This window comes from Streptomyces sp. MMG1121 (assembly GCF_001280015.1).
GTDB lineage: Bacteria > Actinomycetota > Actinomycetes > Streptomycetales > Streptomycetaceae > Streptomyces.
Genome location: NZ_LGDV01000208.1, coordinates 1 through 51,560, shown reverse-complemented (window position 1 = coordinate 51,560; position 51,560 = coordinate 1). Strand labels below are relative to the sequence as shown.

Genomic DNA, 51,560 nt, shown 5'->3' with positions numbered 1-51,560 from the left:
AACCGCAGCGCAAGCTGATTCAGAACATCGGCGGCGAAGCTCATACCAGAGCAACGATCTTGTCCTATGAAAGCAACGGGTTGATTCTTTACGGCTTCAATGAACCCTGCACCGCTGCCAGGCGGCGCCCAGCATCACCTTGCGGACCGTGGCGACCAGCCCGGCGTGCTGGTCGGTGACGACCAGGCGGACCCCGGACAGGCCGCGCTCACGCAGCGAGCGCAAAAACTCCTTCCAGAACTCCTCGCTCTCACTGTCGCCGACCATCAGGCCCAGGACCTCGCGGTTGCCGTCCTCGGTGATACCGGTGGCGACCACCACGGCCCGGGAGACGATCTGGTGGTTCACCCGCGCCTTGCAGTAGGTCGCATCCAAGTAGACGCAGGGGAAGCGGACGTGATCCAGCGGGCGGGTGCGGAACGCGGTCAGCGGCTCGTCCAGAGCCGCGCAGATCCGGGAGACCTCTGACTTCGAGATCCCGCTGTCCCCGCCGAGGGCTTTGACCAGACGCTGCGGGTGGAGACGCCATGCACGTATGCCTCCATGATGACGGCATAGAGGGCCTGGTCGATGCGGCGCCGTCGCTCCAGCAGGATGGGGAAGAAGCTGCCGGTGCGAATCTTGGGAATCTCCAGGTCCAGATCGCCGGCCAGCGCGGTCAGCACCTTGTCGCGGTGCCCGTTGCGGACGTTGGTCCGCGTCGGCGTGTGCTCGTTCCACTCCGCGCCGATGTGGGCACTTGCCTCGGCCTCGATCAGCTCCTGCACCATTCGCTCGGCGATGACGTGGATGAGCTCGATTCCGTCGGTCGAGCGTAGTGGCTCAAGGAGCCGCATCAGTTCAGACTGGGACAGGGCCATCGTGCACTCCTCGTGGTTGAACTGGGCGTTCACCATGGAGAGTTATGCGATGGCCCGCCTCCCGTTCAGGGAGCGGTACTCACCCGTGGAAGTGCGCCCCGGGCAGACGCCCGCGCACTCCTGGCCGCTGATCCCGTACACCACGACGAGGGACACCATCCCCTATGAGGCGTCGGCAGTCTCCAGCGCACCCGGCGAGCGTGCCACCCGCGAAGCGAACGATCACAGCAGTACCTTCATCCGACGGGACTCTCCCGCCTCACTCCTTGGTAGGGCCCGACCGCCGAACTGACGGTGGCAAGGCGCGGCGGCCCCGGCCGCCGCGCAACCGGCCGGGCGCGCCCCAATCCCCGGCCGCATGGCGGCACCGTAGCCACTTCAGTACGGGCCCGGGGGCCTACACGAAGGCTCAAGAGAGCGAGCTCTTGAACGGCTGCGGGCAAGGAACCTGTTGTGGCGGCTCCGCCAGCGTGAGTCGTTTTGCGCGACCCATCATGATCACTGCGGCGGGTTGACCGCCGGCGTCCAGGACTCCACCGCTGGTCGCGCCCTGCTCGAGCAAGCCGCTACCGACCACCCCACCCTGCGCAAGGTCTGGGTCGACGGCGGCTACCGCAAGCACTTCGTCGAGCACGCCGCCACCTCGGCATCGACCTCGAAATCGTCCAACGCGCCCTCGGAGCCAGGGGATCCACCCGATCCGGAAACATTGGGCCGTGGAGCGGACCTACGGCTGGCTCATGCTGCACCGCCGTCCGGTCCGCGACTACGAAGCCCACCCGCACCGCTCCGAAGCTATGATCCACCTGGCCATGACCGACCTCATGGCCCGCCGCCTCACCGGCGAGGCCAGCGTCTCGTGGTGCGACCCGACATCACCGGATGAAATCCGCATCCCGGGATGAAACAACGAGAGAAAACGACCTCTCAGGCCGTATGGGAGCGGGTCGAGGTGATCACGACGGATGTGTAGGGCATGGTGGCGTGGCCGCCGAGCATGTCGATCGCGGTCCCGGCGCCGTCCAGGACCTCCGCCAGTTTGGCTGCGGGAAGTTGGGTGAGGCCGCCGAAGGTGGGGAGCTGGTCGAGCCCCTTCTCTCGGGAGTAGGTGCGCTCCCAGGCGAAGTGCCACTGTTCCGGCTCGCTGAACCTGCCGGTCTGCCGGATCCCGTCAGCGATTTTCGCAAACAGTGGCTGGTAGGCGTCCAGGGCCGAGTCTCTCAGCAGGCCAGGGTTGAACGGGGAATCGGGGGCAACCCGTTGGAGTCCTTCGGCGAGGGCGTCGATCACCTCGTCCGGGAGTTGGGGGACGTGGTGGAAGGGGGCGAGTCGGCCGCCGGGCCCAAGCACCTGGGCCGCCTTGGCCGCACCGGCGACGGGGTCCACCCAGTGCCAGGCGGTCCCGGCGATGACCGCGTCGAACTGCCGCCCGGCCGGCTGCCAGTCCTCGAACCTGGCGACCTCGACCTCGATGCGGCTGCGTCGAGCGAAGGCGGCCATCCGCTCGTCGGGCTCGACTCCGAGCACCGTGCATCCGGCCGCCTGGAATTGCCGGGCCTCGATGCCGGTCCCTGCTCCGACGTCGAGGAGGTGTCGGCCGGGGCTTGCCGCGACGATCCTGTCCACCAAGGCCTGGGGATACGGCGGTCGGGCGCGGTCGTAGCGTTCGGCATCCACACTGAACGATTCGGCCGTCTGCCGGTGGCGGTGCGGCTCGGGACCGGACGTGTCCGGCCGCCCCTGCGATAAAGTGGGCATGCGCCCACACTAATGGGCGGACGCCCACTTGTTAAGGCGGGGCGGCGCGGAAAGGGGGGCAATGCCATCAGGGGTACACCTCCACAACGTGCGCGGCCAGTTGTTCGCAGCCGCCGAGCGCGTCCTGCTCCGGGACGGGCCCGACGCGTTGACCAGCCGGGCGGTCACGGAAGAGGCGAACTGCGCCAAGGGCGTGCTGCACCGGCACTTCACCGACTTCGACGCCTTCCTGGCAGAACTGGTCCTCGACCGCGTCCGCAGCATCGAGGACCGCACCACGACTCTGCGCGCGGCCGCCGGCATCGGGAGCGTCGCGGACAACCTCGCCGACGCTCTGCAGGACCTGTTCGGTCCGGTCACGGTGGCGATCGTCGCGCTCATCACCTTCCGCGACGGACTCCGTACGCGGCTGCGCGAGGCCGGTCTGACCGGCATCCCACTGGCCGTGCAAGGCGCTGCCATAATCGCCGAATACCTCACCGCGGAGCAGGAGTCGGAGCGTCTGGCCGGTGACGCCGACATCGACACGCTCGCCCCCACCCTCGTCGGGGCCGGGCACCTGCTGTTCGCCGACCGGGCAAGCGCCCCACCGCAGACCGCCGCCATCCGCAAAATGGTGACCATCGTCATCGCCGGCGCCTTGCGATCACCCCAGTCGTGACCTACGCACGCAGGTCGCGCGTCGCTCTGCCCCCGGATCCGGTAGGCCTCCGCAGCGAGTTCTGTCCACAGGCTAAGCGCAAGCTGCCTAGGGAAATCCACTGAGCAGGGCCTGAGTTCGCCCGAGCAAGAGGCGGCCGGTTTTCAAGGAGCGCCATCAGCCTGGGGCGCCGGGGCCTCTAGGCTGTCCGTGGACCTGGCCGAAGTGGGCCACTGAAGTTTCCCCGTGATCTCGGACACTCGTTCGTTATGTCGCGAAGGCGTGCTGGTGTCGTTGCCTGGTCTCGGCCGGGGTGAGGTAGCCGAAGTTCTTGTGTTTGCTAGGCGGCGGCCTGGCGCCTACGGCGAGCGGCTTCGCCCTCGCGCCAGGCGTAGCAGGAGGAGCGAGCCACGTGCAGCACCCGACACACCAGGGTGATCGGGTAGTTCGCCTTCTCCGCGTGGATGAACCGGTACAACTTGCTCACCGGTCGTTCTCCTTCACGAAGAAGGCGGTCGCTTTTTCAGGATCTCGATCGTCTGCTGCTGTTCGCGGCTCTCCTTGCGCAGCCGCTTGACCTCCTCGCGTTCTGCGCTGGTCAGCTCGTCGGGGGCGCCCTCTCCCCGGTCGGCCCTGGCCTGGCAGTACCAGCGGCGCAGGGACTCGGAGCTGATGCCGAGTTCCCGGGCGACGGCGGTGACCGTCTTGCCCCGCGATCCGCTCGGCGTGGCCGCCGCCGACCAGCGCCATCACCGGATCTCCCGGCGCGACCTCGACCAAACCGGGGCCGGCTTGCTCAACCTCGCCGGCGACTTCCAGGCCGGGCACGTCGGCCGGCCAGCCCCGTGGCGCCGGGTAGTCCCCCCGTGCCTGTCGCAGATCAGCGGTGTCGAGGCCGGCAGCCCGAACCCGGACCACCACAGCCCCCGGCCCCGCGACCGGCTCCGGACGCCGCCTCAGCTGGAATGTCCCCTGAGAATCGATCACTACCGTGCGCATATGCCTGCATCCTTGTATGTGCTGACGAGGGGGCCAGGCCACTGTCCCGCCCCCATCAACCAGGAGAGGCCGCGTCCGCCTCGCGGCGGCGCTCCGGAGGAGTCCGTGGCCGACCGCCAACGGGGCTGCCCGTCCAGTTGGCCGCCAGACATCTGGCTCATGAGGCCGGTGCCAACGGGAGCGAACAACGTCCGCAACGACAGAACTGGGGATCGGGAAAAGCCGGCCAGGGACGGCTACTGTTCCACCCACGTTCCGTCGCGCATGATGACTCTTCCGCGAAGCTCTGGCTCGCCGCGCCAAGCGCGCACAGTCTTCGGCGCCATGCGCATGTACACAAAGGCACCCTCCTCCCCGCGCGGGTCCCATCCGAACTTGGCGGCGAACGCCTCCGCTGCGTCTCCGGGCACATCCAGGTCCCGGAAACACTCCGCCTCACCCTGGAGGAGTACCACGTCGAAGGTATCCGGCAACGCCAGGCGCACGCGCGGCTCTTCGCGGACGTTCCGTGCGGTGACGGAGGTGGCGCTGGTGCACATCCACACCGCGCGTCCATCCCACAAGAACCATAGCGGCACCTGGTGCGGCCCGTGATCAGGATGAGACGTCGACACCCATACGTCCCGTTCGGCGACAAGCCGTCCACACGTGTCGCGGCGACGCTCCGCCGTCTGGCGGCGAACCTTCCCTGTGGTGTTCATGAGTGCCGACGCTACCCAGCATGCTCAACGCGCACATGAGGCCAGGGACCTACTTCCAACGAACGATGATCTTCTCGGCCCACGGGCCGGCGGCGGCCGACCGGAGTACCCTCAGCGAAGCCAACCGATGCCACAGCAGGTGTCATAACTACTTGCGGAGCTCTTATTCCGAATCCGCTCGACCACCAAGAGGCAGTGGCCGCCGGCGGTGATGGCGAGCTTTGAGCGGGGGCGATGGGCGCGCATCGTGTCGGCGGTGCCGACGACGCTGCAGGTCGGTTCGGTCCGGCTGCGGCGACCTTGCACTGGGCGAACACGGTCTGGCAGGCGTAGAGCGCGGCGGTGAGCAGGTGGACGGCTGCGCCGCCGGTGCGGGAGCCTCGCACACTGACGTGCTGTCGGCAGCTGGGCCGGCCAGCGTGTCATCGGCTTCGTCGACCGGGCCGCTCGCGTACCGGCGAGCAAACCAGGCGCCCACGCCGTCCTCGAGCGCGTCGCCGATCCAAGAGACGTAAGGAGTCTCCTTCAGTGTGGATACGTGCGGTGTGGAGGTCGGCACGATTCGCTCGCGCATGCTGACGTCGGTTCCGCCGGCGAAGCAAGCCATGGCAGCCAGCGAGGTGGCGTTGCCAAGGATCGCGACAAGGCGCAGTGCCGAACTGCTGCTGTTGTGTATCCGGGCAAGCGGAGTCGAAGTCCTCGCAGTGGCATTACAGGACACCGATCAGGGCGGATGAGACGCGAACACGCCCCCTATTCGTGATCAAAGGCTCGACTACCTTCATCATCAGGGAGCACGACCCTCGATACAAATTAGGCAAACCGAACACAGCAGCGCGCACGAGGGTGATCAGCTCATCTCACCGGCCGAGAACGTATCAGCCCCCGTCCCGGCATCGGCTCGGGTGCCTGGCAGCACCGTCAGGCGGACCTGCTGGGTCGCAGAGACGCGGGTGTACGGCCGATGAAGTCCCGTGCCGTACGGGCGAGGTGGGCCTGGTCGGCGAAGCCCGCGGCGGCCGCAGCCAGGGCCGCAGCGCCGTCCGGGAGGCCGGCGATCGCGGTACGGAGCCGGCCCCATCGCCGCAAGTGAGCGAGCGCGATGCCTACGTCCTGCCGGACCAAGGCCCGCAGCCGCGGTGCCGACAGGCCGACCTCGTCGGCGATGGAAGCGAGGGGCATGCCCGGATCGCACAGCATGCACGCGTGGACGGCGTGGGCGACTCTCGGATCGAGCGGTGCCGGGTCCCCTGCGACTGCGCGCAGCTCGGTGTATCCGGCTACCAGATCCACGTGGGTGCCGGGCCCCTCGGAGCCAGCGGCGTCGAGCGCGGCCAGCAGCCGACGGACCTGGCCTGCCTCCAGTCGTACCGGTCCCGGGCAGGAGGCCAGCAGCCACGAGTCGATGAACAAGGCGACGTAAGGCGATGTGGCCGCACAGACGTGGGACAGCTGAGGCGGAACGATCAGCCCGGGCGCGGCCACCATGCGCTGCCCCGGCTGCAGGAGTTCGGCGTGGCCGCCGATCGGCAGCACGACCTTCCACGCGGGCATCCGATGTTCGGAGACGCGGAAGGGGCGGGACTCGGCGAACATCGTCGCCTCGGTGCCTGCGGCGAAGACGATGCGGCGATCGTTTTGTTCAAGCACCCAGGTCCGGGGCGAACGGATCATCATGCCATGCACGCTATCGCTGCCATCGGGTTAGCCGTGTTCATGGCCGTCACAGGCGTCATGCACTTTCTGGCTCCCGAGTACTTCCGCACGCTGATACCCGCATGGCTTGGCAGGGAGCGGCTCCTCGTGGCCGCCACCGGGGCCGCGGAAGTCGTGGTGGGTGTGCTGGTGCTGGTTGCGCCCAGCAGACCGGTCGGAGGCTGGATTGCCGCCCTCCTGATCACCTGCTACCAAGCGTCCCACGTGGACGCGGTGCGACATGCGCGGCCCGACCGGCCCCGGCTACTGGATCGGCCGGCCGGCGTCGCGGCTCGACTGGCCCTGAACGTCCTGTACATCGCCTGGGCCGTCGCCGTGGCCAGATCCGCGGCCTGACCCGATACCCGGCGCCCCGAATGCCCCAGACGGCGCCGAGACCACCCGTAGTCGCAGAGGAAGCCACACTCAATGAGCCACCGCATCGTCGTCCTGGGCGCCGGATACGCCGGCCTGTCGGCAGCCAAGCGCCTCACCCACAGCATGCGCCGCAACGACGTCACCGTCACGCTGGTCAATGCCTCGGACCGATTCGTGGAACGCGTCCGGCTCCATCAACTCGCCGCAGGGCAGCGACTGGCCGCACTGCCGTTGCGCCAACAGCTCGGAGGCACGCCGGTCCGGCTGGTCATCGGTCGCGTGACCGCGATCGACACCACCGCCCGGACTATATGCATGGGCAAAGAGCAACGAGCGATGGTCTACGACACTCTGGTGTATGCGGCAGGCAGCCAGGCACGGCTCGACGAGGTGCCGGGGGCAGCCGAACACGCCCACGCCGTCGCCAGCCCCGAGCAGGCGACCCGGTTGTGGAACCGGGTCGCCGAGATCGAGTCCGGCGGCACGGTCGCAGTGGTCGGGGCAGGGCTGACCGGACTGGAAACCGCATCGGAACTGGCCGAGAGCCATCCCGGGCTGCAAGTCCGACTGTTGACCGGTGCCGATGACGTCGGATCCCAGCTGGCCCCACGAGGCCGGATCCATCTGGGGCGCGCTCTCGACCGACTCGGCGTCTCGATTCATCCAAAGACCGTCGTCACATCCGTACGGGACAACGGCGTAGACACCCTCGACGGCAGGGCGTTCGCTGCCGACGCCGTCGTGTGGAGCACCGGGTTCCGTGCGCCGGACCTGGCCCGCGCATCAGGATTCGCCACGGATGACAGTGGCCGGATACTCATCGACGCCACCCTGTGCTCGGTCTCGCATCCCGAGGTGTACGCCATCGGCGACGCGGCCGCAGGGGTGTCGGTGAGCGGAGCACCAAGTCGAATGTCCTGCCAGGCCGCACTGCCCATGGGCCGGGAAGTGGCCGACGTCATCACGGCCCGGTTGACGGGCAAGGAACCGGGGCCAGTTCGGATCGGCTACGTCTTCACCAACATCAGCCTCGGCCGACGTGACGGCGTCGTACAGTTCACCCACGCAGACGACCGCCCGCGCAGGTTCGTCCTGACAGGCCGCGCCGCGGCGGCGTTCAAGGAAGCGGTGGTACGCAGCACGGTACGTTCCGGGCCGCGTGGCGAGGAGCAACGTCCCACACGTGCGGGACAGCCCTGACGGAAGGAGACATGCCTTCCGTTGGATCGATCGACGGGGCATCGAGCAAGGCCGAGTTTGCAATGTCGGCCGGGAAGGCAAACCGGCGATCAAACTGCTCGCCCGGCTCCATGGCTAGAAGTTCCTGGGGCCTCCCCCAAGTGGTGAACACCTTCGATCGGCCCTGGTGAGAGGCTTACAGGAGGCGACTTACGGCAATGAACGCATATTCGCCCGAATTCAAGGCCTACGCCGTCGCGCTGTACCACTCGGACCCTGACCTCACGATCGTGCAGGCCGCTCGTGACCTGGGCATCAACCCGGAGACACTACGGAACTGGCATCGCGCCGACCGCGCCCGCGGCGAAGACCGGCCTGGTACCGCCAACGCCGGGCTCTGAACCGACACCCACCTCCTCTGGTGCTTCCACGGCTGCGAGGGCGACTGCCGCTGGTCCGGATCGGGCCCGCGCCGTCCATATAGCGTCGAACAGGGCCGGAAGGGTCATTGAGCCCTTTCCAGCCTGCCTCTGAAACACGGCGGTTGGGCTGACAACGTGGTGAAGCCCCTGGTAGATGGGTTTTCGACCAAGAGAACCGTCTCCACCAGAGGCTTCACGTGCTTGTCTACCCGTCGGGCGTCGACGTGTCCAGCCCTGCCCTCCGCTTCCTCACGCAGCAGTTGCGGCGGCACCGCCGTACGATCGGCTCCCGTTGGCGGCGCCTGAGCGCCGGCCGCCAGGCCCTGCTCACCCTCGCCCATCTGCGGATGGGACACACCTATGCCCAGCTCGCGGCCGGCTTCGGCGTCGGAACCACGACGGCCTACCGCTATGTCACCGAGGCTGTCGAGCTCCTGGCCGTCCTCGCCCCCAGCCTGGCCGACGCGGTGCGCACCGCGTCGGTGAAGGCGTATCTGATCCTTGACGGCACGCTCCTGCCCATCGACCGCACCGCCGCGGACCGGCCGTTCTACTCCGGCAAACACAAGAAGCACGGGATGAACGTGCAGGTCATCGCAGATCCCTTCGGCCGACTGCTGTGGGCCTCACCGGCCCTGCCCGGCGCCGTCCACGACGTTCGTGCTGCCCGTGAACACGGCATCGTCGGCGCCCTCGCCGAGGCCGGCATCAAGTGCTGGGCCGACAAAGGCTACCGGGGCGCCGGCGGCACCGTCCGGACCCCCTACTGGGGCCGGTGGGAGACCCTCTCCGCAGGTCAGAAGGCGGCGAACCGGTCTCACGCGAAGATCCGGGCCCTCGGGGAGCAGACCATCGCCACCCTCAAGTCCTGGAGGCTCCTCCGCAAACTGCGGTGCTCGACCACCCGGATCACCAGCCTCGTACAGGCCGTCCTCACCCTCCATCTGACCAGCTCAGAGTGAAGATGGAAAAGGCTCATTCTCACGGGCTCCGTCGCGAGCGTCAAGGGAACCCCCGCGCTCTGGGTCTACGGCGCCAGCAAGGCCGCCCTCAGGAACTTCGTCCGAGGATGGACGGTAGAGCTAAAGGATCGCCGTATCCGGTCCAACGTCCTCAGCCCTGGTCCGATCGAAACACCACTACTTGCGGCGACGCGACCTCAAGACACGATCACGGAGATCGCGTCCACCATTCCGATGGGCCGCCTGGGCGAGCCCGACGAAGTTGCCAAGGCGGCGCTTTTCCTGGCCTCAGACGATTCCAGCTTCGTCACGGGAATCGAACTTTTCGTTGATGGCGGCAGAGCGCAGATCTGATACCGCGACGGCGCAACTGTTTTCCTTCCCGCTTTCCTTCCCGCCCGAGGAGCCCGACCCATGGACATCTCCTGTCAGTTCGCCACATCTCTGAACTCGCCCGAACACATCGCCGTCGCCGAGGAGTTGGGCTACCGGCGCGCCTGGCTCCACGACACGCCCGCCCAGAGCCCCGACGTCTGGGCGACGCTGGCGCTGGCCGCTCAGCGCACCGGCCGTATCGGCCTCGCTCCCGGTGTCCTCGTCCCGACGCTGCGCCATCCGATGGTCAATGCCTCTGGTGCCGCCACCCTCGCCGCCCTCGCCCCCGGCCGCGTGGCCCTCGCTTTCGGCACCGGCTTCAACGGCACACGCGCCCTCGGTGCACCCCCGGCCACCTGGTCCTACCTCAGCGCCTACGTCCGAACGGTACGGGGGCTGCTGCGCGGTGAGACCGTGGAATGGGACGGCGCCCTGCTGCGCATGATGCATCCCGACGCGAACGCACCGCAGCGCCCCCTCGACATTCCGGTACTGGTATCCGCGCTCGGCCCCAAAGGTCTCGCCCTTACCCACGAGATCGCCGACGGGCTCTTCAGCGTCAACGCTGAAACCGCCCATGCCCACGAATTCACCTGGGCCGCTCTGGGCATCCACGGCACTGTCCTGGGCAAGGACGAACCCCTCGACTCCCCCCGCGTCCGAGCGGCCGCCGGCCCCGGCAACGCCCTGGCCTACCACGCCGCCTACGAGTTCGGCGGCGACCCCACTTCCCTGCCCGGCGGACAAGCCTGGCTCGACGCCATCACTGCCCACCCCCGAACCGAACGCCACCTCGCCGTGCACGACCAGCACCTCACCGACCTCAACGCAGCCGACACCACGGCCTGGAACGCCGGAGCCTGGCAGGCCATCACCTCCACCACCGTCACCGGAACCCCCGACCACATCCGCGACCAGCTCATCACCTACGCCCAAGACGGCATCACCGAAATCGTCTACCAGCCGACCGGTCCCGACATCCCCGGCGAACTCGAACGTTTCATCACCATCGCCCACGAGGCACAGGACGCTGCCCCCGTCAGCCGTTCCACACACGGGAATTGAAACCATTCGTTCATGTGATGCCCGGTCCGGCGCGACGGCAGACGCCGGCCGGTGTCGAACCGACCGTCAGAAAGGCTCTCCATGACACGAAAGCTCGTGTCCGTGCTGCTGGCGGCCCTCGCCCTGTCGGCCGCGCCGCTCGCCCCACCGCACGCCGCGAACGCCACGGGCGCAAGCCCCGAAGCTGACCGTCCGCCTGCTGTGGTCAAGGTCAGCGACCCGTCACAGGACGCCAAGACCCTCGCCTACTGGACCCCCGCCCGGATGCGCGCAGCCGCGGCGGCCGACGAGACCGCCGCGCCGAGCACTGCCGGATCGGGCTTAGGCCCGACAGTCGCACCGCGGCAGAGCCCGCCTCCCTTCGACCCTTACAGCGTCGGGAGGCTCTTTGCCCATTGAGCGGTGTGCATCATGAAGTCGCAGGTCACGGGTCTGGTGTGAATGTCGAGTTGGGTACTCGTGCCGGTCGGCGGACGATGGCCATGACGTAGACCATCAGGCGAGTCCGGCTCCGGCGGGATGCCGGGTTCGGCTGCGTCCACGACCGGCCTCCGCCTACGATCCGTGAGTACGAGTACGTCACCGCCGTTGACGACGACGGCGGGCCGCGGTTCCTGCCCGTGGTCCCGGAGCGGGCCCGCGCCAAGCCCCATCCAGGACATGGCCGATCCTGCAGGGCAACTGCCGTAGCAGCCAACGGTGGTAGTGCGCGTCGCGCGGTCCCAGGGGTGGGGGGAGTTGAAGCGGTGGAGGGCCTCCAGCAGCCGGCTCGGCGGTGTCGTCACACGGTCAGTTCACCACGAACGAGGATCGCGCCACCGAATTACTTCCCCAACTACATGGACGTACCAGACATTTGCGGCTGTGGCGTGTCTCATGGGCAATGCACAGGTTGACGGTTGGTCAAATCCTGTTCCTTTGCGTTACCTTCACAGCAGCATCACCCGCCACGTGCATCACGCACCGCCGTCAGCACCAGGCCGGGTGACCACATGCTCAGCTGGCATGCCCGGCGGTCCGCTGCCGGACATCCCGCACCGCCGTCGGGCGCACACCGATGGGGGATTGCATGGAGACCACGTACTGGAGCAGACGACGCGTCCTGACCGCAATAGGCGCGGCCACCGCGGCGACCGCCCTACCCCTCGCGGCGCCCTCCCGCGCGCTGGCCGCCACCGCCGCCTCGGGCGCACCAGATCTGCCGAGGCTCCCCCAACTGCCCGACACCGGGCGGGCGAAGGCCGTCACCGCGTGGAAGATCGGCGGACGTTCCGTCAAGAGTGCCGCGGCCCAGGCACTGACCGGCTCCGGCGCCGACATCGACCAGTTCCTGTCCCAGGGCCTGGCGCTCGCCACCGCCGAGGACAACCGGTTCGCCCTCCTGAAGGCACTGCCCGCCGCCGGCAAAGGCACGGCTCGTGACGCCTCCACCGCGCTGGACGGCGGTGACGACGCCATCGCCGCCTTCCTGGCCGGCGGATACCAGACCGCCGAGCTGGAGGACCTCCGCGTCACCACCCTGGCCATCCTGAACAGCGGTGGCTCGGCGGTCAGGACCGAGGCGCAGAAGGCCCTCGACGACGGCAGCAGCGACGCCCTGTCCCAGTTCCTACTGAACACCCAGGTCACCGCGCGGCAGGAGGACGAGAGGGTCGCGGTCCTGACCGTCCTCAACTCCGCCTCCCCCGAGGTGAAGGCGTACGCGCAGCGCGCCCTGGACGACGGCACGCCCGCAGCGATCCACTGGTTCCTGACCACCGGCCAGTACATCGCACGTGCGCGGGACCAGGAGAGCGCCACCATCGAGCAGTTGGTGGCGATCGTGGAACGCGAGGGCAAGCGGGCGAAGCTCACCTCCGACCGGGCCGTCGCCGCGTCGGACAAGGCGAAGCAGGCGGCCGCCGAGGCGAAGGCAGCGGCCGAGAAGGCCGCCGCCGAGGCCGACGCGGCCCGCAGCGATGTCGCCAAGTCCGCCGCGGCGGCACGTAAGGCCGCTTCCGCCGCACAGGGCGCCGCCTCCGCTTCCCGCACCGCCATCCAGGCGTCCGCCGCCGCGCACAACGCCGCACGCCGCGCCTCCCTGGCGGCCACCGCCGCCGCCCAGGCCGCGGCCACCGCGGGGCGGGCCGCCTCCGCCGCCTACTCCGCCGCCCTCGCGGCGGCCCAGGACGCCACCAAGGCCAAGGCCGCCCGCGCGGCCGCGGAAGGCGCGCGCAACGCGGCGGCCCAGGCCCGGACCGCGGCCCAGGCCGCCGACGACGCGGCGACCGCCTCCAGCCAGGCGGCGGCCGCCGGATCCGCCGCCGCCGGCGCGGCCCGCGACGCGGCCTCCGCCGCCAACTCCGCCGCCACCGCCGCCCAGTCCGCGGGCGTGGCCCAGGCCGAGGCGGCCGAGGCGAAGGCCGCCGCCGCCGAAGCCGACGCACAGGCCGCCCGCGCCACCCAGGCCGCGTCCACCGCCCAGAACCTGGCCAACACCGCCGCCTCGGCGGCCCGTACCGCCCGCGACGCGGCCAACGACGCCGCCACCCATGCCGACAACGCGGCGAAGGCCGCGGACGACGCGGCGAACTCCGCCGGGCAGGCGGCCGACTTCGCCAAGAAGGCGACCGCGTGGGCCGCCGAGTCGGTCACGGCCGCCGAAGCGGCGGCGAAGGCGGTCGAGAACGCCCAGGCCGTGGAGCAGGCCGCGCGTGACTCCGAGACGCAGAAGCTGGCGGACGACACGGCGCAGTCCGTCGCGGAGGCCCAGGAGATGGCGAAGGCGGAGGCGGCAGACCGGGACGCGGCGCGCAACGCCGCCACCCAGGCCGACGCCCTGGACGCCGCGACCAAGGACCTCATCGGCAAGGCCGAGGCGGCGTACGCCTCCGGTGACACCGCTCAGGCCGTCGCGACGGGCCGCCGAGCGGCGATGAACCTGATCTCCACGACCATCGGGACCTGGAGCCGGGACGCCGCCGACTACGCGCTCTCCGGCGCCGACGAGGACGTCCTGGCCTGGGTCTCCGCCGACCGGCAGATCGCGCAGAACCAGGACGACCGCGAAACGCTCCTCGCCGTGGCCACGGTGTCCACCGCGGCCGTCGCCGACGCCGCCCACACGGCACTGTCCGACAGCGACCCGAAGGCCGTGGGCGCCTTCCTGACCAGCGGCGTCCTGGACGCCGCCGCGGCGGACAACCGGGTCGGCATCCTGCGGATCCTGGCCGCCAAGCCGGGCAAGGCGGTCACGGCGTCGGCGAACGCCGCCCTGAACGACGGCTCGGCCAAGGCCCTGCACGACTTCTTCGCCACCTACGCCGCCAAGGTCATGGAGGACGACCAGGTGGCCGTCCTCACCATCCTCAACACCGCGGGCCCGTACACCAAGGCGGCCGCCCAGGTGGCGCTCGAGGGCCCGTCGTGGATGCGCCGTGACTTCGTCACCACCGTGCACCACCGCACCGCGCAGCTCGATGCCGACTCGGCCGCGCACATAGCCGCCGTGCGCGCCTCCATCGCCCGTGCCGCGAAGCTGGCCCAGGACGCGCAGCAGGACGCCTATACGGCGTCCAAGGCCGCGGCCGATGCGCGCAAGGCCGCGACCGAGGCGGCCGCGTGGGCGGACAAGGCGAAGGCTTCCGCCCAGAAGGCCGCCGACTACGCCACACAGGCGGACACCAACGCGAACGCCGCCGAACAGTCCGCGAAGGACGCGCAAGCCTCCGCGGACAAGGCGAAGAGCGCGGCCGCCTCCGCCCGCAGTGCCGCGCGGCGCGCGAACTACTCCGCGAACCAGGCCGTGGCCTCCGCCGCCGCGGCGGTCCAGTCCGCGAGCCAGGCCCAGGCATCGGCGAACGCCGCTCGCCAGTCCGCCACCGATGCCGGCAAGGACGCGGCAGCCGCGGCCCAGGCCGCTTCCGAGGCCCGCAAGACCGCAGCCGACAAGCGGCAGGCGGAACTCGCCGAAGCCGCGCGCAAGGCCGCGGAGGCGGCGAAGCAGAACCAGCAGAACGGTGTCGACCCGGCCGACAACGGCAATAACGACAAGGTCGACAACCCCGGGGGCTGGGGCAGCAAGGACGACTGGCGGGGCGTCTCGGCGACGCTGAGCGCGATCAGCGCCACCGCCGGTACGGTCGCCGCGATCAGCCTCCTCATTCCGCCGCCCGCCGGTGAGGCGATCGCGGGCGTGGCGGGGACCATCTCGTGGGTCACCGGTATCGGTTCCACCGTGATCACCGGATTCACCGACGGCTTCACCTCGGGCGCTTTCTTCAGCTCGGTCGGCGGTCTCGTGGCGGGTGCCGTCACGGGCGGTTTCGCCCTCGGCAAGATCAAGCTTCCCGGCGCGTCCCAGTTGATCGAGGAGTGGGGCATCGAGGGCCTGAAGAGCAGTGCCGTCACCATCACGCGGCTCGGCCATGAGGTGGTCGGGCCCGCGATCGGCTTCGCCTCGACGGCATGGGACCAGGTCGGCGACACCGTCTCGGGCATCGGCGACGCCATCTCCGACGGCTGGAACTCGCTCTTCTAGTCGCCAGGCCGTCGCGGCCGACGGCCGCGCACCACACGATTCAACGCACCTTCACACAAAGGATCTTGCATGAAACTCGCACGGCGGTTCACAGTCACCGCCGCGGCTGCCGCAGCCTGCGCCGCCGCGCTCGTCGCCGTCACCACCTCCCACGGCAGCGGCTCGCACACCGCCGCTGTGCCGGTCGTCAACGACCAGCCCGGCTACGCGGTCGACGACCTCGGCTACCCCGGCGCCGACAAGATCAAGGCGGCGCAGGGCATCGTCCTCAAGCGCGGCGACGGCCACATCACCCTCGCCGACTGCTCCTCCGGGACCGGTCTGATGGAGGTGTGGTCGCGCAGCAACCAGAAGATCTGCTTCCGCACCACCGGCACCTCCGGCTGGCTCACCCTGGAAATCCCCTCCGTGTACGGGGTGAAGGGCTCGGCCGACCACGCCGCCGACGTCAGTCTCACCGCGGCGGACAACACACAGCAGCAGGTCGAGGTCACGAAGGGCCAGTGGACCGCGGTGGGCGAGTCCGCCGATCCGCAGGCCCGCGAATTCGTCCTCATGGAAATCCGCACCAGCAACTGACCGGCGGTCGCACCTCAGCGACCGATCACCGGGATGCAGCGGCATTTCCGCGACCTCAAAACCTCACCAAGGACCGTTCATGACCAAAAACAACTCACGCGCGGCGTGGAGCGCGACCTTCCTCGCGGCCACGACTGTCGCCGCCGGTCTGGTCGGCGCATCGCCGGCCCCCGCCCTGACGGGCACCGACGCTCAGGACGGCGCCTACGCCTTCACCGCGAAGATCAACGTCGCGGAGCAGCAGGCCTGCTCGGGTGTGCTGGTGGCCCCCCAGTGGGTCCTCACCGCCGCCAGCTGCTTCGCCGACGCGGGCAAGCCCGCTACGGCCGGCAAGCCCACCTACAAGACCACCGTCACGGTGGGCCGTACCGACCTGACCCAGTCCGGCGGGGCGGTGCTGGACGCGGTCGAGCTCGTCCCGCGTACCGACCGCGACCTCGTGATGGTCAAGCTCGCCCACCGTGTCCAGGGCGTCGCCCCGGTCAAGCTCGCCACCACCGGCCCGGCCGCGGGTGAGCAGCTGACGGTCCTGGGCTTCGGCCGTACCAAGACGGAATGGGTGCCGGACAAGCTGCACTCCGCCTCCTTCACCGTCGCCTCCGCGGCCGGCGGCGATGTCACGCTCACCGGCTCCGACCAGGCCGTGGTCTGCCAGGGCGACGGCGGCGGCCCGGCGCTGCGCGTCAGCAACGGAACCCCGGAACTCGTGGCCGTCAACTCCCGTTCCTGGCAGGGTGGTTGCCTGGGCATGGACCCGCAGGAGACCCGCACCGACGCGTTCGACGTCCGGGTCGACGACCTCGCCGACTGGATTCACCAGACCGCCTTCCGGGCCCAGGACGATGTGACCGGCGACGGCATAGCCGACCTCGCCGGCCTCTGGGACGACGGGACCCTGCACCTGTACCCCGGTGACGCGGCCAAGGGGCTGAGCGGTCAGAACATCGCCCAGCTCGGCGGTACCACCTGGAAGACCACGAAGCAGCTCGCCAAGGGCGACTTCACGAACGACGGCATCGCCGACCTCATGGCCGTCTGGGACGACGGCACCCTGCACATCTACAAGGGTGACGGCAAGGGCAAGTTCGCCGACGGAGTCACCGTCACCACCGGGGGCAGCACCTGGGGCACGGTGAAGCAGCTGGCCGCCGGCGACTTCGACGGCGACGGCATCGCCGACCTGATGGCCATCTGGACCGACGGCACCCTGCACTTCTACAAGGGCAAGGGCGACGGACAGCTCGAAGGTCAGGTCAAGGTGAACACGGGCGGTGGCACCTGGGGCACGGTGAAGCAGCTGGCCGCCGGCGACTTCAACGGGGACGGGATCGCCGACCTGATGGCCATCTGGACCGACGGCACCCTGCACCTCTACGGCGGTGACGGCACCGGCCAGGTCGGCGGCCAGGTCGCCGTTCCGGTCGGCGGCAGCACCTGGGGCACCGTGCGCCAGCTGGCCGCCGGCGACTTCAACGGGGACGGGATCGCCGACCTGATGGCCATCTGGGACGACGGCACCCTGCACCTCTACAAGGGCGACGGCAAGGGCGGCATCAACAGCGCCACCACAGTCGCCTATGGCGGCAGCACCTGGAAGACCATGCTGCAGCTCGCCTGAGTCGGCACCCGGTGATCGGCGGACCGGTTCCCCTGAGCGGGGAGCGGGTCCGCCGGTCACCGCTGGACCGGCGCAGGACGGGTGCACGCAGGTTGACCATGAACCACGCCCAGCTCACCACACCAGGTCCTGTCGTCGGACTCCCGCCGTCCGCCCGGAGGGCGGGCCTGGCGGCGTCAGGTACGTGCTCTCGGCGTGCCGGGCCTTGGCCCTCGTACTGTGGACGTACTCGGGCCGGGGCCCGGTGCGGCGAGGGGGCGTGCATGACGCCGCGAGGCAGGCGGAAGTCTGACGACAGGGCCTAGTACTCCAGTCAGAGATCGTGTCCTGAGCTGGTTGTTCTCGTTGTCCGGTCGTGGAGGGGATGACTGAAGTCGAGGGCTGGGCCGAGGAGTTGGAGTCGGTCTTCGCGTTGGTGGCGGGCCGGTTCGGGCGGGCGGATCTGCGGTGGCGGATGCGAGACTACGTCCGTGGCCTGCTGGCGCCGGTGGGCCGCAAGAACGGCTGGCAACTGGCCGAGTACGCCGGACACCGCGACCCTGCTGGGCTGCAGCATCTGCTGAACGGTGCCCGCTGGGACGCCGATGCCGTTCGGGATGACCTGAGGGAGTACGTCGGCGAACGACTGGGTCCGGGCGGAGTGCTGATCATCGATGACACCGGCTTCATCAAGAAGGGCACCACGTCGGCCGGGGTGTCGAGACAGTACACCGGCACCTGGGGAAAGATCGACAACTGCCAGATCGGAGTCTTCGCGGCCTACGCCACCGGCCATGGCAGAGCCCTGGTCGACCGTGAGCTCTACCTGCCCAAGTGCTGGACCAAGGATCGAGAACGGTGCCGGAAAGCGAAGATCCCCGACGAGCGCACCTTCGCGACCAAGGGCGAGCTGGCCAGGGGCGTGGTCCGTCACTGCATCGCCGCGGGCCTGCCTGCCGCATGGGTGACTGCCGATGAGGCTTACGGACAGGACTGGTCCTTCCGCCGCCTGCTCGAGCAGCTCGACGTCGGCTATGTCGTGGCGGTGCCGAAGTCCCAGCAGATCAAGTCCCTGGCCGGCATCTGGCGCATCGACCAGCTCATCGAGGAAGCACCCAACGACGCCTGGCAGCGGCTGTCCTGCGGTGACGGGGCCAAGGGCCCACGCGTCTACGACTGGGCCGCGGCCAAACTGCCCGCCAGCATCATCTTCGACCCGGACCCACCCACCCATCACCGCTGGGTGATGGCCCGCCGCAGCCTGTCCGACCCCAGCGAGCTCGCCATCGCTGTCCTCGCAGCCCGGGCCCAGGACACCGCAAGGGGGGGCGGCAGAAACGACACCACCAGCCTCATCCCCCTCACCGTGGCAGAGATCCGGCGCCTACTGGACACTCTTCTGCCCCACCCCAGACCCCACCAGGACCGACGACTCCACACACTGAACTGGTCCCAGTGGCGCAGCCACCACCAAGCCATCGCCCGCCGTTGCCACTACCGAAGAAGAACCAGCTCAGGACACGATCTCTGACTGGAGTACTAGGGCGTGTATCGGAAGTGGTTGGGGGTGGGGGTGAGTCGGCAAATGGCTCGGGTTAGCCTGAGGGAGCCTGCGGCCAGGCTGCGGAATCTCTTTGCTGCTCGTCTGGGGGGACAACCATGTCGGATCTTGTGTCGGTTTCTGCTCGTTGGACGCGCTTGTCTGAGGGGCCGGACGTCTATGCGGCCACGCCACTGGCGCAGGAGCCTCGGGCGACCGTGGTGGTTGGCATGGAACTGTTCGGTGTTACACCCTGGGTGGAGAAGGTGTGCGAGCGGCTGGCAGCAGCCGGTTACTTGGCGATCGCCCCGGACTTCTACTGGCGTCAGTCACGCCGCGACGAACTCGGCTACGACGATGCCGGGCGCAAGGAGGGTTTCCGGCTGCTCGGTCATCTGACACGCAAGGGTGTCGCGGACGATACCGAAGCGTCCCTCGCGGCTGGTGCGGAATTGGGTGCCGGGGCTGGCCGCGCGTTCGTCGGGTTCTCCCTTGGTGGTCACCTCGGTGTCCTCGCGGCCACGCGTCTGCCGCTGGACGTGGTCGTCAGCTGCTACGGCGGTTGGACCCTGGACGGCGGGATTCCGCTGGCCGAGCCGGAACCGCCTCTGACTCCCCAGGGCGCGGCATCGGTGGCCGCACACGGCGCGATGCTGCTCGGTCTCGTGGGTGGACAGGACTTCCTGATCTCCATGGTCGAGTGGCAGCGTATGGGGCAGCGTCTTGAGCAGGCCGGTGTGCGTCATGAGCTGATCGACTATCCGGCTGCCCAGCATGGCTTTCTGTGTGAGGACCGTCCCGAGAGCTACGACGCGGACGCGTCTGGCGACGCCTGGAAGCGCATCCTTAAGGCCCTGGCCCAGCTGCCTCACCAGGGCTGATCACAGCCACTCGTTGATGGCTGCTACGAGGGCGGTGGCCTCGTAGCGGACCGCGAGTTTGTCGTACCTCGTGGCTATCGCGCGGTGCCTCTTGAGCCTGTTGATCCCTCACTCGACCGCGTGGCGTTCGCGGTAGTCGATCTTGTCGAACTTCGGTGGACGACCGCCGCGAGAGCCGCGCTCTCGTCGGTTACGCGCCTGGTCGGCCTTGTCCGGAATGGTGCAGCGGATACCCCGCCAGCACAGATACGCGCGGTTCTTGCGGGACGCGTACGCCTTGTCGGCGCGGACCCGGTCCGGGCGGGTGCGGGGCCTGCCCGGACCCAGCCGGGCCACACGGATCTTCTTCAGGACGGGCTCGAACTGCGGGGAGTCCCCGCACTGTCCGGCGGTGATCACTATGGCCATCGGCTTCTGCCCTTGTTCGACGGCCAGGTGCAGCTTGGTGGTCAGACCGCCGCGCGAACGGCCCAGACCGTGGTCGTCAGGCTCGATGCCGATCCCACCAGGCGGTTCCTTTTGCAGAGCCCCCTTTTGCGTGCCCCGGCGGCATGCTGGTGGGCCCGACAGACAGTGGAATCGACGTTGATGTCCCAGGTGATGAGCCCCTTGTCATCGGCCTGGGCCTGCAGTGCGGCGAAGATCCGCTGCCACGTGCCGTCCTGATACATCGAGAGCATGCGTGCCAAGCTGAAGCGCCTGGTCCGCCGCGGCATTCTCACCGAGACCGAGCCCGACCTATTCACCCTCACCAAGCACACACCGGAGGCTAAGAAGCCGTATGTCAACCGAACGCGATCCCTTGATTCCTCCTGGTCAGGCATGGTTTCGCTCGGGTTGAGGGAGGCATCGCGACGTCTTGTGTCCGCTTCATGGTCGAGGGGTGCGCGGTGGCGTCGGTGCTGGGAATGCTGGAGGAGCGAGAGGCGGCTGCTCGTGTGCGGGTGGAGGGCTTGCGGGAGGAAGTCGCGCGGTTGGCTGAGGTGTTGGAGGCCGCGGAGATGGAGCTGGACCGGCGGGTGATCGCGCGGGAGGAACTGCTCGAGGCCCTGGCAGTTTCTGCGGCCGAGTCCACTGCCGTGACCACGACCGAGGCGGAGGAGGAAGCGGCGCCGTCGCTCGCGCCGGTGCCGGGCTCGACGGTGCCGCCCTGGCGGGAAGGACTGCCGGTGACGGTTCTGGCGCCGGACTATCAGCGGATTCTGGGCGTGCTGGAACAGCAGCGGTCCACGGGTGACGGCCCGCTTCGAGCCAAGGAGATCGCGGTGGAGCTGGGCCTTGACGCGACGCCGGCGAAGGTCGAGGGGCTGCGGTCGAAAGCCCGGCGCCTGGCGGAGCGCGGGTGGCTTCTCCTGGAGACGTCGGGGGCATTCAGTGCCGGCCGGCGGCCCGTGGCCGTGGCCGTGCCAGACGTCGGCTCATCCGCGTGACCATCGACCACCGGATCATCGCCTCGCTGGTGGCGGGCAGGGTCTCGTAGTCCCGGGCCAGACGGCGGGAGTGCATCAACCACGCGAACGTGCGCTCTGCCACCCACCGCCTCGGCAGCACCACGAAGCCTGTCATGTCGTCGGTGCGCTTGACGATCTCCAAGGTCAGAGCGAGTTTGTCCCTGCACCAGTCGACGAGGCCGCCGGCGTATCCGCCGTCGGCCCAGACGAGGGTGATGTCGCGGTGCAGGCGGCGCAGCCAGGTCAGCAGGCCCGTCGCGGCGTCGCGGTCGCCGATGTTCGCGGCGGTGACCGCGACGACCAGGAGCAGACCGAGGGTGTCGGTCACGATGTGCCGTTTGCGGCCCGGCACCTTCTTCCCGCCGTCGTAGCCGCGTGAGGCGGCCGGCACCGTCGCGGCGGCCCGCACCGACTGCGCGTCGATGATCCCCGCCGTGGGCTCGGCCTCGCGGCCCTCGCCTTCACGGACCATCCCGCGCAGCCGGTCGTGGAACTCGGCGATCAGCCCGTGCTCGCGCCAGCGGCGGAAGAAGGCGTAAACTCGGCCCCAATCGGGGAAGTCCGCGGGCAGCGCCCGCCACGAGATCCCGCCCGCGACCAGATAGCGGACCGCATCCAGCAGCTGCCGGTGGCAGTAGCCCTCGGGCCGTCCGCCCCGCCCCAAAAGCCAGGCCGGCACCGGCAGCAACGGCCGCACGGCCGCCCACTCCGCGTCCGTCATATCCGACGGATACCGGCGCACCCGATCGGGGTGATCGGCCGCGTTGCCGTACACGTGCGCGAGGCAATCGCCAGGCACAGCGGGCGAGTTGAAGTCAACGGGCTCGGGCACGTACAACAACGACAACAGGGCCTCCGGGAACCGCTCGGAATGGGGTCGCACCCCCGAGCTACCAGGAGGCCCTGCCTTCATACGCGTACCGCCGGAAGATCACCCGACCAGGAACGCTGTTCGATCCGTTCCAAGATCGGTTGAGATACGGCTTCTAAACGAGCCGAATCACTCACCGAGCACATTCGGTTGAAGGGATAAACTACAAGCTGAGGCCAGTTTGGGATCGGGGCACACGATCAATGACCTCTGTCGGGACGCGGAAGGCCGGATCAGCCGACCAGCTCGGGGACCTCCAAGTCGACCAGCGGTGCGTACTGCTGACCGCCGTAGCTGTCGCTGTCGGTGAGGTCGCCTTGTCGAACGGGGCGGGGGAATGAGACCTTCACGGCCTGGGCTCGTTCGTGACGGACGATCAGAATGTGCGCCGGGTCCGCTCCGTACAGTTCGGTGAAGAGCTGGCGGGTGAACACCCCTGGCTGGGCGATGCGTTCGAAGGCGGCCCGATCGCCGGCCACGAAGTCGAAGGTGAGCCAGAACGGGCCGGCGTTCTTGGAGCGGATCAGCGTGCACAGGTCGAGTAGCCGAGTCATGCGGTCACCTCTTCGTGGACGGTGGAGAACAGCTCGTACGGGGTCTCGGGGAGGGCGACGTGGTGGAGGGTGAAGCGGTAGAGGGGCCCGCGGTCTGTTTCCGGCGGGGAGAAGGGGTAGGCGACGGTGCCGGCCAGGCCGTCGTAGCTGGAGATGGGCAGATGGGAGGATGTGTGGGCGACGAAGGTCGCCACGGCATGTGCGGTCTCCTGGGTGGGTGCGGTCACCGTGATCAGCATGCCAAGCTCGTGTACGGGATCCGCGCGTTGCGGGTCGTAGGCACCGAGGACGGCGTCCTGGCCGTAGAGGCTGTAGTCGATGGTGACGTCGTCAGGGGCGACGCGGCCCTGGAAGACATCCTGGATCTTGGTGACGAAGTAGTTCTGGGCGAAGGGCAGGAGCTTGGGCAGCTGCTCGATCACGACACGGTCGCGGATGCCGCCGATCGCGATGGTCTGGTAGCCGACCAGCCGGGAGCCTTCGAGCTTGACGGTGTAGGTCTCGGCGGGCAGGTAGCGGGCGCCGGCCACACGGACGCGGCGGTCGTCGAGTGCGGTGTAGGTGGCGTCGGTGGTGTCCAGCGTTCCGGACGGCTCGGCGATCAGGTAAGGGTTGGCGTTCTCGTACAGGGTGTGCGCGGCGACGGAGTGCGGCGTCAGCCGGGAGTCGGGATCGAGCGGCTCGACGTCGAAGTGGTCGTCGCGCAGATGGACGAAGAGGCCGTCGGCGCTGGTCGGGATGGCGCAGGCCGCGCCGCACTCGATGGTCTTCGCGGCGTGCCAGGTCAGACCGGGGTCGGCGCCGTGCATGTGGGGGTAGGCCGCGAACAGTGCCGTGTCGCTGGCGCGTCCGGCCAGCACCACCTGCGCCCCGTCACGGAGGGCCTGTTGGATCGGCTCAACGCCCATCATCGCCACGACGTGGCTGGAGGTGAGGGTTTCCAGATCCAGTTCGGGGGCACCGTCCAGTGGCTGGATCCGGCCCTCGGCGAAGCGCCGGGCGAGGGTGTCGGGGTCCTGGTCGGAGTAGATCCGCACCAGTTTGAAGGTCAGGTGCTCTTGAGCGGCGATCTCGCGGGCCATGTTGGCGACGCGGTCGACGCCTTCGCCGCGGCCGCTGGTTCCGCAAGATCCGATGATGAGCGGCACGTTCAGGCGGTCGCGGGCCTTGAGTAGCAGTCGCAGGTCGCGGGTGACGGCTTCGCGGGACAGCTTGGGCTCTCCGCTGCCCAGGTAGTAGGGGCCGCTGTCGGTGGACCCGGCGTCGCAGGCGATGACGTCGGGCTTCAGGGCCACGCCGCGCGCGAGCGACTCGGCACGGAAGCCCGCGCCGAGGGCCCCGGTGGGGGCGAGGATCTTGAATTGCATGTTTCCTCCCTATTTTTCTTCTTCGTCTTCTTTCCGCTGGCGGACTGTTCCTTGCTAAGCTATTTGCTATAGCAAGACCAATGTGAGGTTTGTATGCCGTGAGCAGCAGCGCACAAAGTCCCTGCTTGGGCGTGCGGAATTCCTCGACTCAGTCGACCGCGGTGTCCGAGAGCGCTTCTCGGGCCTGGTCCCAGCCGACCAACTCGCCGGCGGCGGACAGGGCGTGGGCTCGGGCGAGCTGATCGGCACGGTCGGCATCGCGGGCGTGGAGTGCGCTCAGCAACTCATGGTGCTGGTGGTAGCGCCGCTCCTGCCCGGCCGTACGGCCGGCTGTGACCTGAGCGACGGCGATACTCAGCCGCTCGGAGCGGCTGAAGGCCCGCACCTGCTCCAGGGTTCGGCTCAGCTGCGTGTTGTCGGCGGCCGCCTCGACCTCGCGGTGGAAGTCGCGGACGGCGTTGAAGAGCCGTTCGGTCTGCTCGGCGGACAGGGTGCGTCCGGCGTCACGGTCGGCGCGCAATGTCTCGGCGGCCTCGTCCGCCTCGTCCAGGAGTCGCTGCATGCGGTCCAACTGCTCGGGGGTGGCCTTCTGGGCGGCGAAGCGCGCGGCGACTCCTTCCAGGGCGGCCTCCATGGTGCCGCTCTCGCTGCGGACGAGCGGGGAGACAGCGGCCACGCGCAGAGAGCGCGGTCCGGTGCGCTCGACGAGCTGCTCCTGCTCCAGTCGGCGCAGGGCTTCGCGGACGGGTGTGGGGCTGACGCCGAGGCGTTCGGCCAGTCCGCGCTCGGTGATCTTCTCGCCCCACGGCAGATCGCCTTGGACGATCGCCGCCCGAAGGGCCTGGTAGGCCTGGTCGGACAGGGTCTGCGAGCTGAGTGCGGGAAGCGACATAGGCGTATTTGATATCTGCTACAGCACATTGTCAAACGTGGGCTGGGATGTTGGGGGAGCGAGGCCCTCAGTGGGGAACGGGGCGGGGTCGTCGGTGACGAGGGTGGCGCCCTCGGGGGCGAGGGTCACCTGGACGGTGGCTTCGGGCAGCCGGCGGCGATGGAGCGCCTGCAGTTCGTGGGAGCCGACCCTGACGGTGTAGAGGTAGTGGTCGCCGAGGAACGTGGCGTGGATGATCTCCGCCTGCCAGGTGGGGCCGCCCGGGGCGGCGGGGGTGTCGAGGAGGAGGGCTTCGGGGCGCAGCGCAAGGGTGACCGGTCCAGGTGGCGGCGCGGTGAGTGTGTGGAAAGGCAGGCCGCCAGGCAGGTGAGGGGCTTCCAGAAGCCATGCGGAGCCGTCGAGGTTGCGGGCCGTGCCGGTGATGAAGTTGCAGCGGCCCAGGAATTCGGCGACGAAGCGGTTTCCGGGGCGCTGGTAGACGTCCTCGGGGGTGCCGGCGCGGACGATACGGCCGCCGTTCATGACCAGGATGTGGTCGCTCATGGCGAGTGCCTCGGTCTGGTCGTGGGTGACGAAGACGGTGGTGATGCCGAGGTCGCGCTGCAGCCCGCCGAGCCATTCGCGGGCACGGTCGCGGAGTTTGGCGTCCAGGTTGGAGAACGGCTCGTCCAGCAGCAGTGCGCTGGGGCCGTGGGCGAGGGCGCGGGCCAGGGCGACCCGCTGCTGCTGTCCGCCGGACAGCTCGTGGGGGTAGGCGTCGGCGCGTGGGACGAGTTCGACCAGTTCGAGGACGTCGGTAACGCGTTGCTTCGTCTCAAGCCGCCCGGCTTTGCGGACCCTGAGCGGGAAGGCAACGTTCTCGGCGACGGTCAGGTGCGGCCACAGTGCGCAGGACTGGAAGACCACGCCGAGGTCGCGCCGCTCGGCGGGCAGACTGCGTCCTGTGGCGTCGAATAGTACGCGGTCGCCGTGGGCGATGGTGCCTGCGTCAGGGGTGTGGAACCCGGCGATCGACATGAGCGTGGTGGTCTTGCCGCAGCCACTGGGGCCGAGCAGGGTCACGAAGCGGCCGTCGGGGACGGTGAAGTCGACCTGGTCGAGGACTTTGACGGCCCCGAAGGTCTGGGTCAGCCGGCGGACGGTGATCTCAGGCATGGCGGTGGGCTTTCTTGCGCAGGGTCCAGCCCAGGCCGAGGACCAGGGCGACAGCGACCAGGAGGACTTGGACCAGGGCCAGGGCGGCGACCGGTCCCGGCAGCCCTTTGGCCCAGGTCTGGAGCATGGTGGTGCCCATCAGCTCGGTGCCGGGTTTGGTCAGGAAGACCACCGGGTCGTAGTCGCTGATCAGGGTCACGAACATCAGCACCAGAGCGCTGAGCAACGCGGGCCGAAGCAGGGGCAGGGTGATGCGGCGGGTGGTGGTCCACCAGCCGGCGCCCGAGGCTGCCGATGCCTTGGCCAACTCGGGGCTGAGCCGGGCCAGAGCCGGCGCGAGAACGATGTAGGAGAGGGTCATGTTGCGCACGCACAGCGCGACCAACTCGCCCCACAGGCTGGTGCGGAGCATGGCACCGGGCCAGTCCACGATGAGGAAGAGCCAGAAGAAGCCGACGCCGAAAACGATGCCGGGCGTGGCCCGCGGGTAGACGAGGAGAGCGGGCAGGGTACGCCCCAGCCGGAACCCGGAACGGTGGGCGATCACGGTGGCCAGGGCAACGAGGACGACCGTGGCGAGGCTACCGATCGCGGCCACCGTCAGGCTGTCGGAAATGGCGCGGTGCAGGGTGGGGTCGGTCCAGATTTGCCGCCAGTTGTCGCCTGTCCACAGATGCCAGGGCGCCACCAGGGTGGTCAGGGACGTGACGTTCGACATCAGGGCCAGGCCCAGCAGCGGGATCGCCGAGGTGAGTACGACGAAGGCGGCCGATGCGGCGGCGACCGGCGCGCGCCAGCGGCCAAGGCCGATCGGGTGCGCGGGCGGGGTGGCGCGGGTGCCGGCGGTGTACCGGAGGGAGTGGCGCAGCAGCCGTCCGCGCAACAGCAGGATGCCGGACGCCACCACCAGCAGCAGGATCGCCCCCGCGGAGACGATCGGCGGGTCGGGGACGGGGCTGTTCGACCAGGAGTCGTAGAGGTAGCTGGCGATGAACTGGATGTTCACCGGGCGGCCCAGGAACAGAGGGATGCCGAGCACCTCCAGGCTGAGCGTGAAGATCAGCATGCCGCTGTCAAGCAGCGCGGTGCGCAGCATCGGCACGGTCACCGTGCGCAGTACGAGCAGGGTGCCCCCGCCCGAGGCGCGGACGGCGTCCTCCAGCGTCCCGTCGGCGCCTTCCAGCACTGCTTTGCAGGTCAGATAGGCGATGGGGAGGCTGACCACGGCGCCCAGCGCCGACATGCCGGGGAGCGAGGTGAGATTCCAGACGGGCAGGTGCAGGTCTCTGTGCCAGAGCTGGGTGAGGTAACCGGATGGTCCGTACAGCGACTCCCAGCCGATGATCAGGCCGAGCGGAGGGATGAGCAGCGGTGCGAGCAGCGCGGGGCCGAGAAGGCGTCTCCCCGGGAGGTCGGTTCGGGTGACCAGGACGGCGAAGCCGGCGCCGAGCGCGACGGCGGCCGTGGTGGCGCAGGCGGCGAAGACGAGGGTGTTCAGGGCCGCGGTGCGGAAGGCCGGGTCGGTGAACAACTGCCGGTAGGCGTCCATGCTGAACACGCCGCCGGGCAGGTAGTAGGGCTTGGACAGCACCGAGGTGTAGACCAGGGGCGCCAGCGGTGCCAGGGCCAGAACGGCGACCAGGGCCCAGATCAGGTACTGGCCGGGGGCGGCGGGGGTGAGGCGGCGTCGGGTGCGTTGCTGCGGGGCGGCCCGTGACGGGAGCGTGTCGAGTGTCATGGCGCTCAGCGGCCGAGGGCCTTGTTCCAGTGGTCGGTGATCGTCTTCTGCTCATCGATCACGTCCTGTGACACCGGGACAAGGTAGGTCTTCGCGGCGGGGACGTGCTTGGCCAGTTCCGCGAGGTCCGCGGTGCAGCCGGTGGCGGGCTCGAAGCCGTTCATCGACGCCTCCATCCCGGCGGCGCACATGACCTGCTGGCCCTTCTCGCTGAAGACGAAGTCGAGGAACAGCTGAGCGGAGGCGGGCGAGGCGGCGCCGGAGGTCTGGCTGATCAGGCGCGGGGTCAGCGGGGTGGCATCGCTCATGTACCCGTACTTCAGGAGGCCCTTGTACTGGGGGACGACGGCCTGGGCGATGCCGCTGGACAGCCAGCCGGTCGTGGCGCCGCCCTGGACCAGGTGCTGCAGGCCGTCCAGGCCCTCGTCGAAGGTCTTGGTGTGCGGGCCGAGGGTGTCGAGCTGCTGGTAGACAGTGTCGGCGCCCAGGATGTGGATCAGGCCGTAGACCGCCTCGTACCCGAGCGGATTGTCGGGTGAGTAGCTGACCAGCGGGTTGTGCGACGGATCCGCTTTCACGTGCGCGGTCAGCGAGGCGTAGCTGGTGGGGACTTTCGCTCCGTGGACCAGCTTGGTGTTCCAGGTCACCAGCACCGGGTCGGGCGACATGACGTAGACGCCGCGGCCCTGGTTGGTGAACGCGGGGAACTTGTGCAGACCCTGCGGAATGACGTTGGCGAACAGGCCGTTGTGCTCTCCCTGCAGAACCTGGGGTATCGAGTCGGAGATCAACAGGTCGGCGCTGCGGGCGCTTTGGGCGTGCTCGGACTGGTACTTGCTGAACACCTGGTTGTCCGACAGCTGCGAGTACGCAGGCTTGATCCATGGATAGGCCTTGGTGAACGCGTCCAGCAGAGGCTTCATGACCGCGGCGGGCGTGTTGCCGTAGACGATCAGCCCGGACTCCTTGCGGGAGCCGGTCACCAGGTCGGTGACCGCCGCCTGGGAGGCCGGCGGCGCGGACGAGGCGGCGGTGGAGCCGGTGGCTCCACCGGAAGAACAGCCCGCGAGGGCCGCACCCGCGGTGAGCACGGCGAGCGCCATCCGGAGGGCGGAGCGGGAGATGAATTGCATGGCAACGACCTCTCTCGTATGCTATTTGCTATAGCATTGGCGTGAGCAGGGAAAATGTGAAACGCCAGCAAATGCTGTTTGCTATGGCAGGATCTCAGCACTGTGGTTCCGGAGTGTCAAGCCCAGCGAAACCTGTCCGTCACCGCACTCCAACCTGCCGGAAATGAGGCGCTTGCGCGAGGGCAGCCTGTTAAGCGAATCGAAAGGTTCGGCTTCCTACCTTCGCCATGCGTGAAAGGTCCGCGACTGCGGGCCGCACCCGCTCGTGGAGGTATCCAGTCATGCAACGCTTCGCCGCATTCGTGATGCGGCATCGGATCTGGGTGGCCGTGGCCTGGGTCGCCGTCACCGTCGTCGGGGTGCTCATGGCGCCGCACGTGTCCGGCCGTCTCAAGAGCGGCACCACGATCAGCGCCGCCAGCTATAACGCGAACCAGGCCCTGCAGAAGGAGTACGGCGGGGTCGCCGCCCGGCCCAGCGTGCTGGTGGTCGGCCTGCCGCAGGGCACCACCGTGGACAGCCCGAGGGTGAAGGCCGGCCTGGCAGCCGCGGACAGGGTAGCCGCGTCGGTGCCGCAGGTGCGCGACCTGTCCTACGCCAACACCGGGGACCGCTCTCTGGTCGGCACGGGCGGGACCTCCACCCTGGTGATGGTCTACCCCCCGCATATGGGCGATCCGGTGCCGCAGCAGGTGACGGACGCCATGGGCTCTGCGATCACCCACGCCGTGCCTGGGGCCACCGTTCAGGTGACCGGTGTCGAGCAACTCAGCTCCGGCGGCGGTGCCTCCGGCGGCAGCGTACTGAGTGAGATCCTCGTGGGCATCGGCCTCGCGCTCATCGTTCTGGCCTGGGTCTTCGGATCCGCGCTGGCCGTCCTGCCGCTCATCTCGGCGATCATCTCGGTGCTGACCATGCAACTTGCCATCTGGGGCCTGACCTACGTCACCAGCATCGCGATCAACCCCTCCGTCCAGTTCATCGTCGCCCTGCTGGGCCTTGGCCTCTCCGTCGACTACGCCCTGCTGCTGGTCAACCGCTGGCGCGAGGAACGCGACGCGGGCGCCGACAACAAGATGGCGGTGATCCGCTCACTGCGCAAAGCCGGCCACTCGGTCGCCTTCAGCGCCCTGATCGCCTCCCTGGGCCTGTTCGCCCTCATGGTCGTGCCGGTGTCGTTCCTCCAAGGTGTGGGCATGTCGGGTCTGTTCATCCCGTCCATCGCCGCCCTGGTCGCGCTGACCGTCGTCCCGCTGCTGCTGTCCAGCGCCGGACCGCGCATGGACAGGATCCGACTGCGCAAGCGCAAGAGCACCGGCCCGGGAACGATGTGGACGAACGCCGCGCAGGCGATCGTCAGGCGGCCCAAGCTCGCCGCCGTCGCGGGCGCCGCCATCCTCGGTGCGCTGTGCGCCTTCGGACTGACCATCAACATGAACCAGCCCGCCGTCACATCGCTCTCCCCCGCCGGCCCCGCGCAACAGGGCCTGGTCGCTCTACAGCACGACGGCTTCCCTTCCGGGGTCCTCACCTCGGTTCCGGTCCATCTGCCCGCCGGTACGGACCCCGCCGCCACGGCCGCGACTCTGCGGAGCCTGCCCTTGATGCACGGAGTCCTGGTCGCGGACACCTCCGCCTGGCAGCACAGCGACAACTCAGTGATCATGGGGCTGCCCAAGACGGAGGTCGGCACCTCTCACGCCGGATCCGTCGTGTCCGATCTGCGTGCCGCTGCCCCGCACGACGCCCTGATCGGTGGCGAGGACGTCCAGAACACCGACATCACGCACATCATGTTCCAGTGGCTCCCGGTGCTGCTGGGCGTCGTCGCCCTGGTCACCTTCGTCCTGTTGGCCCGTGGCATGCGCTCGCTGCTGCTTCCCGCCAAGGCCGTCGCTCTCAACGTGCTCTCCGTCGGCGCCGCCTATGGCGCGCTGGTGCTGGTCTGGCAACTGGGCTACGGCTCCAACACACTGTGGGGCATCCCCGCGACCGGATCGATCAGCCCCCTGGTGCCGATGCTGCTGTTCGGCTTCCTCTTCGGCGTCTCGATGGACTACGAGGTGTTCATCCTGGCCCGAGTCCGCGAGGCCTTCGACCGCACCGGGGACACCGACGGGGCCGTGGTCGAAGGCATTTCCCGCACCGGACGGCTGGTCACCAGCGCGGCGCTGATTCTCTTCCTGGCGCTGCTCTCGCTGTCCTCCGCTCCCGACGTGACCATCAAGATGATGGCCACCGGCATGGCCGCAGGTGTCCTCATCGACGCCGTGGTGGTGCGCACCCTGCTCACCCCCGCCCTGGTGGTGCTGTTCGGCAGGGCCAACTGGTACCTGCCCGCCTGGGCCGCGAAGGCCCTGCGGATCAAGCCCGCGGCTTCCGTCGACCATACGGACCTGGACGACCACGACGACGGCCTCCTCGACCGCGCCGCGACTGTGCCGCCGCTGCGCGCCTGAGCGCACGCGTCCTAATGAACCGCGGACCCCCGGCACTCTCCTGTGATCCGACGCCGGGGTCCGCCGCTCCCAGCAGCTCACCGACCTCATGCCGCGAGAGGCACCCCGGGCACTGTCGCGACGCGGCACCAGTGCCCGGGGGCCGTGCCTTGCGGCCTGCCGCTCCCGGACCGAAGGCCCCGAGCATGAAACTGCGTCGTACTCCAGTGATAATCGCCGCCGCTCTCGCAGCGGCTGGCGCAAGCACCGCCGGTATCTCCGACATCCTGGTCACCGGCACCGTGCAGCAGCGCATCGCTCACGCCGTGCGCCACAAGCTCCACCCCAGCGGAGCGGTCACCTTCCGGCTCACCGACGCCCTGGCCGGCCTGGACACGCTCACCGCCACCTTCGTGGCAGGACTTCCCGCCGCAGCCCGACTGACCTCAGCCCGCCCCGACCACACCGGCCTCGCCCTCCACCTCGCCATCCCCCCAACCAGCAAGCTGATCGCCTTGCCGGGCGGCCCCGGGACGCAGGCCCCGCGGACACCGCTCAGGCTTGAACCATGCGCATCCTCGTGATCGAAGACGACGACGCTCTCGGCGCCTCCTTGACCTGGGGGCTGCGTGCCGAGGGCTACGCCGTCGTACTGGCCCCCGACGGCAACGAAGGCCTCTGGCAAGCCACCGAGCACGGCTTCGACCTGATCATCCTCGACGTCATGCTCCCCGGCCTCGACGGCTACCAGATCTGCTCTCGACTGCGGGAAGCCGGGAACTGGACGCCCATCCTCATGCTCACCGCCATGGACGCTGACCTCGACCAGGCGGAAGGCCTGGATCTGGGCGCGGACGACTACCTCACCAAGCCCTTCGCCTATCCGGTCCTGCTGGCCCACATCCGCTCTCTGCTGCGGCGCGCCGCCGCACCGCGCCCCGCTCTGCTCACGGCCGGCGATCTGACCCTGGATCCGGCCACCCGCACGGTCCGGCGGGCCGGTCGAGTCATCGCCCTCACGCCGGGTGAACTCTCCGTGCTGGAGTATCTGCTGCGCGCGCACGGGCGCGCGGTGCCCAAGGCCGAATTGCTGGAACACTGCTGGGACACGGTCGCGGAGACCGACCCCGCCGTCGTCGAGGTCCGTATCCACCACCTGCGCCGGAAGGTCGACCAGCCTTTCACTCACCGCATCATCGAGACGGTCCGAGGATCGGGGTACCGCATTGACCCGCACCGCCCCTAGCCGCTCCCTGCGCCTGCGACTGACCGCCCTGGCCACCCTCGCCATCACCGTCACCGTGGCCCTGGCCACCGCGGTGCTGGTCTTCAGCGTCGTCCACGCCGTCCGCAGCAACGTCACCACCACACTCAACGCCTACGCCGACAGCGTCTCCCGCTCCAGCACGGACGGAACCTGGCCCCGGCCGCTTGCCCCCGCGCCCGGCGGACTCGGGGCCTGGGCCCAGGTGGTCGACGGCTCCGGCACCGTCGTCGCCTCCACCGCGAACGTCGCCGGCCAATCCGCCCGCTACACGCTGCCCACCGGCAGCACCACCCCGCAGCGCACCGCGGCCGCCGAGCAGGCCGACGAACGCGTCATCGCCCAGCGCCACGTCTCCGGACACACACCCATCGTGATCTACGTCGGCGGCTCCACCGAGCTGCTCTCCCTGCTGACCAGCGACATCCAGGGCCATCTGCTCTACGTCCTCCCGCTGGGCCTGGTCGGCGCGGTGGGCGTGTCCTGGCTGCTGATCGGACGCACCCTGCGCCCGGTCGAACGTATCCGCGCGGAAGCCGCCGAGATCACCGCGAGCGACCTCCACCGCCGCATCCCCGAACCCGCCAGCGACGACGAGATCGGGCGCCTCGCCCGCACCCTCAACACTATGCTGGCCCGGCTGGAGGCCTCCGCAGGACGCCAGCGCCGGTTCGTCGCCGACGCTTCCCATGAGCTGCGTACCCCTCTCACCGCCGTCCGCACGTCCTTGGAGGTCGGCCTCGCCCACCCCGACCATGCGCCCTGGCCCGAACTCGCCCAGCGCGCCGTCGCTGAGACCACACGGCTGCAACGCCTGGTCGACCAACTCCTGCTGCTGGCCCGCGCCGACGACGACACCCTCCTCACCCGCCTGGAACCCCTCGACCTCGCCGCCCTCGCCGCGGCGGCGATCGACGCCACGCCCGCCCACATCCCAGTCGATCTGCACGCCCCGGACCCGGTCCCACTCCTCGGCGATCCGGACCAGCTCACCCGGCTGATCCGCAACCTCCTGGACAACGCGGACCGCTACGCCCGCCAACACGTCACAGTCACCGTCAAAACTGAAGACCCGGCCACCGCCGCCCTCGTGGTCGCCGACGACGGCCCGGGCATCCCACCCGAAGACCGGACACGAGCTTTCGACCGCTTCGTCCGCCTCCAAAGCGCCCGCGGCCGCCAAGCGGGCCAATCCGCCGGAGCCGGGCTCGGTTTGTCCATCGCCAAAGACATCGCCACAGCCCACGGCGGCACCCTCAGCGTCACCGCCACCCAGTCCGGGGAAGCCCCCAACGGCCCTGGCGCCGCTTTCACCCTCCGGCTACCCACGGGTACAGATCCCGCTCCCGTGCACCAGCCTGCCCCCACGCTCCCAACTCCGACAAGTGAGCCGGGTCGCCACTCCCAGCACCGACGCCACCGCGCACCCCTCGACCATGAAGCGGACACGAGACGTCGCGATGCCTCCCTCAACCCGAGCGAAACCATGCCTGACCAGGAGGAATCAAGGGATCACGTTCGGTTGAGATACGGCTTCTAACCCAAGCTGAAAAACCGGGGTCCGCAGAACGCTTTGTAATAAGGGAGTTGAGGTCTTCAGCGAGGTCTTGGTAGGCCCGGTTGGCTTCATCGCGAGTTGCGTATCCCGCGTTCGGTATAGGCAGCGCCGAGCCCGCCGCTTTGGGCCGTAGACAGGCGGGGCCTTGGTCCGGAGGCCCCGCCTGCTCGGGTTCAGGCCGGTCAGAAGCGCACTGTGCGGTCCCGGGTGACCGTCGGGACGGCGATCACGGCATCGAACGCCTCAGGGACTGGGGTACTCAGATGGGAGCTCTGGAACCGGATCCCGTTGAGCAATGGTGCTCCCTGGGCGTCGCGCGGTGTGCGGCGCAGGTCGGTCAAGGTGATCCGGTCGGCGAGTCCGGCGTCGGTGAGGGCGGCCTCGACACTGCCGGGCTCAGCAGGCTCAAGGTGGGCTTCGGAGAGGGTGAAGCCGACCGCGACACTGTGGTCGGGGTACATCTCCGGCACATGGTCGGCGGTGTGGACGAGGGCCACGGTGCGGTAGTCCTGGCCGAGCATCCGCTGCAGGTGCTGGCCCATCGGGAGCGTGGTGAGTCCGCCGGCGAACTCCAAAGAAAACGCCGTCTTGTGGATGTGGTTGTTGTGCGCCGCGAGAACGATCCGGGTCCCCGGTCCGGCGTGGTCCAGGTGCCAGCGCACGGATTCGGCCATGTAGATCTCGCGTACCGACAGGTCCGCTGCCAGGCCCCGCCCGGACATCAGGGCGTTCATCGCCTGGAACATGTAGTCGGTGTGGCAGGCCGCTTCCACTCGGCGCCGGGCGATGTCGAAGCGGCTCTGACTGCTGCGGGAGACGTAGAGCGGTTCGGCGGCGCGCAGCCGCAGCAACAGCCGCGCCAGTGTGGCGGTCAGTTCGTTCTGCTCGGCGGCCGGAAGGCCGGCCCACGCAGGACCGGCCGCAGCGCCGGAGCCGCAGCCCTTGAGGAACCGGTCACTCACCTCCAGGACCGTATCGACGAGGCGGAGCGCGTCGGGGTCCACCTCGCGCACGTAGTCGGCCACCGGCTCCAGGGCAGGCCGTAGCGCCCCGCCGGCCTCGGGGACGTCGATGCCGGCGAAACGCAACGGGTGCTTGCTGGTGCGGTTGTGGTGGCGCAGCCAGTGCATGAGGTCCGCGGCGCCCCACTCGGCGGCGGCCCGGCTCACTGTCGCCAGGTCGCCGTCGTCCCCCTCACCTTGCAGCCACCGGTCGAGCGGAAAGGCTTCGCTGAAGCCGAACTCCATGGCAAAAACGGTGAATCCGCAGCGTTCGGCGAGAAAGCGCAGCACCCGCTGGCGTGCGCGGGAGAACTCTTCGACGAAGTGGGCGCCCTCGCCGATCGCGACAACGCGGGCATCGCCGATGATCTCCCGGAGCCCTTCGAGGTCGTCGAGGGGCTGCTGCGGATCAAGGGTGGCCAGGGGGGTGGAGTGTTCGCGAAACCAATCGGCGAGCACGGTTTGGGCTGAAGGCTTAACAGGCACAGCTGTAGCTCATTTCTCGGCTTGGAGTTCAGGACACAGCGGCTCGTCCGCATGCGGCGGACAAGCGACGTGACGATGCGCAGACGCAACCGGCGCCGGGCCACTGGGCCAACGGCGCGCCGCATCTGTCGACGAACCCCGTCAGAGAAAGTTGCTGAAGATTGCCATGATCGAAAACTAGCACCGGGTGTCGTACACGCGCATGCGAATATTCCGGCGCTTGATCGCTGGGCGGGGGGTGCCCCTGGAGGGCTTATGCGAATTGATTCCTGTTACGGGGGTTGGTGTTGGGCCGGGTCCGCTGGCTCTGGGGTTCGGTGCCGGGTTACGGGCGCGGCTGGGTGAACAGGAGAGGTCGGTCTCGGTGAGTACGGCCAGCCGACCATCCGAGCTCCCCTTCCAAGTGGTGAAAAGCACCTATCGAGTCACATAACGCCCTCTGAGAAGAGGACTGGCGGGCGTCGATGCTGTGTGCTGGGGAAGGGGTGTCATTCGGCTGTGGAGCTGCCGGGGGTGACCAGGCCCGTCTCGTACGCGAGGACGACGGCCTGGGCGCGGTCGCGCAGGGCGAGCTTGGCGAAGATCCTGGCCACGTGGGTCTTCACCGTGGCCTCGCTGAGGGTAAGGGCTTCGGCGAGTTCGGTGTTCGACAGGCCCCGGCCCATCAGGGCCAGCACCTCGCGTTCACGAGGGGTCAGCGCGGCCAGGTCGCGGTGGATCGAGGCAGTGCCGGCCGTGGTCGACGCAGTGGCGGGGTGGCGCGCTGGGCCAGCCTGGTCGGCCTCGTGGGTGGTCGCGTAGCGCTCGACCAGACGGCGGGTGATCGAGGGGGCGAGCAGCGCGTCGCCCGTGTTCACGAGTCGCACGGCTGCGGCGAGATGGGCGGCGGTGACGTCCTTGAGCAGGAAGCCGCTCGCCCCGGCGGCGAGCGCCGCGTAGACGTAGCGGTCGAGGTCGAACGTGGTAAGCATGAGGACCCGGCAGTGCGGGAGCAGCCGCAGGACGCGCTTGGCGGCTTGCAGCCCGTCCAGGTGGGGCATCCGGATGTCCATCAGGAGGACGTCCGGGCGTAGCCGTTCGGCTTCAGCGATGGCCTGCACGCCATCTGCGGCCTCGCCGATGACTTCGATGCCGCGCGAGGTGAGAATAAGGCGGAAGCCGGTTCGGATGAGCTCCTCGTCGTCGGCGATGAGGACGCGCGGGACGGCGGTTTCCCCTCTCGGGTTCGCTCCCGGCTCCCGGGTGTTCGGGATCCGGTTCGGGGCGTGGGGGACGCGGCGGTCGGCGGCGGGCTGGGTCACGGGCGCTCCAGAGGGATGCGTGCGCGGACACGGTACCCGCCGCCGACGCGGCGTCGGGCGTCGAAGTGGCCTCCGTAGACGGCGACCCGCTCGCGCAGACCGATCAGGCCGTGTCCCGCTCCGTCGTTCCGGCGCAGGTGGCCACCGGATCGGGCTCCCGTACTCGCGGGACCAGCGGACAGCACGCTCGGCCCGCTGTTGAGCACCTCGACCCGCAGGCCGTGGTCCGCATAGCGCACCATCACGGTCGCCGTGCCGCCGTCGCCGTACTTGAGCGCGTTGGTCAGCGCCTCCTGCACGATCCGGTAGGCGGTGACGTCGATGCCGGGCGGCAACGGGCGGGGTTCCCCGGAGATGCGCACCTCGACCGGGAGGCCGGCAAAGGCGATCCGGTCGACCAGGACGCCCAGTTGGCTCAGGCTCGGCTGGGGTGCGAGTGCGGAGGGGTCGCCCTCGCCGGCGCGTTCGCTCCGGTCGTCGTCGCCGTCCGGCGACGGTGCCAACAGGCCCAGCAGGTGCCGCAGTTCTGTCATCGCGTCGCGTCCGGCACCCTCCACGGCCTGCAGCGCGGTCTCCGCCGCGTCCGGCAGGGTGGCGAGCACCTCGCGGGCTGCGGTCGCCTGTACGACCATCAGGCTGACCTTGTGGCTGACGATGTCGTGCAACTCCCGGGCAATGCGAGAACGTTCGGCGGCCACCGCCGTGCGGGCGGCGGCCTCCCGCTCGCGTTCCAGCAGCCAGCGCCGGTCCTCCAGGATCTTGCGGCAGCGGCGGTGAGCGCGCGCCAGCAGCAGGGTGGCGCCCCCGGTCGCCGCCAGGCTCACGGTCGTGAGGGCGATGAGCAGCAGGCCCGTCTCCGATCTCCACATGTCGTCCATCGTGCCAGCCGGCCGAGGAGCGGGCGTCCCTCTCCGGGTCCACCTCGTACATCGCCAGGATGACCGCCGCCGCGGGATACCTCCGGGGGCTGACGCTCGGGGCTGCCCACACCGCCTACCGTCCCTGTCATGACCACCGAAGACATCAACGGCACGACTGCGCAGCCCAGTACGGCCGCCGTGCGCGAGCAGGACGTCGTCCGGGTGAGCGACCTGCGCAAGGAGTACGGCGACACCGTCGCCCTGAACGGGGTGTCGCTGGAGATCGGCGCCGGGGAGGCGGTGGCGGTGATGGGGCCGTCGGGCTGCGGCAAGTCCACTCTGCTCAACATGATCGCCGGCCTTGACCGGCCGAGCGCCGGCCGGGTGCGTGTGTACGGCGAGGACCTGGGCACGATGAACGAGACCGGGCTGGCGCTCTTCCGGCGCCGCCGGATCGGCATGATCTTCCAGTTCTTCAATCTCATCGACGACCTGCCCACGATCGACAACGTCGCTCTGGCCGCCCAACTCACCGGAACGCCCACTCGTCAGGCCCGGCGCCGGGCGCTGGAGCTGCTGGACGAACTCGGCATCGCCGACCGCCGGAACGTCTACCCCGCCGCGCTCAGCGGCGGCGAACGCCAGCGCGCGGCGGTGGCCCGCGCGCTGATGAACCGCCCCGCGCTGCTGCTCGCGGACGAACCCACCGGCGCGCTGGACAGCCACGCGGGCGAGCAGGTCATGGACCTCCTCATCGACCTCAACGAACTGGGACAGACCCTGCTGCTGGTGACGCACGACCAGACACTGGCCACCCGCTGCGCCGGCCGCCTGGTAATGATGGCGGACGGCCGGATCACCGGCGAGCGGACCCTGGAGCGGTCGGCATGAGCGCGGTGTGGCGGGCCTCGCGCGCGGCCGTGCGCCGCCGGCGGCTCCAGACCTCCGTGATCGCGGTGGTGGTCCTGGTCTCCAGCATGGCCCTGGTGGTCGCCCTCGGCCTGCTCGATGTCGCGTCCGGTCCCTTCGACCGGCTCTTCGGCCAAGCGCACGGCGCGCACGTCGTCGCCACCTTCGACGCGGCGAAGGTCTCAGGCGCGGAACTGGAGCGATCTGCGGAACGTCCGGGCGTACGGGCCTCGGCCGGGCCGTTCCGGCAAGCCGTGATCGACATGCCGGAAAGCGCGGCGTCCCAGATGCCCGGGATGGCGCCCGGCCCCCTGACACTCGTCGGGAGGGCGGGCCCCGGTGGCGACGTCGACCGACTGGACCTGTTCGCCGGGCACTGGGCCACCGGCCCGGGCCAGATCGTGCTGGCGTTGCCGGACGCGCCTGGGATGGGCAACGGGGCGCACTCGCCGCTCGGCAAGCGGATCCAACTGCCCGGGCAGCGGCCCCTGACCGTGGTGGGCCTGGCCTCCAGCGTGAGCGGCACCGCGCAGGCATGGGTCTCTCCGCAGCAGATCACGGCACTGCACCCCACGACATACCAGATGCTCTACCGGTTCGACCGGGCCGCGACAGCCCGCGAGATCAGTGAGGATCTCTCGGCGGTGAGCGCCGGTCTGCCGTCTGAATCGCTGGTCGCCCACCAGTCGTACCTGACCTTGAAGGCGCAGGTCGCGGCCAACCCCAACGCCTACGTGCCGTTCCTCATGGCCTTCGGGATCCTCGGCCTGCTGGTGGCCTTCCTGATCGTGGGCAACGTGGTCAGCGGCGCCGTCGTCTCCGGCTTCCGGCACATCGGTGTCCTCAAGTCCCTGGGCTTCACGCCCAATCAGGTCGTCGCGGTCTACCTGGTGATGGTCTGCGTCCCCGCCACGGCGGGCGCGTTGGTCGGCACGGCCCTGGGCGGGGTGGTCGCACCGCCGCTGCTGCACCAGGTCTTCCAGGGCGCAAAGCTCGGCACTGCGACCGTGCACCCGACGATTAACTCCTGGGCGTACGCGACCGCCGCACTCGGCATGCCCCTGACGGTACTGCTGGCCGCGCTGATCCCGGCCCTGCGTGCACACCGGCTCCCCGCGGCACGCGCCATCAGCGCGGGCAGCGCACCGCACGGTGGACGGCGACCGGCTGTACAGCGGTGGCTGAGCGGGGTCCGGCTGCCGCGCTCGGTGACCCTCGGCCTGGGCCTGCCCTTCGCCCGGCCCGGACGGGCCCTGCTCACCGTCGCCTCGGTCCTGCTCGGCGTGGCCACGGTGACCTTCGCCACCGGTCTGTCGGCCACCATGGTCTCCTACGGCCACGCGGAACAGGACTACGGCAAGGCACAGTCGACCGTCTGGCGAGGACAGACCAAGTTCGACCAGACCGCCCCGCATCACAACGACGCCGCGACACAGACTCTCCTGCGCGGTCTGCCGCATGTAGCGGACGTGGCCGCAGTGGGCTTCATCAACGTACGGATCCTCGGCAGGAGCGAAGGAGTGGCGATCGAGGGCGTGCGCGGGGGACCGTCGGCTCTCCCGGACAGCCTGGCGCGGGGCCGCTGGATGAGCAGACCCGGCGAAGTGGTGGCCTCCGGCAGATTCCTCGCCAAACAGGGACTGCGGCTCGGCGACTCCTTCACCCTGACCACGGCGGACAGCCGCCAGGAGCGCGTGACCCTGGTCGGGGAGATCCTGGCAGGCCCGGAGGACTGGATGCGCGCGGACTGGTCGACGCTGACCGCTTTGGCACCGCACGCGCAGGCCAACCAGTACTGGGTGCGCCTCACCCGCGGCGCCGACTTCAACGCCTACAAGAAGGCCGTACAAGCCGCCGACCCGGGGCTCTACCCGATCGAAAACCCCATGCTGAACGCGGACGCCGTGACCGTCATCAGCTCCGCGTCCGTACTGACCCTCATGCTGACGCTGGTCGCAGCGATGGGCGTGTTCAACACCGTCGTACTCAACGCACGGGAGCGTCGGCGCGACCTCGGGATGCTCAAGTCGATCGGCATGACGCCACGCCAGGTCACGGTGATGATGGTGGTGTCCATGGCCGGACTCGGGCTGGTCGGCGGGATCCTGGGACTGCCGCTCGGAGTCGCGGCGTACCACGTGGTGATCCCGATCACCGAGCACGCGGCCCAACTCACCTTCCCGACACGAATGCTGGCCGTGTGGCACCCAGGAGTGATGACCTTGCTGGTGCTGTCCGGGGTGGCGATCGCCGCACTGGGTGCGGTGCTGCCGGCTCGTGCGGCGGCACGGCAGACCATCGCCCGCGTCCTGCACACCGAGTGACGGCCGGTGGTCGTCCCTCCTGTGGCGTCGACGCGTCAGACGAGACCTCCATCGGCCCCGGCCTCCCTGCGTCGAGGCCAAGACCACGTCGGCGTGCGCTTGCCGGAACTGAACGCGCGTATGGGATCGGGTCCCTCACGTTGGGGGATCTGGCTCCGTCTTCGTCGTGGACAACGGACAATCTCAAACCCTGTCCAGAACTTAGGTTCAGAGATGGGTTCCGAAGGTGCGCTGGTGCGTGCCCGGGAAGTTGCTCTCCGCGCGGGACAGTGGCGTGCTCCGGGCTGGAGAGGCTCCCAGGGCGGCCGATGGTGTACCGGTCGCCGGGTTCGCGGACGAAGCCGCAGTGGGCGTTCATCGCTCGCTTCAGATGAGTGGCGGGGATCTTGCGGCCGCTCATGGCCAAGGCGTCCCGCAGTTCGGCGGGTGCAAGCGAGGCGCTGGAGCGGGCGAGGTAGCGTGCCGCAATCTGTTCGGGGACCGGGCCAGGCGGGGGGTCGACGACGATGAGGGAGTCACGGATGCGGGCCTGCTCCAACGCCGCAGTGCCGGCCTTCTCTACCAGCGGCCGGGCGAGCTCCCAGACGCGGGCGGCGTTGCGCCGCCAGGTATCGCTGCGCAGGTAGCCGCGGCGCTGGCAGATCCACACGGCGGAGGCGACGATTGCGGTGGCCAGCACCGGGTGCCGCTGCGCGGCAGCGACCAACTCGCCAGCGAAGTTTGCAGCGAGACGCAGCGCGAACTCGGTCACCAGGGCGGCGTCCACGAAGTCAGCCTCGAAGCCAGCCAGGCACAGGAGGTCTTTCGCAATCCGGATCCACTCTGTGGCCGCGAAGCCGAAGCGGGCAAAGACACTGTCCTGGGTGATGACAACCGCAGGGGCCAGAAACTCGGCTAGGGCCATGGTCGGGACGTCGTCGGGGTCGCCCCACCACTGCTTGGGCAAATCCTGGTCGACGTGCATGATCTGCTTGGCGCCCGGAGCGAGGTGGTCGCGGATCTCTAGTTCGACCAAACGGGCCGAGGGCAGGACCACCTGGTCCAGAAGACGGCGCACCTCGCTCTCCGACACCTGGTAGCGCCGGGCGAGCCTGGGGAGGTGCCGATCGATCTCCGCCGGCACGTGGGCAGCGATGTAGGGAATGGACCGGCCAGTGCCAACGAGCCCCGAGAGCAGGTCTTCCTGCTTGCCGTTGACGACCATGTCGCAGCCCATCACCAGCAACGCGTTCGTGTCGACGACCGGCACCAGGACGGGCTTCGGATGCGTCATCGGGTACAGCAGCCGGCGAGGCGTCGTTGATTGGCGCAGGAGCACCGGAGGGTAGGGCAGCAACATGCCTCAAGTGTGGCGAGCCCCACGGACCTTCTGCGAGAGATTTCCGTGAGGGTCCGCAGCTCCGTGGAGTGGGGGCCGATGCCGGGCGTGCCCGTCAGATCCAGCCGCCGGTTCGGGCCACACGGGTCAGCGGCCGGCCGGCTCCGGGTAGCGGCCCCGGCGCCGGTCCGGGTCATTGGGTGGCACGGAACCCGATGCTGATGTCGAGGGTCCGGCAGGCACGGGAGGGAGCAGTCCCTTGGCGTTGAGAAGGTTGATCACCTTGGTGTAGGCGGCGATGAACTCGTCTCGCGCTCGGCATGCCTGCCGGTTGAGTTCGTTGCGCTCGGCGCTGGTACCGGGATAACTGATCTCAAGGACATCCTGACCTTCGTCGGAGATGTCGTTCATTCCGTTGAGCTCGAAGCACAGGGCGCCGAGGGCTTCAACGAGTTCGCGGTGGGCTTCCTGCAGCTCGGGAGCGACGTAGTCGGGCCTGTCGGTCTCCAGGGGGCGGCGAGCGTCGCACACCAGGTCGCTCACGGTCAGCGGGACCTTGAACATCGTCTCGGCGTTCTCGAGCCAACGGAGCCATGAGCCGTCGAGCGGGAGGAGGCGCAGCAGCCGCGCGGCTTTGGCCACGTCGCCGACATGCGGCGCCGCCACGGCCAGGGCGACGAGCTGTGCGGAACGGGCAGCCGGCTCCTTCGACACCACGGACGCGTCCCGTTCGTCGGTCGCCTCCTTGCGCCGGTCACGCCACCAGTCGATCCCCCTCGGCAAGACGCCGTTCTTCTCTGCCCGGGGTTCGAGCAGCTGGATCAGGTACCGGAACGGCCTGTCGTCCTCGGGAACGTAGTCGCCCCTGAGCCAGTTGCTGAGCTTGCCCCTGCCCAGCTTCACGATCGGCGTCTGCTTCCTGCCCTGCGTCTCGATCTGGGTGTACGAGAGACCCGAGGCTTCCTTCAGCCTCTGCAGTTCCCTGGCCAGCCGGTCACGCGCCGACGTCTCCCCCATGGGTCTCCCTGTTCAGTCCGAACCCCTCGCTGAACACTATCTTCACCCGCACCGGCCTGGCCTGACGCCCTGTTCAGTGGTTCAGGCCCCTCGCTGAACACCCCGGCGCTCCGCCCCCTTGTCGTCGTCACCCACGACCACGCGAGGGAGCAGAAGATGAAGATCACCACGAAGCGGGCGCAGGACCGGCAGCCCCAGGCGCGGGGGTGCCGGATCGCCCCGGCGGCGAAGAAACTGGGCGAGTGGATCGTGCAGGGAGCCTCGTCCGGCGCCGTACGGGAGATCCTGCGGTACGCCGTGGACGCCCTGGACCAGTGGCTCCAAATGTGACTCCTCATCGAGGCGGACGTCCTGCTCGTGAAGGGCGGGAAATCGGGCGTATCTACGAGGTCTTGCGCAGCTTGAGCAGGTCTACGCACGCGTGCACGCAAAGGAGCCCTGGGTGGCTGCGGGCGGAGCGCAGCCACCCAGGGCTCCGGCGTCGTCCAAGCCCGGAGCACGGGGGATGGCTTGGACGACGTCTCCGGGGAGGCCTTACAGGTGGCCGACGATCTTGGCGAGGAAGTCCGCGTGTGCCTGGACGTCATGGCCGAGGACGACCTGATGGTGCGGGAGCGCGGCGAGCCGGTCGGCGACGGCGGCACGGGCCAGGTCGTCGCCGCCGCCGTTGATGCCGGGGGGCGAGACCGAAGTGGTCCGGGTAGCGGTCCTCGGTGGCGCCGCTCATGAAGTCGTCCTCGCCGAGGGCCCGGTCGCCGTCGACCACGGCCGGGACGGCGAAGGGCTCGATCCGGGGGAACAACAGCCCTGCCGCGCGCCCGCCGGTCGCCAGTTCCATCCCGAACCAGGTGGCGAACTGGTCTGGGAACACCTGCACCTTCCGCTCCCGCTTGCCGCCCGGCTCCCACAGCGGCTCGCCTCGGCCGGCCAGCAGGGCGTCGGTCACGTCCTGGTGCTGCGTGGGGTGGAGTTGCTCGCCCGCCTGGAGCCGCTCGCGCACGACGTCGTACAGGCCCAGCGCGTCGAGCAAGCCCAGCCCGACGGCCGCCGCCGACGGCCACGGCAGCACGCGCAGCTCACCGCCGACCACCTTGACGAATACCCGGTCGTTGGCAAGCAGTTGGGCGCCCCGGCTGGCGAGCAGCAGCGCGGACCCGGCGCCCGGGGCGTCGTGCGACTGCCCCTGTCCCGTAGCAGCCTTGCCGGTGATCGTCTTCAAGTGAGCCGTGGCGGAGTCGAGTTCCCGGTGCAGCGCCTCGCGCACCGCTTCCGTCCCGCTCTCCGCGAACGCCTTCAGCTGGCTCGACGCGGACAGCATCATCGCAGCGAGGGTCTTGTGGGTGGCCCAGATGTCGTCCCAGCCGATCAGCGCCTTGAACCACCCGATGAGGTCGATGCCGATGAGCTTCAGCAGCGCGTTGATCGCCTTGAAGACATGGGCCAGAGTCTTGAGGACGAACGAGAAGATCTTGCCCGCGACCTTCATCACGCACTGGAGGCCCTCCTCCACTGCCGTGACGACGAGGCGGAACTCGGTCTTGATCCGGTCGAAGAATTCCTTCCCCCACTTCTCCAGACGGTCGAGGCCATCACCGACGAAGTCCTGGATGTCGTCGAAGACGTTCAGGACCTGCCCTCCGTACGCCTCCTCATACAGGACCGCGTCGCTCGGCGCGTCCTCCGCCTGCCACCGCCCGTCGGCGTACAGCAGGGTGAATCCGTGACATCTCCTCCAGCACGGAGTCGACCCGCTGGAGTCCGAGCAACTCCACGCCGCGTCCCAGGGCCTTCAGGTCTTCATCCGAGAACGTAAGGGCAGGGCCCTCCCACCAGTGAAAGCAATGTCACACATGCGGCTGGGTCCCGTCCCGTAGCGGGGCGAAGACATCGCGGCAGCCGCCGCGGGCTCCGTCCCAGTTCGCGCCGCCGTACCAGTGCAGCCAGCCCCACTGAACGCAGCTGCTGCTGTTGATCTCCGCACCCGCGCGCCATGCGTCCTCGGATTTCGGGTCAGTGGCATCGTGGGCGTATATGCCGTCTCCGCCCGCAGTCGGGCCGGCGTCGGCCGTGGTGTGCAGCACGTCGTCCCACTCCAGGCCGTAGGGGCTGCTGACGTACAGGTCCACCCAGGCACGGGGGTTGTTGGCCCGGAACGTGGGGTCCCACGTCCAGTAAACCCCCACCCGGTCGTTGCAGGTGTCCCAGTACTGATCGACCCAGCCGGCGGAGACCTGCTGGTACATGTACTGGGCGTGGTCGCCGATCCAGACATCGCCGCAGTCCGCGCTGGCGCGCTCGGCCGCGGTCGCGGTGTTCGCCGTGCCCACGGTGGTGCCGGCAGCGAGAGCGAGCGCCGCGGTGGCCACGGCCAGGGTGCGGCGCAGCTCGGGCGTGATGGGCGCAGACAAGGCTCTCCCCCGTGTCGCTGCGGCGACGGCGAGTGCGGCTGCTGTACGGGACCCGCGTAGACGTCTGCGACGGGGACTGGTTCGGGTCGAGCGACGCATGAGCTTGTTCCTCTCGTTGGGGATACCAGGTGACGAACGTCGTGATCGGGCTGAACCCGGTTCGCGGGAGCAGGCGGTGTCCTGAACGAATGGGACATCCCGACGTGATCGCCGTCTCCACGCAGGATGGCGAGATCCGAGAAGGTGTGGCCTGGCGTGCTTCCCGTCAGGGCACGCAACTCACGTACCAGGTGCGGCTGGTCGCTGGAGCCGGCCCGGCTGTCTTCCTTACGGCGCTCATCTGTTGTCCTCTCGGCCAAATCGGGTCGATGGCTGCTCCGGACGTGCGCGAGCTCTGCGCTGCCTTTGACTGACCGACAGCCCACTGTCGCCTAGACAGCTAGATTTGTCTGGGGCACGACTTCGCGGGTGCCGCTGATGGGCAGGCGGCGCGGTCTACGCTCCTTCGCAAATCATTGGCCGGCAACGCCCTTTGCGGAGTGTCCGGTTGCACAGTGAAGCGGGTGTTCCGATGCCGCACTACACAGTGAGCTGAGAAGAGCGAAGGTGAAGCCTTGGACCGCCCCCTCCAAGCCTCGACAGGTACCACGCGGTCGCAGTGAGCCGACCACGGAGAGCACTCCACCACCAAACAGGCGGCCTGGTCCGCATCCGGCAGCAGGACATCGCCGAACGCCTCGGGCTCACCCAGTCCGTCGTCTGATGGTGCTTCCCGCGCTGTCAGCACTGAGGGATGTTGGGGTCCCGGTTGACGCTGCGGGCGTTGCCATCGGCGTACCCGGCGAAGACGTAGACGGTGGGTAGACCCGTGCGCCACCCGAGTCCGTCGGGCCAGTCAACCTCGTTCGTGCGGTACCAGGTGTCGCCGTAGGTGCCAATACTCTGGCCGACGGTCCAGCACTGCGCGACGATAGCGCCACCCGGAGGAACATCGGACACCTGCTGGCCGTTGATATACAGCTTGCCGTCGGTGGTGTTGGAATGGTTGTAGAGGCCGACATAGTGGCCGACGCTGATCGGCACGGTATCGTCGGCGGAAGCGCTCCCCGTAGCCGTGATGAGCGCGCCGACACTCAGTGCGGCGGCCGTGGCAACCGTCGCCGTGCGGCGTCCGAACATGAAGCTCATGAAGTGTTCCCCCTGAGTGTGGTCGCGGCCTGTCATGGGGCCGCTGAACGTTCCCGTTGTCTGCGTCGCCAGCCTTGCGTGTAGCGGCTCGACCAGGCTGCCTCGGGTGGCCCGGTGGAGTCACGTTTCCCGTACAAGTCCGTACACCCGCGAATCTAGGACCGGCAGCGCATTGTGTGGAGTGTCGAGGTGCACAGTGAACCGAGAGTTCCGGTGTCGCAGTGCACACCGAGCCGAGAAAGCGCAGGCAGGGCCTCAACAGCCCGAGCCCTCGATTTCCACGAGGCACACGTCCGCTGGCACCTGAAGGACCCGGACGGATCCATCAAGGCCCTGCGCCGGTCCAACGCGGTCCGCTCCCCACTGGAGCGCCAGGGACGCCTGCACTGACTCGGAGTGAGCAGCGGCGGTAAGACCGGCGAAGGACCCCGGGTCGCCTTGCGCCCCGGGGTCCTTCGCCGTCCGGGGCCAGCCGCACCGCTCTCAGGCCCTACACGCACTGGGGTGCGATGCCTGGGGGTTCTGAGCTGCGGCATCGCACTGGTGTGCGTGTAAGCCCTGGGATCTTGGGCCGCTCCCCCGGCGAACTACGTTGCAGCGGGGGGCGGGATCGGTGAACGAAATCGGCTTGCCGGTGGCGTGGGCATAGTCGATTTCCCTGCGCGTGGACTCGCCGATGTAGCCGCCAGGGTTGACGACCAGAACCCGGTCTGCCAGGTCGATCTTGCGCAGATGGAGGGCGTCCAGAGCGGTCTTCTGCTCGTCGGTGATCAACTCGTCTGCTTCGCCTGGCGCGACAACAATGATCCCGGCGAAGGTCAGATCACGATTCACCGCACGCATCTCGTCCACGAACCGGGTGGAGCCGCAGATGCAGACGGACCGTTGTGGATGCAGCGCTGGCGCCGTGGCCGGGGCTGACCGGAACCGGGCTTGTCTGCGCCAGCCGGGCCTGGTGAGGTGACCGTCGTGGCGGCGGACAAGGCTCACTCGGGCAACTCCCCCGGTACCAGCGGCCGGAGCATGCTCACGCTGGACGACTACTACGCCGCGGCGCGTTCGGTGGTCGAGTCCTCTGTCTGGGACTACATCGACGGCGGCAGCGGTGATGAGACGACCCTGCGCGAGAGCCTGGCCGGCTACCGGCGCTACCGGCTGCGCCCGCGCGTCCTCGTCGACGTCTCCCGCTGCGACCTGCGCACCACGCTGCTCGGTTCCCCGGTCTCCCTGCCCGTCGCGGTTGCCCCGACCGGCTTCCACGGGCTGGTCACGCCGGAAGGCGAGGTGGCCTGTGCCCGCGCCGCGGGCCAGGAGGGCGCGCTGATGGTGGTCAGCACGTTCGCCACCACGCGACTGGAGGATATCGCCCGGGTGGCGCGGGGACCGTTGTGGATGCAGCTGTACGTCTTCCGGGACCGCGCGGTCAGCGAGGATCTCGTCACCAGGGCCGAGGCGGCCGGGTACCGGGCGCTAGTCGTCACCGTGGACGCCCCGGTCCGCGGACGCCGGGTACGGGATATGCGCAGCGCCTTCGCCCTCCCTGCGGGGCTGGCACCGGCGAACTTCCCCGACACTTGCGCCGACGGATCCCCGGCCGAGCTGGCCGCGGTGATGGCCCGACGCATTGACCCCGCCTTCACCTGGGACGATCTGGCCTGGCTGCGCTCGCTGACCCGGCTTCCGATCGTCCTCAAAGGCGTGCTCACCGCCGAGGACGCGGCCCGCGCAGCAGAGTTGGGGGTGGCTGCGGTGGTGGTGTCCAACCATGGCGGCCGCCAGCTGGACGGCGCGGTCACCGCCCTCCACGCGCTCCCCGAAGTGGTCTGCGCCGTCGCTGGACGCTGCGAGGTCCTCATCGACGGGGGCATCCGCCGTGGCTCGGACGTACTGATCTCCCTGGCCCTGGGCGCCCGGGCGGTGCTCGTGGGCCGACCTGTGCTGTGGGGCATGGCCGTATCGGGGACCGAGGGTGCGCGGAACGTACTGTCCATCCTGGGTGCCGAGTTGGAGACTGCCATGGCCCTCTGCGGCCGAACAGACCTCACTTTTGTGGACGCAAGCCTGCTGCACCCGACACTCCACTACCCCTTCTAATGATGGGGTAGTGGCAGGGTAGGCGGCGGTTGCCATGGGCGACGAGCCGGGCAATGACCCGTTCCACGGGCGGGCGCCAACGGCGGTAGTCGACCGGCCAGCTGGGACCGGTGGCCTGCCGCCTGGCATCGGCCTGCAGCTCGTGATGCGGGCCTCCCCTATGGCGACCGGCACAGTGAAGTTTTTCAACGCCGAGAAGGGCTTCGGTTTCATCGCGCAGGACGGCGGTGGCCCGGACGTGTTCGTCCACTAAAGGTTGTCCCGTAAGTGATCTTGGAGGAGGGGGATGCGGACGGGCTGCGTACGAACTCACCTCTCATCCAACGAGGTTGAGGTTGTGCAGGCGGGCGATGCCGAGCATCGCGTGGTGCACGCCGTCACCCTTGAGGCGGCAATCGCGCAGGATTTTCCAGCCCTTCATCCGGGCGAAGGCATGCTCGACGCGGGCCCGGACTCGTTTGTGGGAGCGGTTGTGTTCGTTCCTCCAGGCCGGGAGGTCCTCGCCTTTGGTCCTGCGGTGCGGAATGACCAGACCGGTGCCCTGGTAGCCGCCGTCGGCGATGGTCATGGTCTTACCGACGGCGTTCTTGGCTCCGGATTCCTCCCAGCCACGGGAGTCGTGCCGATTGCCAGGCAGGGGCCGGCCGACCACGACAACCAGGCGGGTGTCGGCGTCGATGACGACCTGGTGGGCTGTGGAGTAGCGGTAGTTCTTCGACTGCTCGGCGATCGTGCGGTCACGAGTGGGCACCAGGGTGCCGTCCACGATGAGCACGGTGCCCTTCGCGAACCGCTTGCGTGACTGGAGCGCGAGGAGCGGGCCGAGGTGGTCGATGATCCGGCAGGCCGTGGATTTCGAGACACCGAACAGCGGCGCGAGCTGTCGCATCGTCAAGTTGGTGCGCGCCAGTACACAACGCCCAGCAAGATCCGGTCTTCCAGCGACAGGCTCCACGGTCGGCCGCGATGTCCGTCGGCCACAGTTTCGCGGCGTACGGTCGTCACCAACTTGCTGAAGCAGCGCGGGCTCAGCCCGGCAAACGGGGCTATCCAGGAAGGTTCCGATGCCGTGATCACGCTAGTCACCGGAAGGTCGTCCCACCTGTGACCAGGTGCTACAGGCAGCCTTCCAGGATCCGATGGTCGTTCGACAGCAGGGGGCAACGTCTCAAGTGCCCCCTCGGCCAGGGGCGCAGGCAGAAGCTCCTCGTTCCCGCGCCGACGGCCACCCGGAAGGTCACTCGCTTGACCTCAACCACACTTGAGGTCCTACGTTCTTCGCATGACCTGCACGGTGTGCGGGCTCCACACTGAAGTACCTGGAGGGGGCCTTCCGTGACGACCCAGCAACTCTCCGACGCCGAACTTGCCAGCCAGCCCGCCGCGTACTGGACCGGTGTCGCCTACGAGGCGCTCATCGCGTACATCCGGGCCCGGCAGGCCGAGAAGGGCTACACCCAACCCCAGTTCTGGCTGCTGCGCAACCTGTCGAAGAACGACATCTCGCCTGACGGAGAGGGGATGACCCTGTCCGAGCTGCGCCAGGCCATGGCCTCCTACATCCGGCCCGAGGACGATCTGGCGGCGGAGGCCGAAGTGCTCCTGGAGCGCGGCTGGTTGACCAGGGACTCCGAGAACCGACTGTGGCTCACCGCAGAGGGAGAACATGCCCGCGTTGACATGGCCAGTATCGCGCCCTCGATCGTCGCCGTCCTCCACGAGGGCATCGACGACGCGGACTACGTCACCACGGTGAAGGTGCTCCAGCGGTTGATCCGCAACGCGGGCGGGACGGCCGCCTGACAGACCATGAGCCCGACGCAAAGCGCCTCCGGGCGTGACCAGATCTCGAACACGTCTTGGGGTCGAATGCGCAAACCGATCTTTGCGGGACAGCCTTTACTCCGCTATCAATGCCGCCGGCTTCAGGGCTCTGGAGGAAAACCAGCTGGTCACGTTCGACGTCGTGCAGGGGCCCGAGGGCCCCCAGGCGGAAAACGTCACCCCCCAAGGCTGAGCTCGCCCTTCCCCGCAGCACGACATGGGCCCGATCCGACACGGACCGGGCCTGGCCTTGATCTCA

At 69.0% G+C, this 51,560-nt stretch carries 41 protein-coding genes and 10 pseudogenes; 26 read left to right on the top strand and 25 right to left on the bottom strand.

What is annotated here, in order from left to right:
• Positions 1-99: 99 nt before the first annotated feature.
• Positions 100-860 (bottom strand): annotated as a pseudogene (locus ADK64_RS43605) (IS256 family transposase); the annotation flags it as partial.
• 517 nt (positions 861-1,377) lie between these two features.
• Here ADK64_RS43605 and ADK64_RS48720 point away from each other — a divergent pair.
• Positions 1,378-1,765: pseudogene (locus tag ADK64_RS48720) on the top strand (IS5/IS1182 family transposase); the annotation flags it as partial.
• Positions 1,766-1,787: 22 nt separating this feature from the next.
• Here the strand turns inward: ADK64_RS48720 and ADK64_RS28935 are convergent.
• Positions 1,788-2,618: a class I SAM-dependent methyltransferase gene (locus ADK64_RS28935; protein ID WP_199829733.1), complete on the bottom strand. Its 831-nt coding sequence runs from the start codon at positions 2,616-2,618 to the stop codon at positions 1,788-1,790.
• A 61-nt stretch (positions 2,619-2,679) separates the two neighbouring features.
• On the opposite strand from ADK64_RS28935, the gene ADK64_RS28930 reads away from it, so the two are divergent.
• A complete protein-coding gene (locus ADK64_RS28930; protein ID WP_053663609.1) occupies positions 2,680-3,279 on the top strand; it encodes a TetR/AcrR family transcriptional regulator in 600 nt (199 codons plus the stop codon).
• A 319-nt stretch (positions 3,280-3,598) separates the two neighbouring features.
• Here the strand turns inward: ADK64_RS28930 and ADK64_RS46180 are convergent, their stop codons facing one another.
• The 5 genes and pseudogenes from ADK64_RS46180 to ADK64_RS47610 all read right to left on the bottom strand — a co-directional run bounded on the left by ADK64_RS46180 (position 3,599) and on the right by ADK64_RS47610 (position 6,635).
• The gene (locus tag ADK64_RS46180; protein WP_159046357.1) at positions 3,599-3,745 is read right to left on the bottom strand and encodes a hypothetical protein; all 147 of its coding nucleotides are present in this window, start codon (positions 3,743-3,745) and stop codon (positions 3,599-3,601) included.
• A 13-nt stretch (positions 3,746-3,758) separates the two neighbouring features.
• Positions 3,759-3,917: a hypothetical protein gene (locus ADK64_RS49140; RefSeq protein ID WP_420713050.1), complete on the bottom strand. Its 159-nt coding sequence runs from the start codon at positions 3,915-3,917 to the stop codon at positions 3,759-3,761.
• 70 nt (positions 3,918-3,987) lie between these two features.
• Positions 3,988-4,257: pseudogene (locus ADK64_RS49135) on the bottom strand (alcohol dehydrogenase catalytic domain-containing protein); the annotation flags it as partial.
• A 236-nt stretch (positions 4,258-4,493) separates the two neighbouring features.
• Positions 4,494-4,958 (bottom strand): pyridoxamine 5'-phosphate oxidase family protein, encoded by a 465-nt coding sequence (locus ADK64_RS28925; RefSeq protein ID WP_053663607.1) that lies wholly within the window; start codon positions 4,956-4,958, stop codon positions 4,494-4,496.
• A gap of 921 nt (positions 4,959-5,879) precedes the next feature.
• A complete protein-coding gene (locus ADK64_RS47610; RefSeq protein ID WP_234384739.1) occupies positions 5,880-6,635 on the bottom strand; it encodes a helix-turn-helix domain-containing protein in 756 nt (251 codons plus the stop codon).
• Positions 6,636-6,638: 3 nt separating this feature from the next.
• On the opposite strand from ADK64_RS47610, the gene ADK64_RS28915 reads away from it, so the two are divergent.
• The 12 genes and pseudogenes from ADK64_RS28915 to ADK64_RS28865 all read left to right on the top strand — a co-directional run bounded on the left by ADK64_RS28915 (position 6,639) and on the right by ADK64_RS28865 (position 20,150).
• Positions 6,639-7,010: a MauE/DoxX family redox-associated membrane protein gene (locus ADK64_RS28915; protein WP_053663605.1), complete on the top strand. Its 372-nt coding sequence runs from the start codon at positions 6,639-6,641 to the stop codon at positions 7,008-7,010.
• A 72-nt stretch (positions 7,011-7,082) separates the two neighbouring features.
• Positions 7,083-8,231 carry an NAD(P)/FAD-dependent oxidoreductase gene (locus ADK64_RS28910; RefSeq protein WP_053663603.1) on the top strand — a complete coding sequence of 383 codons (1,149 nt, stop codon included), beginning with the start codon at positions 7,083-7,085 and terminating at the stop codon, positions 8,229-8,231.
• Positions 8,232-8,428: 197 nt separating this feature from the next.
• Positions 8,429-8,608 (top strand): annotated as a pseudogene (locus ADK64_RS28905) (transposase); the annotation flags it as partial.
• A 221-nt stretch (positions 8,609-8,829) separates the two neighbouring features.
• Positions 8,830-9,594: an IS5 family transposase gene (locus tag ADK64_RS28900; RefSeq protein WP_053663599.1), complete on the top strand. Its 765-nt coding sequence runs from the start codon at positions 8,830-8,832 to the stop codon at positions 9,592-9,594.
• 15 nt (positions 9,595-9,609) lie between these two features.
• Complete coding sequence (locus tag ADK64_RS49130) at positions 9,610-9,948, top strand: SDR family oxidoreductase (RefSeq protein ID WP_078992895.1); 339 nt, start codon at positions 9,610-9,612, stop codon at positions 9,946-9,948.
• 60 nt (positions 9,949-10,008) lie between these two features.
• Positions 10,009-11,034: an LLM class flavin-dependent oxidoreductase gene (locus tag ADK64_RS28890; protein ID WP_053663598.1), complete on the top strand. Its 1,026-nt coding sequence runs from the start codon at positions 10,009-10,011 to the stop codon at positions 11,032-11,034.
• Between the two features lie 81 nt (positions 11,035-11,115).
• Entirely contained in the window at positions 11,116-11,433 is a 318-nt protein-coding gene (locus ADK64_RS46175) for a hypothetical protein (RefSeq protein WP_159046356.1), read from the top strand.
• A gap of 670 nt (positions 11,434-12,103) precedes the next feature.
• A complete protein-coding gene (locus ADK64_RS28885) occupies positions 12,104-15,553 on the top strand; it encodes an ALF repeat-containing protein (RefSeq protein WP_053663596.1) in 3,450 nt (1,149 codons plus the stop codon).
• Between the two features lie 69 nt (positions 15,554-15,622).
• Positions 15,623-16,132, top strand: coding sequence for a hypothetical protein (locus tag ADK64_RS28880; RefSeq protein WP_078992894.1), 510 nt, complete (start codon positions 15,623-15,625; stop codon positions 16,130-16,132).
• A 79-nt stretch (positions 16,133-16,211) separates the two neighbouring features.
• Positions 16,212-17,750, top strand: coding sequence for an FG-GAP-like repeat-containing protein (locus tag ADK64_RS28875; RefSeq protein ID WP_053663594.1), 1,539 nt, complete (start codon positions 16,212-16,214; stop codon positions 17,748-17,750).
• A 364-nt stretch (positions 17,751-18,114) separates the two neighbouring features.
• Positions 18,115-19,174, top strand: a pseudogene (locus tag ADK64_RS42255) (IS701 family transposase).
• Positions 19,175-19,388: 214 nt separating this feature from the next.
• A complete protein-coding gene (locus ADK64_RS28865) occupies positions 19,389-20,150 on the top strand; it encodes a dienelactone hydrolase family protein (protein ID WP_078992893.1) in 762 nt (253 codons plus the stop codon).
• Between the two features lie 108 nt (positions 20,151-20,258).
• On the opposite strand, the gene ADK64_RS43580 is transcribed toward ADK64_RS28865, so the two are convergent.
• Positions 20,259-20,585 (bottom strand): transposase, encoded by a 327-nt coding sequence (locus tag ADK64_RS43580; protein WP_420713049.1) that lies wholly within the window; start codon positions 20,583-20,585, stop codon positions 20,259-20,261.
• Between the two features lie 14 nt (positions 20,586-20,599).
• Positions 20,600-20,830 carry a hypothetical protein gene (locus ADK64_RS47605; protein ID WP_234384738.1) on the bottom strand — a complete coding sequence of 77 codons (231 nt, stop codon included), beginning with the start codon at positions 20,828-20,830 and terminating at the stop codon, positions 20,600-20,602.
• A 192-nt stretch (positions 20,831-21,022) separates the two neighbouring features.
• Between ADK64_RS47605 and ADK64_RS28850 the strand changes: the two genes are divergently transcribed.
• Complete coding sequence (locus tag ADK64_RS28850; RefSeq protein WP_053663590.1) at positions 21,023-21,580, top strand: hypothetical protein; 558 nt, start codon at positions 21,023-21,025, stop codon at positions 21,578-21,580.
• Here ADK64_RS28850 and ADK64_RS28845 read toward each other — a convergent pair.
• From ADK64_RS28845 to ADK64_RS28815, 7 genes are all read right to left on the bottom strand, one after another.
• On the bottom strand, positions 21,522-22,322 hold the full coding sequence (locus ADK64_RS28845) for an IS5 family transposase (RefSeq protein ID WP_234384737.1): 801 nt from the start codon (positions 22,320-22,322) through the stop codon (positions 21,522-21,524). The genes ADK64_RS28850 and ADK64_RS28845 overlap by 59 nt on opposite strands.
• A gap of 383 nt (positions 22,323-22,705) precedes the next feature.
• The gene (locus ADK64_RS28840; RefSeq protein WP_053663586.1) at positions 22,706-23,026 is read right to left on the bottom strand and encodes a DUF4387 domain-containing protein; all 321 of its coding nucleotides are present in this window, start codon (positions 23,024-23,026) and stop codon (positions 22,706-22,708) included.
• Positions 23,023-24,393 (bottom strand): acyclic terpene utilization AtuA family protein, encoded by a 1,371-nt coding sequence (locus tag ADK64_RS28835; protein WP_053663585.1) that lies wholly within the window; start codon positions 24,391-24,393, stop codon positions 23,023-23,025. The genes ADK64_RS28840 and ADK64_RS28835 overlap by 4 nt, the downstream gene beginning before the upstream one ends.
• A gap of 148 nt (positions 24,394-24,541) precedes the next feature.
• Positions 24,542-25,285, bottom strand: coding sequence for a GntR family transcriptional regulator (locus tag ADK64_RS28830; RefSeq protein WP_053663583.1), 744 nt, complete (start codon positions 25,283-25,285; stop codon positions 24,542-24,544).
• An 18-nt stretch (positions 25,286-25,303) separates the two neighbouring features.
• Positions 25,304-26,440, bottom strand: coding sequence for an ABC transporter ATP-binding protein (locus ADK64_RS28825; protein ID WP_053663581.1), 1,137 nt, complete (start codon positions 26,438-26,440; stop codon positions 25,304-25,306).
• Complete coding sequence (locus ADK64_RS28820; protein WP_053663579.1) at positions 26,433-28,178, bottom strand: ABC transporter permease; 1,746 nt, start codon at positions 28,176-28,178, stop codon at positions 26,433-26,435. Before ADK64_RS28820 ends, ADK64_RS28825 begins: the two co-directional genes overlap by 8 nt.
• Positions 28,179-28,183: 5 nt before the next feature.
• Positions 28,184-29,311: an ABC transporter substrate-binding protein gene (locus ADK64_RS28815; RefSeq protein WP_053663576.1), complete on the bottom strand. Its 1,128-nt coding sequence runs from the start codon at positions 29,309-29,311 to the stop codon at positions 28,184-28,186.
• A gap of 281 nt (positions 29,312-29,592) precedes the next feature.
• On the opposite strand from ADK64_RS28815, the gene ADK64_RS28810 reads away from it, so the two are divergent.
• From ADK64_RS28810 to ADK64_RS28795, 4 genes are all read left to right on the top strand, one after another.
• Complete coding sequence (locus tag ADK64_RS28810; protein WP_053663575.1) at positions 29,593-31,770, top strand: MMPL family transporter; 2,178 nt, start codon at positions 29,593-29,595, stop codon at positions 31,768-31,770.
• Positions 31,771-31,955: 185 nt separating this feature from the next.
• Complete coding sequence (locus ADK64_RS28805) at positions 31,956-32,333, top strand: hypothetical protein (RefSeq protein WP_159046355.1); 378 nt, start codon at positions 31,956-31,958, stop codon at positions 32,331-32,333.
• Positions 32,318-32,995 (top strand): response regulator transcription factor, encoded by a 678-nt coding sequence (locus tag ADK64_RS28800; protein WP_053663571.1) that lies wholly within the window; start codon positions 32,318-32,320, stop codon positions 32,993-32,995. Before ADK64_RS28805 ends, ADK64_RS28800 begins: the two co-directional genes overlap by 16 nt.
• A complete protein-coding gene (locus ADK64_RS28795) occupies positions 32,976-34,553 on the top strand; it encodes a sensor histidine kinase (protein WP_053663569.1) in 1,578 nt (525 codons plus the stop codon). Before ADK64_RS28800 ends, ADK64_RS28795 begins: the two co-directional genes overlap by 20 nt.
• Before the next feature lie 200 nt (positions 34,554-34,753).
• Here ADK64_RS28795 and ADK64_RS28790 read toward each other — a convergent pair whose 3' ends face one another.
• The 3 genes from ADK64_RS28790 to ADK64_RS28780 all read right to left on the bottom strand — a co-directional run bounded on the left by ADK64_RS28790 (position 34,754) and on the right by ADK64_RS28780 (position 38,228).
• The gene (locus ADK64_RS28790) at positions 34,754-36,031 is read right to left on the bottom strand and encodes an erythromycin esterase family protein (protein ID WP_063789967.1); all 1,278 of its coding nucleotides are present in this window, start codon (positions 36,029-36,031) and stop codon (positions 34,754-34,756) included.
• Between the two features lie 515 nt (positions 36,032-36,546).
• Positions 36,547-37,311 carry a response regulator transcription factor gene (locus ADK64_RS28785; protein ID WP_053663621.1) on the bottom strand — a complete coding sequence of 255 codons (765 nt, stop codon included), beginning with the start codon at positions 37,309-37,311 and terminating at the stop codon, positions 36,547-36,549.
• Between the two features lie 44 nt (positions 37,312-37,355).
• A complete protein-coding gene (locus ADK64_RS28780; RefSeq protein ID WP_078992897.1) occupies positions 37,356-38,228 on the bottom strand; it encodes a sensor histidine kinase in 873 nt (290 codons plus the stop codon).
• Positions 38,229-38,366: 138 nt separating this feature from the next.
• Here ADK64_RS28780 and ADK64_RS28775 point away from each other — a divergent pair, with 138 nt between their 5' ends.
• Both ADK64_RS28775 and ADK64_RS28770 read left to right on the top strand, forming a co-directional pair.
• Positions 38,367-39,110 carry an ABC transporter ATP-binding protein gene (locus ADK64_RS28775; RefSeq protein WP_078992891.1) on the top strand — a complete coding sequence of 248 codons (744 nt, stop codon included), beginning with the start codon at positions 38,367-38,369 and terminating at the stop codon, positions 39,108-39,110.
• A complete protein-coding gene (locus ADK64_RS28770; protein WP_053663565.1) occupies positions 39,107-41,452 on the top strand; it encodes an ABC transporter permease in 2,346 nt (781 codons plus the stop codon). Before ADK64_RS28775 ends, ADK64_RS28770 begins: the two co-directional genes overlap by 4 nt.
• 1,465 nt (positions 41,453-42,917) lie before the next feature.
• On the opposite strand, the gene ADK64_RS28765 is transcribed toward ADK64_RS28770, so the two are convergent.
• Complete coding sequence (locus ADK64_RS28765; RefSeq protein ID WP_053663563.1) at positions 42,918-43,787, bottom strand: hypothetical protein; 870 nt, start codon at positions 43,785-43,787, stop codon at positions 42,918-42,920.
• A gap of 156 nt (positions 43,788-43,943) precedes the next feature.
• Between ADK64_RS28765 and ADK64_RS46170 the strand changes: the two genes are divergently transcribed.
• Positions 43,944-44,117, top strand: a complete 174-nt coding sequence (locus tag ADK64_RS46170; RefSeq protein ID WP_159046354.1) for a hypothetical protein — start codon at positions 43,944-43,946, stop codon at positions 44,115-44,117.
• Positions 44,118-44,321: 204 nt separating this feature from the next.
• Here the strand turns inward: ADK64_RS46170 and ADK64_RS28760 are convergent.
• From ADK64_RS28760 to ADK64_RS28740, 4 genes and pseudogenes are all read right to left on the bottom strand, one after another.
• A pseudogene (locus tag ADK64_RS28760) lies at positions 44,322-44,949 on the bottom strand (hypothetical protein); the annotation flags it as partial.
• Between the two features lie 682 nt (positions 44,950-45,631).
• Positions 45,632-46,195 carry a hypothetical protein gene (locus ADK64_RS28755; protein ID WP_053663561.1) on the bottom strand — a complete coding sequence of 188 codons (564 nt, stop codon included), beginning with the start codon at positions 46,193-46,195 and terminating at the stop codon, positions 45,632-45,634.
• 780 nt (positions 46,196-46,975) lie between these two features.
• Positions 46,976-47,383 (bottom strand): hypothetical protein, encoded by a 408-nt coding sequence (locus ADK64_RS28745; RefSeq protein WP_159046353.1) that lies wholly within the window; start codon positions 47,381-47,383, stop codon positions 46,976-46,978.
• A 603-nt stretch (positions 47,384-47,986) separates the two neighbouring features.
• Positions 47,987-48,226, bottom strand: a pseudogene (locus ADK64_RS28740) (hypothetical protein); the annotation flags it as partial.
• A gap of 126 nt (positions 48,227-48,352) precedes the next feature.
• Here ADK64_RS28740 and ADK64_RS28735 point away from each other — a divergent pair.
• Both ADK64_RS28735 and ADK64_RS28730 read left to right on the top strand, forming a co-directional pair.
• Positions 48,353-49,477, top strand: a complete 1,125-nt coding sequence (locus ADK64_RS28735) for an alpha-hydroxy acid oxidase (protein WP_234384736.1) — start codon at positions 48,353-48,355, stop codon at positions 49,475-49,477.
• A gap of 160 nt (positions 49,478-49,637) precedes the next feature.
• A pseudogene (locus ADK64_RS28730) lies at positions 49,638-49,727 on the top strand (cold-shock protein); the annotation flags it as partial.
• Between the two features lie 66 nt (positions 49,728-49,793).
• Here the strand turns inward: ADK64_RS28730 and ADK64_RS28725 are convergent.
• Positions 49,794-50,563, bottom strand: a pseudogene (locus tag ADK64_RS28725) (transposase).
• A gap of 249 nt (positions 50,564-50,812) precedes the next feature.
• On the opposite strand from ADK64_RS28725, the gene ADK64_RS28720 reads away from it, so the two are divergent.
• Both ADK64_RS28720 and ADK64_RS28715 read left to right on the top strand, forming a co-directional pair.
• Positions 50,813-51,280 carry a MarR family winged helix-turn-helix transcriptional regulator gene (locus ADK64_RS28720; RefSeq protein ID WP_053663555.1) on the top strand — a complete coding sequence of 156 codons (468 nt, stop codon included), beginning with the start codon at positions 50,813-50,815 and terminating at the stop codon, positions 51,278-51,280.
• Positions 51,281-51,377: 97 nt separating this feature from the next.
• Positions 51,378-51,494 (top strand): annotated as a pseudogene (locus tag ADK64_RS28715) (cold-shock protein); the annotation flags it as partial.
• Between the last annotated feature and the right edge of the window lie 66 nt (positions 51,495-51,560).

Coding starts and splice junctions, on each gene's coding strand:
- ADK64_RS28935 (WP_199829733.1), bottom strand. CDS start 2,618: ATGCCCACTTTATCGCAGGGGCGGCCGGACACGTCCGGTCCCGAGCCG.
- ADK64_RS28930 (WP_053663609.1), top strand. CDS start 2,680: ATGCCATCAGGGGTACACCTCCACAACGTGCGCGGCCAGTTGTTCGCA.
- ADK64_RS28925 (WP_053663607.1), bottom strand. CDS start 4,958: ATGAACACCACAGGGAAGGTTCGCCGCCAGACGGCGGAGCGTCGCCGC.
- ADK64_RS47610 (WP_234384739.1), bottom strand. CDS start 6,635: ATGATGATCCGTTCGCCCCGGACCTGGGTGCTTGAACAAAACGATCGC.
- ADK64_RS28915 (WP_053663605.1), top strand. CDS start 6,639: ATGCACGCTATCGCTGCCATCGGGTTAGCCGTGTTCATGGCCGTCACA.
- ADK64_RS28910 (WP_053663603.1), top strand. CDS start 7,083: ATGAGCCACCGCATCGTCGTCCTGGGCGCCGGATACGCCGGCCTGTCG.
- ADK64_RS28890 (WP_053663598.1), top strand. CDS start 10,009: ATGGACATCTCCTGTCAGTTCGCCACATCTCTGAACTCGCCCGAACAC.
- ADK64_RS46175 (WP_159046356.1), top strand. CDS start 11,116: ATGACACGAAAGCTCGTGTCCGTGCTGCTGGCGGCCCTCGCCCTGTCG.
- ADK64_RS28885 (WP_053663596.1), top strand. CDS start 12,104: ATGGAGACCACGTACTGGAGCAGACGACGCGTCCTGACCGCAATAGGC.
- ADK64_RS28880 (WP_078992894.1), top strand. CDS start 15,623: ATGAAACTCGCACGGCGGTTCACAGTCACCGCCGCGGCTGCCGCAGCC.
- ADK64_RS28875 (WP_053663594.1), top strand. CDS start 16,212: ATGACCAAAAACAACTCACGCGCGGCGTGGAGCGCGACCTTCCTCGCG.
- ADK64_RS28865 (WP_078992893.1), top strand. CDS start 19,389: ATGTCGGATCTTGTGTCGGTTTCTGCTCGTTGGACGCGCTTGTCTGAG.
- ADK64_RS47605 (WP_234384738.1), bottom strand. CDS start 20,830: ATGCTCTCGATGTATCAGGACGGCACGTGGCAGCGGATCTTCGCCGCA.
- ADK64_RS28850 (WP_053663590.1), top strand. CDS start 21,023: ATGGTCGAGGGGTGCGCGGTGGCGTCGGTGCTGGGAATGCTGGAGGAG.
- ADK64_RS28845 (WP_234384737.1), bottom strand. CDS start 22,322: ATGACGGACGCGGAGTGGGCGGCCGTGCGGCCGTTGCTGCCGGTGCCG.
- ADK64_RS28840 (WP_053663586.1), bottom strand. CDS start 23,026: ATGACTCGGCTACTCGACCTGTGCACGCTGATCCGCTCCAAGAACGCC.
- ADK64_RS28835 (WP_053663585.1), bottom strand. CDS start 24,393: ATGCAATTCAAGATCCTCGCCCCCACCGGGGCCCTCGGCGCGGGCTTC.
- ADK64_RS28830 (WP_053663583.1), bottom strand. CDS start 25,285: ATGTCGCTTCCCGCACTCAGCTCGCAGACCCTGTCCGACCAGGCCTAC.
- ADK64_RS28825 (WP_053663581.1), bottom strand. CDS start 26,440: ATGCCTGAGATCACCGTCCGCCGGCTGACCCAGACCTTCGGGGCCGTC.
- ADK64_RS28820 (WP_053663579.1), bottom strand. CDS start 28,178: ATGACACTCGACACGCTCCCGTCACGGGCCGCCCCGCAGCAACGCACC.
- ADK64_RS28815 (WP_053663576.1), bottom strand. CDS start 29,311: ATGCAATTCATCTCCCGCTCCGCCCTCCGGATGGCGCTCGCCGTGCTC.
- ADK64_RS28810 (WP_053663575.1), top strand. CDS start 29,593: ATGCAACGCTTCGCCGCATTCGTGATGCGGCATCGGATCTGGGTGGCC.
- ADK64_RS28805 (WP_159046355.1), top strand. CDS start 31,956: ATGAAACTGCGTCGTACTCCAGTGATAATCGCCGCCGCTCTCGCAGCG.
- ADK64_RS28800 (WP_053663571.1), top strand. CDS start 32,318: ATGCGCATCCTCGTGATCGAAGACGACGACGCTCTCGGCGCCTCCTTG.
- ADK64_RS28780 (WP_078992897.1), bottom strand. CDS start 38,228: ATGTGGAGATCGGAGACGGGCCTGCTGCTCATCGCCCTCACGACCGTG.
- ADK64_RS28775 (WP_078992891.1), top strand. CDS start 38,367: ATGACCACCGAAGACATCAACGGCACGACTGCGCAGCCCAGTACGGCC.
- ADK64_RS28770 (WP_053663565.1), top strand. CDS start 39,107: ATGAGCGCGGTGTGGCGGGCCTCGCGCGCGGCCGTGCGCCGCCGGCGG.
- ADK64_RS28765 (WP_053663563.1), bottom strand. CDS start 43,787: ATGGGGGAGACGTCGGCGCGTGACCGGCTGGCCAGGGAACTGCAGAGG.
- ADK64_RS46170 (WP_159046354.1), top strand. CDS start 43,944: ATGAAGATCACCACGAAGCGGGCGCAGGACCGGCAGCCCCAGGCGCGG.
- ADK64_RS28745 (WP_159046353.1), bottom strand. CDS start 47,383: ATGAGCTTCATGTTCGGACGCCGCACGGCGACGGTTGCCACGGCCGCC.